Source organism: Amycolatopsis sp. NPDC004747 (assembly GCF_053601335.1).
The window spans coordinates 1-55,229 of sequence record NZ_JBSGBQ010000050.1 but is presented as its reverse complement, the minus strand read 5'-3'; the positions used below and the strand labels follow the sequence as shown (position 1 = coordinate 55,229).

Here is a 55,229-nt window from a genome sequence, read left to right as displayed (position 1 = left end):
GCACGGGCACGACGATGAACATCGTCGATGTCGCGCGGGCCGGCACGTGGAGTCCCGACTTCGACCTCAAGGAGGAGATCGAATCACTGCTCCAGGTCCTCGACGCAAAGCGCTACGGCCGAGTCGATACCAAGACGATGCTCCGCACGATCGCGGTCGCTGCCGGATTCGGCTTCTCCATTAAGGACATTAACCGTCTGAGGGAACTCGATAAGGAGCGGTTGCGGGGAGCCGTCGCCGAGGCAGCGAAGGCGGCCGAGCGGGCGGTGGACTTCCTCAGCACCCAGATCCGTACACCGAAGGCCGACGCTCTTCCCTACTACAACCAGTTCGCGGTACTCGTTGAAGTGTTCCGACAGCTACCAAAGCCTTCGTCTGCGCAGTACGACGCGTTGCGCCGCTGGTTCTGGCTGACTGCGAGCGGCGAATACTTCAAGGGTTGGAGCGAGACCCAGATGGGTCCTGATCTCCAGGCAATCACGTCGTTTGCCAAGGGTGATGTTCAAGAGATCGAGACGGGAGCGGCGCTCCCCCGGAGCGCCTTGTGGCGACGGAGCGCGTTCTCCAAGCGGAACGCACCGAGCAAACTCCTCGCTCTCCTCCTTGCTTATGAGGACCCGCTGGACCTGCTCACCGGGCAACGGATCGACGTGGGTAGGGCATTGTCATGGCAGAACGATAAGGAGTTTCACCACTTCTTTCCCAAGGCGTTTCTTCGATCGCGTGGGGTGAGCAGCCCTGGGGCGAATGTCTGCGGCAACCTGGTCATGCTGACCTCCCACAGCAACATCTGGGTGACCGACCGGCCCCCCTCGCAGTATCTGCGAGACTTGTCCGATATCGAGGGTGAGGGACCACTACGTGAGCGGTTAAGCACTTGCCTGGTAGAGGAAGACGCCTACCAGGCGGCGCTGAGGGACGACTACGACACATTTCTGCGCGTGAGGTCGGAGACGTTGCACCGGCGTTTGATGCAGTTGATCGGTGGAGCGGCGGGGTCGTTGAGCCCTGCATCGAGGCGCGAGTCGGAGTCGTTGCCCGATGACGAAGGGCTTGAGGAGGGAGCGGACTCTGACTCCCTCCTGGACGAACCGATCGACCGCGATTCCGCGGATTGAAGGACGATGTGGAGCTGAAATGCGAATGGCGGATATACCGGTTGCTGACCGGCCCCGAGAGCGGCTGCTGGACCGAGGAGCGGAAGCGCTCTCCGACCGCGAACTCCTTGGCCTGCTGATTGGCTCAGGCGCGGGCGGTTGCGATGCAGTCGAACTTGCGGGGCAGCTCATTGCCCGGCACGGCGGGTTGTACGAACTCGCCCGGACGCCGCCACACGAGCTAATGGCGGAGCTAACGGGGATGGGGCCGGCGAAGGCGGCGCGCGTCGCGGCCGCCTTCGAGCTAGGACGCCGGGCAGCGCCAGCCGAGGTCCAGAGTCGGCAATACGTTCGCGGATCCGCCGACTTGGCTAGGATTGCAGCACCGCTGCTGAGGGGGCTGAGGCATGAGCGGGTCGTGGTCGTGGTGTGCGACGCGGCTGGTGCGGTACTGCGGAAGGCGACGCTGACCGAGGGCGCGATTGATCACTCTCTACTACCTGTCCGCGATGTGCTGGCCTTGGTCCTGGCCACGAGCGGCACGGCCTTCGGCGTGGCCCACAACCATCCCACAGGCCGCGCAGAGCCCAGCGAGCCCGACCGCCGCGCGACAGTCCGCCTGGCGGCGGGAGCGGAGGCAGTCGGGCTTCGGTTCCTGGACCATGTGGTGGTGACGGACCGGAGGTGGCGCCGGGTGGAGGTGTCCTCCGGCTGAGAAGTCGGCTCCAAGCCGACTACAGTTGCCCGGAGAACGCGGCGTTGAGAAGGGCGGAGCGTAGAGTAGCTACTTGCGCGAGCTGCTCTGCTCCGGCTTCAGTCGCCTGTCGAACCACGCTTAGTTGCCGTGCGATTCGTCGCTGCTCAGCCAGACTGGGAAGCGGGACCGTAGTCGCAAGAATTCGATCAACATTCACACGTTGCCTCCTCGACCCCATACCTGTGCCCTTGTCCTTGAGAGCGTCGTGCAGACCGGGCCAACGAGCAAGGTGGGACATGTACTCGACGTCGGCAATGGAGAGATCGATGTCGAATGTAGGGAATTCGTGCGATACGTGGACGCCTTCAAACTCTGCCGGAACGACGGCAAGCGAGCCTTCCCAGCCGAAGAGTTTGCTGTAGACGAACTGACCGGTATGCAGTGTATTGTATCGGGGGTATTTAGTGTCGCTGCCTGAGATGGCTGGACGATGGAAGAGACCTCGTCCGCGGTTGAGAATACCGGCAGTACGATAATTGTGGTCAGGCTTCACGTTCACGAAGTCGGCACTTGGGTGCAGGGCTGCGGAAAGTGGCACTTGGTCCATGATGGGCCGAAGTTGCGAGTCCATGTACTGATGGATCAGTTGGCTAGAACGACCCCGTAAGATAGAAAGCTGCGCAATTCGTGCAAATGCGGCATCAAGCTTGTCGGAGACCCGGCACTGCTCGTCTAGAGGAGGCAGGGGTACTGTAGCTTTCTCGAATTTATTCGGCGAAAGGGTCTGGTTGCGGGCTACAGTCCCGGTCGAAGTCGAACGGATCAATGATATTCCGTTCGAGCTTTGGAAGTAGTAGTTCAGGAATCGAATGTCGACGTCGCCAGTGGGGCGATAGCTGAGAAACCTGGCTGACCCGACGAACCCCTTCTCGCTCTCTGTTGAGATTCCGATGGCGCCCTCCCAAGCCATAATGTTGCTGACGATAAGTCGGCCCGGTTTAATCTCAAAATATTTGAGCTTACTTAGATCGCGACCCAGGCAGGGATCGCGATGAAAGATCCCGTTGCCGAAAGATCTGATGCCGATCTGCATGTACTCGGCATCGAAATCGATGTCGACAGGTATACGTTCCAATGTCAGGACGTCGCCAAGGCGAATTTTATTCGCCGCCACTGCTTGCCCCCAGCTCGTCACGTAGCTCCTTCAGAAGCTCCAGAACTTCGCTCTCTGTCTTAATTAGATCCTCTATAAGATCCTCCGGCGATTGATGCGCTAGGTCCTCGCCGCCATGGGGATTCGAGATGTCAAGGTTGAACCCAGTCTTTTCGATCTCAGTAGCCGCTACCTTCCACGCATTGCTGTTCTCTTCGCGCCCCTCCCGTTTTGCGCCGCCCCACCACTTCGCGCACGACTCGAACTCTTCGAACCGCATTGGCTTTGTCTTGGTATAACTGCGGCGGCCGTCCGGAAGCGGAATCTGGTAGAACCAGACCTCTTTTGTTGGCCTTCCCTTCTCGAAGAACAGCAGGTTCGACGGAATCTGGGTGTACGGCGCGAAGACGCCCTGGGGGAGTCGGACGATGGTATGCAGGTTGCACTCCTTCGTCAGCTTCTGCTTGATGCGGGCACCGATGCTGTTCTCGCCGCTGGTGAAAAGGCTGCCGTTCGGCAGAACAATCGCGCAGCGCCCACCCTTCTTCAGCTGATCAAGAATTGCATGCACAAAAAGCCATGAAGTCTCCTGGGTCTGGTAACCCTTGGGGAACCTCTCGATTACGGATCGTTCTTCCTCGCCGCCGAACGGTGGGTTCGTCAACACGACGTCCACTCGGTCCGCTGCGGTCGCGTCGCGCATCTGCAGCAGGGCGTTCTCGCGGACCAGTCGTGGCGCGCCAATGCCGTGCAGAAGCAGGTTCATGCTGGCCAGGAGATATGGCAGAGACTTCTTTTCGATTCCGCGGATATCGTCGTGCAACTGCCTGCGCTGGGTGTCGGTTTCGACTCGCTGTACCAGGTCCTCGTATGCCTGGACCAGAAAGCCGCCGGTTCCACAGGCCGGGTCGAGAATTGACTCCCCAAGTTCGAGAAATGTCTGCTGCACCATGAATCGGGTGACCGGGCGAGGGGTGTAAAACTCGCCGGAGTCGCCGGCTGCGTCTCGCATCTCCTTGAGAATCGACTCGTAGAGGAACGCCATCGTGTGAATGTCGTCCGAAGAGTCGAAGTGGATCTCGTCCACGAGGTTCACCAGGTCCCGCAGGAGGGTCCCGGACTGCATGCGGTTGTTGACGTCCTTGAAGATCGTCGACAGAACATTCCGCGGGTCCTCGGCGTCGCCGTCGGCGCCCTTCAGTCCGGCGAGGTGTGGGATGAGTTCGTCGTTGACGAATGTTTTCAGGTCGTTGCCGCTGAAGTCCGGTTTCGTCGCCCAGTCGTCCCACCGGTACGGCTTCTCGATCGCCGGACGGTAGTCGGGGTCAAGCAGCGGCCCTACCTGTTCGACACGCTGGTCGAACGCCTTGAGGAACAACAGCCAGGAGAGCTGGGGGAGGCGGTCGAGGTCGCCGTTAAGCCCGGCGTCCTTACGCATAGTGTCGCGCGCCGACTTGATGACGGACGCGAGTCGTGACCTTGACGTGGTGGCCACAGCCACCTTCTTCTTGGTGGACGCCATCTCAGTCCTTCTGCTTCGGTTCGGCTTCGCCATTGTCAGATGCCTCGCACCAGAATCCGCGAACCAGGTCGAGTGCGGCGTCGAGAGGAGTATCTGCCAGTTCGGAGAAGATCTGGCCCTGGCCCGGCGTTAGTGCCGGGAGCGCCGCTGGCAGATCATGTCTTGTCCGCATAGCGATTACATGCTGTATGGCCTCGACTACGGATATGTCCGGGTCGGGACGCTTCCGACTAGCGGACCAGATGATCGTCCTCTCCGTCAGGCAAGACGTCGAATCCACGGAGACGGAGGCGGTAGATGTCACGGTCGACGGCCGATCAGTTGCCACGCTCGGCGTGGTGCCGCTGGGTTTGATACGAGTACCGAGCCTCAAGCGCCTGAGCTGCGGTGAGGAAACGCTGCCCGCCAGCGATGCGCCAGAAGGCGGCCCTGGTGTCCGTACGGTCTCTGAGCACTGCCCCAACCTACCTACCAGGGACAAACGCCTAACAGTCGACTCTGGTTTACCGATGCTCCGACGACGTCAAACTACAGTTCTACTTGACCTACGAAGCTTCCAGTAGCCGCCTGCTCAGCTCGTCAATGGCCTTGTGTAGAGGCTTGGCGCCGCCGAAGTGGTTCGCCAGCTCGACCACCGAACCCATCTCGGTGAAGGGGCGCACCTCCAGGGTCTCGGGTTTGAGCTGAGGAGAGCCATGCTCGGCGAACTTCAGCAGCATCTCCTCCAACACCCGCCGAGCTTGAGGCTGGAAGGACTCCAGGAAGTCGCGGTGCTCGTGCAGGAACCGGTACAGCCGTTCCTCCCGGCTGACCAGAGGCAGTCCCCAGGCCACATTGAGGAGAAGGTCAACCGGATCGACATCCGGACTGCCGAACTCCTCGGGTAGTTCCTCCGCTTCGACGTCTGCAGTGTGCAGGATGGCCATGAGGTCACGTCGGCTCTTGGCGACGGCCCACTGTGAGCGCAGCTTGTCCGGTGCAAGGTCGAGTTCGAGTACGCGGTCGTGTACCCACTGCTGGATGGTCACCAGCCTCATCGTCCGGCCGTCCGTGTCGAGCTGGTAGCGCCGCTCGCCCCACTTATAGACTTGTACTCCATTGACCACGTAGCGCCTGCCACGGGATCGGATGCGGTCCACCTCGTCGGGATCGTCCACCCTGTCATCGCCATGGGGTTCTCCGAAGCTGCCACCGTCCGTCTGGTCGTATGCGGCCTCGGGTTCGGTTACACTATCCGGGGCGACCTCATCGCCCTCCGGGGGCTCCGGTACGCTGCCGACTAGATGCCCTTGCTCGTCGGCAGTATCACGTACGACACGAAGCGGAGGCCCGTCGAACCCAGGATCGTTGAAGAGCCGGGTGGCCTCGACGAAGTCGATGATGTCGAAGGACCCCTTGCCGATCTCTGGGCACAGGCGGGTGCCTCGGCCGATAGTCTGTTTGAATTCGGCCATCGAGCCGATGCGCCGAAACAGGACGATGTTACGTACGGCCGGCAGGTCGATACCAGTGTTGAGCAGTTTCGACGTCACGGCGATCACTGGTTCGTCGGAGTCGTCCTTGCGAAAGTCGTCCAGAAGAGCCCGACCATGGGGGCCGTCGGCATCGGTGATCCGTACGACATAGTCGTGATGCACCTGTACCTCCGCCGAAGCCGCGTTGAAGAGGGCCGTGCGCATGCGTGCGGCGTGGTTGTTGTTTTCGCAAAACACGATGGTCTTGCCATGCCTGCCATCTTCCGCGGTGGAGCGCAGGTAGTCGATGACGTACTGCGCCGCCGCCTCCGTGCGCTCCAGGATCACCATGACCCGCTCGAAGTCTTTCGGGCCATAAATGCCCTCCGGGATCTCGTTGCCGTACTTATCCCGCTGTCCTGGCTCGGTCTGGTAGCCCTCCATGTCCACGTTGAGCCGGACCCGGCGCACCCGGTACGGGGCCAGGAAGCCGTCCTCGATGCCGTCGGCTAGCGAGTAGGTGTAAACGGGCTCGCCGAAGTAGTCGAAGGTGTCAGCCTCCTTCTTGCTGATCGGGGTGGCGGTCAGTCCGATCTGGGTCGCAGGAGAGAAGTGCTCCAACACGCGGCGCCACTGCGAATTGTCGCGGGCACTGCCTCGATGACACTCGTCCACGATGACCAAGTCGAAATAGTCGGGTTCGTAGCGGCGGAAAAGTTCTTCCTCATCACCCTTCTCAAGCGCCTGGTAGAGGGCGAAGTAAATCTTCCGGCCCTGCACGGGCTCGCCGCTGATCTTGTGGACGTCGTCCTGGCCGAAGACGGGAAGGAAGTACTTGTCCTTGGGGTCGTCTACCAGCATCGAGCGGTCCGACAGGTACAGGACCCTGGGCTTGCGGTCCGAGATCCAGTGAGACCTGTAGAGCTTCGCGACTGTCTGGAGGGCCACCATGGTCTTTCCCGTGCCGGTGGCTAGCACGAGGAGGATCCGCTTCTGCCCTGCGGCGATGGCCGCGAGGGTGCGGGCAACCGCGACACGCTGGTAGTAGCGAGGCCGCTTGGCCGTGTTGTCAGAATTCCGCAGCGTGTGATCGTAAGGGGCGGCCAGGAGTTCGCGCCCGATGCTGGAGTCAGCCTGCTGGTCAGCCAGATAGCGGCTCCACAGCTCCTCGGGTGTGGGGAAACGGTCGATTTCCCGGATCGTGGGGGCAGCACCGCTGTAGTCGATCTCCACGATCTGCCGGCCGTTGGTGGCGTAGGCGAAGGACAGCCCGAGCTTCGCGGCGTACCGACGAGCCTGCTCTACGCCGTCGTTGGCTTCCCCGCGGTAGCGCTTGGCCTCGACAACCCCAATGGGTACGTCCGGCGTGTACTCCAGCACATAGTCGGCAACCAGAGGGTCGCCGTAGACATGCCGCTTCGGCGTGGGCGTGAGCCGCCCGTCGTTGATGCGGAACTGCGGACGAATCTGATCACTGGTCCACCCGGAATCCGCGAGGGCAGGTAACACCAATGCTCGGCACGTCTCGTCTTCTGTCATCCCCTGCTCACCTGTCACCAGACGGAGAGTAGTGCCGCCGAGCGCGGCTGTCTCCACTGTTGGCGAGATTCGGCCCGTCCCTAACTTGCAGCGGATGGTGTGGTCACGGTGGGTCGCTCAGACTGAAGAAGGCGCCAGACCCGTTCACTTCATCCGGTTCCGCCAACATCCACCACACACTTCGAACTACGACTATTCGATACGACAACCGCCAACGCCTGCCACCGCAACACGCAAATGCGGACTCGACCGATACGCAGCTCGGCAGACCATCTGCCTCTATCACCGGGCGGACGGGGACAGACCCGGCTGACGCTAGGTCCAACTAGTACTGCAACGGCAGTTAGGTGAGTGGGTAGCCGCGGCGTTTGTAGTGGCTGAGGCGGGCTTGGTGTTGTCGTCGACGGCGCCAACGTGACCATGCCCAGATGTGGTCAGCGGTGTCGGTGACACGCAGGATGAGCTTGGTGAGCAGACGCCGGATCTCCGGTAGCGTGAATCCGATCATGTCCGGCTCGCCGCAGCGGTTCCACTTTTGTGACAAGGGATCGCGAGACGGCGAGCCAGGCGTGGGCGAGAATCGACAGGGTGATGTGGGCATACCACGCCCGCCAGGAACGGACCTGATACTGATCGAGCCCGGCCTCGTTCTTCGCCTGCTGGAAGCACTCCTCGATTCGCCACCGGGTCCCGGCGATCCAGGCAAGGTCCAGCAGGCTCGAGCGACGGGGTCCGTAGCAGACGTAGAAGGCAACCTCGGTCGGGTCGGTGACCTTGCGGCGGGCGAGCAGCCAGTGTCCGCGCCCGGGCTGCCAGCCGATCCGGATCGGCACTCGCGCCCAGTCGTACTCGCGTGGCCCGTGCGCCCCGGCCCCGACCGACAGCCGCCGCCACGACCGGGCTGGCAGGCCAGCGATCAGCTCGTCAGCCCGCGCCTCACAGCCGCCGGTGGTCACCAGGGTGTCATTGACCTTGGTGGCCAGCACGTGCGCGGCATCATGGGCTTCCAACCACAACCGCAAGTACTTGACCTGCCCATACGCCTCATCGGCGGTGATCCACCCAAACGGCACACCTGCCTCGAAGGCCCGCGCCAGCATCGCCATGGCCTGCCGTGGTTTGGTTTCGAACTCGGTGCCATCCGGAATTCCCGCCCGCCGGCACCGGTCCGGCTCGGCGATCCACGGCTCCGGCAGAAACAGCTCGCGGTCGATCAGCGCATGCCCACGAGGCGAGGCATAGGCCAGGAACGTGCCGATCTGGCAGTTTTCGATCCGGCCTGCGGTTCCGGAATACTGTCGCTGCACTCCGGCCGAGCGGGTGCCTTTCTTCAGGAACCCGGTGTCGTCCACGATCCGCACGCCGCCGGGTTCGCCGAGATGCTCGATGACGTAGTCCCGCAGGTCGTCGCGGACGCCGTCGATGTCCGAGTCCGCCCACCGCAGCAGCCGCTGCATCCCATCCGGTGACACCTCGCCGGCCTGCTCGACCAGCGTCCACCCGGTTTTCCGTTCCAAGCCCGCGACCAGCCCGGACACGTACTCACGTGCTCGGGCCCGCGGTTCCGACCGCGCGAACCGGCCCGCGATCCGCTCATGCACCCGGTCCAGCTGATCCATCACCACGTCGACCACCACAAGGGTGATCTACCACAACACCACTACCTGCCGTTGCAGTACTGTTCTGATGCAGCGTCGACAGTGGCCGCCGAAGCGGCCAACGCGCGCCGCGCTCGCTGTAAGAGACCAACGGAACAGAACCTAGCTGGAAACTAGCGGTTCGCCTTATGTCAGCCTTGCGAGGAGGAACAGAGCTGACCCGTGGAAACACTCGATCGGGAAAGTGCCCCCGGCAGGATTCGAACCTGCGACACCCGCTTTAGGAGAGCGGTGCTCTATCCCCTGAGCTACGAGGGCCTGCCTGCTACCGCGGCAAGCTTAACCTGCCCGGCGCCTTCGCAGCAGCAGGGGCACGGATGGAGCAACCCGACGGACGTCGTCACCCAGGTGAGTGGTTCTCACCGCTCTCCCACATCGCGGATACACCCAGCCGGACGGTCCATGGCACCTGACCTGGACGGACCAGTGCCTCACCTGGTCGTGTCTGGTTTCGAACTGCTGAACAACAGTAGGTAACCTTCGTTAACGGGACGCGGGGAGCCGCTCCCACCGGCTGTTGCGGAGGGCTTCGTTGATCAAGCTCATGTTCGCCGACGACGAGGAACTGGTGCGCTCGGGGTTGCGCGCGATGATGTCCGGGGCCCAGGACATCGAGATCGTGGGCGAGGCGAGCGATGGCAGATCCGCGGTGGAGGTCGCCCGGCGCTATCACCCCGACGTTGCCCTGCTCGACATCAAGATGCGGGCCCCGGACGACGGCATCCGGGCGCTGCGGGCCATCCTCGCCCTCCCCGATCCGCCCACCGTGGCCATGCTGACCACCTTCGACATCGACGAGTACGTCAGCCTCGCGCTCCGGCTCGGGGCCAACGGCTTCCTCCTCAAGGACATCGATCCCGCGGCGCTGCTCAGGGCGGTCCGGGACCTGGCCAGGGGCGGTGCGGTCCTCGACCCGGGCGTGGCCGCGCGGATGGTTCAGTCCCACCGGGACGAGCAACGCGCCGCCCAGCCCGCGCGGAAGCTGCTCGCCTCTCTGTCCGAACGGGAACGCGAGGTCGTCGCGCTCATCGGGCAGGGGCTGTCCAATGCCGAGATCGGCGGGCGGCTGCACCTGTCCGAGGCCACCGTCAAGGGGTACGTCTCGGCCGTGCTGTCCAAGATCGGCGCCGCCAACCGGGTGCAGGCCGCGCTGCTGGCCTACCGCGGTGGGCTGCTCGACCAGTAGATGCTGCTCACGGCGCTGGAGTTCGTCGGGCTCGTCGCCTTCGCCGCGTCCGGGGCGCTCGCCGCGGTGCGGGCGCGGCTCGATGTCTTCGGCGTCGTTGTGGTCGGGCTCACCACCGCACTCGGCGGCGGCGTCATCCGGGACGTCCTGCTCGGCATCCACCCGCCCACGACGCTGCGGAACTGGCCCTACCTCGCCGTCTGCGCCGGCACCGCGCTGGTCGTCTTCGTCTTCCACCCGCAGGTCGCGCGGCTGCGGCGAGGCGTCCTCCTGGCCGACGCGCTGGGCTTGGGCGTCTTCGCCACCGCCGGGACGACCATCGCGCTCAACGCCGGCGCCACCGTCTACGCCGCGTGTCTGATCGGGATGACGACCGGCATCGGGGGCGGGGCCGTGCGCGATCTGCTGCTCCGGGAAATCCCGCTCGTCCTGCGGAAGGAGATCTACGCCATGGCCGCGCTGGCCGGCTCGGTGCTCGTCGCCGTCGGTCACGCTGTGCGACTGCCCGAAGGTCCGGTGACCGTCGTGGCGGCCGCCGTCGTGGTCTCCGTCCGGATGGTCGCGCTCTGGCGGCACTGGAACGCGCCGGTCGCGCGCGGTCCCGAGTGAGAAATCCTTTGTGAGTTCTGCGTGTGTTCTTAGGCGGGTCTCAGCACGCTGCGTAAAACTAGCGCCATGCGCATCCTTGTGGTGGACGACGACCGCGCCGTCCGTGAGTCGCTCCGGCGGTCCCTGGAGTTCAACGGCTACCAGGTCCAGCTGGCCAGCGACGGTGCGCAGGCACTGGAAGCGATCATCGCCGACCGGCCGGACGCGATGGTGCTCGACGTCATGATGCCCCGGCTCGACGGCCTCGAGGTCGCCCGCCGCCTGCGCAGCACCGGTGACGACCTGCCGATCCTCGTGCTCACCGCCCGCGACACCGTCTCCGACCGGGTGTCCGGGCTGGACGCCGGCGCCGACGACTACCTGCCGAAGCCCTTCGCGCTCGAGGAACTGCTCGCCCGGCTGCGAGCACTGCTGCGTCGCGCCATCCCGGAGGGGCCGGGCGGCCAGGCCTCCGAGGTACTGTCCTTCGCGGACCTGACGCTCGACCCCGGCACACGGGAGGTCCGCCGCGGCGGCCGCGAGATCAGCCTGACCCGCACCGAATTCGCCCTGCTGGAACTGTTCCTGTCCTACCCGAAGCACGTCCTCACGCGTGGCCGGATCCTGGAGGAAGTATGGGGTTACGACTTCCCGACGTCGGGCAACGCGCTGGAGGTCTACGTCGGTTATCTGCGTCGCAAGACGGAGGCCGAGGGGGAGCCGAGGCTGATTCACACGGTGCGGGGAGTGGGGTACGTCCTGAGGGAAACCCCGCCGTGACCGAACCGGGCGACCCCCGCGGCACGCGCTGGGGAGCCCGCCGGTTCTCGCTGCGCGGCCGGGTGACGCTGCTCGCCGCCGCCTGTGTCGCCGGCGCCGTCGCGCTGGTGTCGATCGGCGCGTACATGGTCGTGCGCAGCAACCTGTACCAGCAGCTCGACGACAGCCTGCTGGCGCGCGCGCAAGCCGCGGCCAACTCGCCGCAGGTGCAGACCGAGCTGCGGCAGGTCCCCGGCGCGTTCCTGGCCAGCGCCGACCTGCAGATCGGGCAGCTCAACGCGGCGCCGGACGTCCAGCACGCCGTGATGACCTACCCGCTGTCGAGCTCGCCGCCGCCGTTCGGGCCGGACGAGCTGGCCGTCGCGAACGGGGACTCGACGGAGTCGCTGCGGACCGACTTCCGCTCCGACAGCCGCGTGGTCGCCCTGCCGACCGGGCACGGCGAGGCCATCGTGCTGGCCCAGTCGATGAGCCCGACCAAGCGCACGCTGAACGAGCTCGCCCTGGTGCTCTTCCTGATCGGCGGCGCCGGCATCCTGGTCGCCGCCGCGGCGGGCACCGCGGTGGCACGCACCGGCCTGCGCCCGGTCGACCGGCTGACTTCGGCCGCCGAGCGCGTCGCGAGGACCGGCGACCTGCGGCCCATCCCGGTCAGCGGCGACGACGAACTCGCGCGCCTGACCCAGACGTTCAACACCATGCTCGGCACGGTCGCGGACTCGCAGGAGCGCCAGCGCCAGCTGGTCGCGGACGCCGGGCACGAGCTCCGGACGCCGCTGACCTCGCTGCGCACCAACCTCGAGCTGCTGCTCGCCGCGAGCAAGCCGGGCGCGCCGCCGCTGCGGGACGAGGACCGCGTCGACATCATCGCGGACATCAGCGGCCAGCTCGACGAGCTCACGCAGCTCATCGGCGACCTGGTCGAGCTCGCGCGCCAGGACGAGCCGCGCGAGCGCTTCGAGCGCGTCGAGCTGCTGGACGTCGTCGAGCGGGCGCTCGACCGGGCGCGGCGGCGGGCCGGCGAGATCAACTTCGACGTCTCGCTGCAGCCCTGGGTGCTCACCGGCGACAACAGCTCGCTCGAGCGCGCGGTGCTGAACCTGCTCGACAACGCGGTGAAGTTCTCGCCGCCCGAAGCGACGGTGTGGGTGCGGCTGTACCCGCTCGGGGACGGCACGGCCGTCGTCGAGGTCGCGGACGCCGGCCCGGGCATCGCAGAAGAGGACCTGCCCAAGGTGTTCGACCGCTTCTACCGCTCGTCGGAGGCGCGGACGCTGCCCGGCTCGGGCCTCGGGCTGGCGATCGTGAAGCACGCGGCCGAGCGGCACGGCGGGGCGGTGTACGCCTCCCGGGCGCCCGAGGGCGGCGCGTTGATGACGATCCGGCTGCCGGGGGCGCCGGGCTGAGACCGGCGCCGGTCTCCTGTTGCCTGTTCGCGCTCACCGTGGTGGTGTTGTTCAACTCGGTTGTCGTGCTGTCGCTCTGACCTGTTGTTTCGAAGTTCACCCACGTCCGCCCTGCTGATCCTGTGTTGAATCGTGTAGGATTTTGTGTGGTTGAGGTGCGACGGACGGAGTGAACGGTGCTGGCGCGTCAGCGACAGGCGGTGATCCTGGAAGAGGCCCGCCGGACCGGTGCGGTCCGCGTGAGTGACCTCGTGACCAGGCTGGGCGTGTCCGACATGACGGTGCGCCGCGACCTCGACGTCCTCGCCGGCCGGGGGCTCGTCGAGAAGGTGTACGGCGGCGCCACTTCGGTCGTCGGCAAGAGCACCGACGAACCCGGCTTCGAGGCCAAGTCCGTCCGCCAGCGCGCGCAGAAGGAAGCCATCGCCGAGCTCGCCGCCACGCTGGTCCGGCCCGGCACCGCGATCGGCCTGTCCGCCGGCACCACCACCTGGACGCTGGCGCGGGCGCTCGACGCCATCCCCGGGCTCACCATCGTGACCAACTCGATCCAGGTCGCGGACGTGCTCCGCGGGTCGACGCAGCCGGACCGCACCGTCGTGCTCACCGGCGGGGTGCGGACGCCGTCGGACGCGCTGGTCGGGCCGGTCGCCGTGCACAGCCTGCGGTCGCTGCACCTGGACGCCGTCTTCCTCGGCGTGCACGGCATGGCCGACGGGCCGGGGTTCACGACACCGAACCTCACCGAGAGCGAGACCGACCGCGCGCTGGTCGAGGCCGGGCGCAAGCTCGTCGTGCTCGCCGACCACACGAAGTGGGGCACCGTCGGGATCTCGACGATCGCCGACCTCGACGAGGCCGACGTCGTCGTCACCGATGACGGGATTCCCGACGAGGCCAAGGAAATTCTCGCCGAACGGGCGGGAGAACTCATGATCGCCGAGACGGCGGAGACGGACGAGGCCCGAGAAGCGTGAAGCGCACCGTACGACACCTGGCTGACGGCCGGGAGATCATCTACTTCGACCAGCCCGGCGCGCCCGACCGCGTCGCCGAGGACACCCGCGACCTGCCGCCGGTTTCGGCCGCGTCGGAGATCCGGCTGGACCCGCTGACCGGTGAGTGGGTCGCGATGGCCGCCCACCGGCAGACGCGGACCTACAAGCCGCCTGCCGACTTGTGCCCGTTGTGCCCGAGCAAGCCCGGCAAGCCGAGCGAGATCCCGGAAAGCGATTACGACGTCGTCGTCTTCGAGAACCGGTTCCCGTCCTTCGCCGAGGACGTGGTGGGCGAGCCGTCCACTGTGGATGGTTTTGGGCTGGTGCCGGTGCGGCCCGGGCGCGGCCGCTGCGAGGTCGTCTGCTTCACCAGCAACCACGACGGTTCCTTCGCGCAGCTGAGCGCGGAGCAGGTGCGGGCCGTGGTGGACGCGTGGGCGGACCGCACGACCGGGTTGTCCGCGGTGCCCGGCGTCGAGCAGGTCTTCCCGTTCGAGAACCGCGGCGAGGAAATCGGCGTCACGCTGTCGCACCCGCACGGGCAGATCTACGGCTACCCGTTCGTCACCCCGAAGACCGAGCGGATGCTCGAAGTCGCCCGCGCCTACCAGGCCGAACACGGCCGTCCGGTGCTCGGCGACGTGCTCGCGGCCGAGCGCAAGTCCGGTGCGCGCGTGGTGACCTCCGGCGAGCACTGGACCGCGTACGTGCCGCCGGCGGCCCGCTGGCCGGTCCAGGTCCAGCTCGTGCCGCACCGGCAGGTCCCGGACATCCCCGCGCTGACCGACGCCGAGCGCGACGACTTCGCCGACGTCTACCTCGACGTGCTGCGCCGCTGCGACGCGCTGTACGACCGGCCGCTGCCGTACATCGCGGCGTGGCACCAGGCGCCGGTGCACCGCGACCGCGACCTCGGCTGGCTCCACCTGGAACTGTTCTCCGTGCTGCGCGCGAAGGACAAGCTGAAGTACCTGGCGGGGTCCGAATCGGGCATGGCGGTGTGGATCAACGACGCGACGCCGGAGCAGATCGCGGAACGGCTCCGCGCGGCGGGCTGAGCGGCCATACTCATCTGCGATGCACAGGTTCGGCTCAGGAACCTCTCAGGACCATCGCGCAAGGTGAGGACATGACCGAGAACGACCCCAGCGCACACGACCCCGCGGCGCCGAGGCACCCCGAGACCGGCCAGCAGCCGGCCCAGGGCGGTTGGCCGGGGAACCCGTACGGTGAGCAGACCCAGCCCGAGTCCGGCGGCACGCCGCAGTATTCGGAGCCGTCGTACCACGCGGTGACCGGGGCCGATCCGGCGTACGGCGGGCAGGCCGCGAACCCGTGGTCCGCCCAGGGCGCGCAGCCGCCGTCCGGCCAGACCCAGCAGAGCGTCTACCCGCCGCCGAACCCGTACGGGCAGCCCGCCACCGGCGGTTACCCGGTGGCCGCGCCGCCGGAGCCGAAGCGCTCCGGCGGGAAGCTGCTCGCCGGCGTCGCGCTGGTCGCGCTGCTGGTCGGCGGCATCGCGGGCGGGACGGTCGGGTACTTCACCGGTGGGTCGTCGGGCCCGGCTAGCAACGCGCTCAACGCGCCCAAGCCGGCCCAGCAGACGGGCAACGCGCCCGCCGGTTCGATCGAGGCCGTCGCGCAGAAGCTGTCGCCGAGCGTGGTCGAGCTGCAGGTCAGCGGCCAGCAGGGCGCCGGCGAAGGCTCCGGGTTCGTCATCAGCACCGACGGCTACATCCTGACGAACAACCACGTGGTCGAGGTCGCCGCGAACGGCGGCCAGATCCAGGCGGTGTTCCAGGACGGCAAGAAGGCCGCCGCGAAGGTCGTCGGCCGCGACCCGACGACCGACATCGCGGTCGTCAAGGTCAACGGCGTCGCCAACCTCACCCCGGTGGAGCTCGGCCGGTCCGACGACCTGCGGGTCGGCCAGTCGGTGGTCGCCATCGGCTCGCCGTTCGAGCTGGCCGGCACGGTGACCTCGGGCATCGTGAGCTCGCTGCACCGGCCGGTGCGCGCCGGCGGCAGCAGCGGCGACCAGACGACGGTGATGGACGCGGTCCAAACCGACGCGGCGATCAACCCGGGCAACTCGGGCGGCCCGCTGGCGAACATGTCCGGCCAGGTCATCGGCATCAACTCGGCGATCTACAGCCCGCAGTCGGGGTCCGGCGGCCAGGGCCGGGGCGCGTCCGAAGGCGGCAACGTCGGCATCGGCTTCGCCATCCCGATCGACCAGGCCCGGCGGACCGCGGACACGATCATCAAGACCGGCCAGGCGGTGCAGACGTACATCGGCGCGGAGGTCAAGGACGCCCCGCAGGGCGGCGCCGAGCTCGGCGCGATCAAGGCAGGCAGCCCGGCGGAGAAGGCCGGCCTGAAGGCTGGAGACGTCGTCACCAAGATCGACGACCGCCCGATCGACTCGTCCGACACGCTGGTCGCGGCGGTCCGCACCCGGGCCCCCGACGAGAAGGCGACGTTCACGCTCGCCGACGGCCGCACGGTCGAGGTGACGTTCGGCGGCCAGCCCGTCCAGCCCAACTGATTCCGGTCCAGACGCTCGGCCGCCCTGGCGCGGCCGAGACCAACTTCGGCTCGACCCCCGTTTCCGGGGCCGGACCCACAAGGCCACGCGCGACCAGGCACTCGATGCCGGTCGCGCGTGGCCGCATTTGTGCCCGGGTCAGGGACTCGGACGGTCGGTTTGCGCGCCTGGAGGGTCGGCTTGCGTACGTGAGTGGTCGGCCGACGTGCCAGGGCGGTCGGATGGCGTGCCTGCGGGGCTGGGTTGCGTGCTTAGGCGGTCGGTTGGTGTGCCCGGAGAGTCGGCCGGCGTGCCGGGACGGTCGGCCGGTGTGTTGGGGCGGGTGTCTCGCGTGTCTGGCGGGGCATCTCGCGTGATTGGGGAGGCATCACCTGTGATTGGAGGGGCATCACTGGTGATTGGGGGGACGACACGGTGGCGGAGGGCGGTCAGGACCACCGCCAGCCAGACCGCGGCCAAGGTGAGGGCCAGGGCCGGGGCCGGGTTGGTGTCGTGGAGGCCGGGCATCGGCGGGGTTCCGTACGGGCGCCAGAGCAGCGGGAACGCCAGGATGGCCAGCGTGGCGGTGATGACCGTGCCCGCGATGACGGGGGTTCGCCAGCGGTGCGGGAGGAGGCGGGCCAAGGCGAAGCCGAGCACCGCCGTGAGCGGGGCGATGATCGCGTCGTTGAGGATCGGGCCGCCGACGATCCAGCCGACCGTCCCGAAGACGTCCGGACGCACCGGCAGCGCGTATTCGGCGAACAGCACCACACCCCAGGCCAGCGCCGCGAGGCCGGGCAGCGCGAGGAGCGCACGGGCGGTCTTCACAGCGCCTCCAGCTTCGTGACCCACTTCGTCTGCAGCACGCCGGGCCGGTTCGGGGCGATGATCCGGCAAGGGAACCCGTGGTCGGGCGCGAGGACCTCGCCGTTCAGCTCCAAGGCCAGCAACGTCAGCTCGTCGGCCGTGTGTTCGCCGGGGAGCACGCTGACGCCGTACAACCCGCCACGCTCCGACGAGGACACCCGGACCGCCGTGCCCGGTGCCGCGCCGGCGGCTTTCAGCAGCGTGGGCAGGGAGATGCCGCGCCAGGTGGCCGATTGGCTCCAGCCCTCCACGCACGCGATCGGGAGCTCCGCCGTCGTCTGCGGCAGGGCCCGCAGTTCGTCGAGCGAGAACTTCGTCGTGCCGCGCGGGGTCACCACGGAGAGCCGCCAGTCCGCCGACCACCTGACGTCCGCGGCGGCCGCCGTGCGGTTCACCGGCAGGTTCTGGGTGCCCTTGCCGGTTCTCCAGGACAAGGCGGAGACGCCACGCAGGAACGGGACCGTCGCGCCCGCCGTGGCCACGACCGCGACACCGGTCGCCAGCCCGGTGGTGACGAGGAATCCCCGCCGGGACAGCCCCTCGGCGGCCGGCTCTTCGACGGTCGTCCGGCTCAGCCCGCGGCGGATGACCGGCAGCTTCACCGCGACGTGCACCAGGATCGAGCCGATCGCCAGCCACGCGACCGCGTAGTGCACCTGCGGGAAGTAGAAACCCCACGGGTAGTTCTGCGCCACGTTCAGCAGCCCGGTCGTCAGCTCGAAGAACGCCGCACCGGACAGCACCAGGATCGAAAGCCGCTCGAGGGCGTGCGGCAGCGAGCGGACCAGCGGCCTGCCGAACAGCTTCGGGTAGACGCTCCACAGCTTCGCCAGCAGCAACGGGATCGACGCCACGCCCGAGATCACGTGCAGCCCCTGCGTGACGCGGTAGAGCCCGACTGGCCGGCTGGGCCACCAGAACCACCCGGGCGGGTGCTGGATCAGGTGGCTGAGCAGGCCCGTCACGAAGCACGTCGTGAACGTGACCGCGAGCGCCAAGCCGATCTTCGACGTCACCCGTTCGTGGTGCGCCGGAGCTTTGAACTGTTCTTCCGCCGGGATCGGGAGTTTCACGTCCGCTCCAATCGCGCGAACCAGCGGTGTCCGCGGTGGGTGGTCCAGTCGACGCGCAGGCCCGCACGCGCGGCGACCGCGGCGATCGCGTCGACCCCGACCCAGGCCCAGGTGAACCAGGCGACGTCCGCGTGGCCGGGCTGCAGCCGGACGCGTTCGTGCCGCAGGCCTTGACCGGGCGGCTCCAGCTCGACGAGGACGTCGCCGTCGGCGGCGATCAGCTGCGCCGTCCGCCGCAGCAGCGTGGCCGGGTCGCCGCCGATGCCGATGTTGCCGTCCGCGAGCAGGGCGTGCCGCCACCGGCCTTCGCCGGGCAGGCGGTCGAAGAGGTTGCGCTGCAACGCAATCCCACCGCGACGCCGGGTCAGCCCGACAGCCGTGCGCGAGCTGTCCACGCCCAGCGCGACGATCCCGCGCGCGACCAGCGCCGCCGTGAGCCTGCCGGGGCCGCACCCGAGGTCGACGGTGGGGCCGGTGCACGCATCGAGCAGTACGTCGTCGCCTTCCGACGGTTCGGTCCAGCGTTCCACCGGCAGCTCGATCCGCTCACCGCTCGCCAGCTCGAGCCAGCACCGGTGGCCGAGCAGGCCGCGGTCGAACTCGTGGCCGGTGGTCGCCGGCGCCGTCATCACGCGACCGCCCGTCCGCCGACGGCCGCGACGGCGTGGGCGAACCGGCCGTCCGGGCACGCCGCCGCAACCGAGCGGGCTTCCGCCATGGTGTCCACATCCGACAGTCGCGTCGCCCCGCACGGCCGCAGCCCGCACGCGACGAGCGCCCGCAGCGTCCGGATGCCGGTGTCGTCGCGGGACATCGGGACGTCCGCGAGGACCCGGGCGTGGCGTGGTTCCGCCAGGCCCAGCGCCCACCAGCCGCCGTCCACGGCCGGCCCGAGCACGGAGTCGTGGCCGCCGTGCAGGACCGGTGCGGCCGCCGCGGCCAGGGACTCCGGCGTGACCTGCGGGGTGTCCATGCCGATCTGGAGGATCGGCAGGCCGGCGTGCACTTCGGCGGCGTCCGCGTGGGCGTTTGCCAGCCGGGCACCGAAATCGGGGCCGCGCTGCGGGATCGTGGTGACGTGACGCAGTGCCATGCCGATTTCGGTGGGCCGGGCGGCCGCGCCCAGGTCACCCGTCATCGCGACGACGGGCAGGGCGCCCGGCACCGCGCAGACGGCGTCGAGCGTGTCGAGCAGCGCGGCCGCGGCGATCTCGGCCGCCTGGGCCGGGGTCGCGGGCGGGCAGAGCCGGGTCTTCGCGAGGCCCGGGACCGGGGCCTTGGCCACGACCAGCAGGACGAACGGACGCGTCATCGGGCCAGCACCCGCCCGAAGTCGCGGACCGCCCGCAGCGTGCCCCGCACCGACCCGGACACCTTCGACTTCGTGCCCTTGGCGCGCTCGCCGTAGCGGACGTCGAACTCGCTGACCCGCCACCCGGCGCGCTGGGCCTTGATCAGCAGCTCCAGGGGATAGCCGAACGCCCGGTCCGCGACGCCGAGCCCGAGCAGCGCCCGCCGGTCCGCCGCGCGCAGCGGCGCGATGTCCCGCACCGGCAACCCACGGCTGCGGAGCAGCTGAGCCAGCACGACATTGCCCGCTCTCGCGTGCCAGGGCCACACACCCGGACCGGTCGGCACCCGGCGGCCGACGGCCAGGTCCGCGCCGCGTCCGACCGCGGTCACCAGCCGCGGCAGGTCGGCGAGGTCCAGGGACCCGTCGGCGTCGGCGAAGCACACGATGTCCGCGGTGGCGGCTTCGAGCCCGGCGTGCACGGCCGCGCCGTAGCCGCGACGCGGTTCGTGGACGACCTTCGCGCCGAGCGAGGCCGCCACTTCGGGAGAGCCGTCAGCCGAGCCGTTGTCGACCACGATCGCGCGGTAGCCCGGCGGCAGGCCGGCCAGCACGCCCGGCAGCGCCGCCGCTTCGTCGAGGCAAGGGAGGACGACGTCCACTTCCAAGTCAGTCACGGCGCGACCGTAAGTCCGGACCGAGCGGCGCAGAACCCTTGCGGTGCTTACCGAATCATGACGTCCGGCGAGTTCTTACCGCGTCGTTACGGCTGCCGCTCCCGGGGCGCGGATCGCCCGCCGCGGACCTACGGTGGGCGGCGATGAGCGAGCCGAAACCGGCAGCCCGGCTCGCCGAGCCGCCTGCCCGCGAACCCGAAGCCCCGATCTCCGGCCGCCGCGCCGACCTTCTCGCGGTCGCCGCGGTGGTGGTGCTCGTCGCCGCGGCCACCGCGGTCGGTCTCTACTACAACCGGCCGCACTCCGGCGTGATCATCTTCGTGTCTTCGCCGCCGCTGTTCGCCGACTGGCTGCCGCACGTCGGCCCGGGCTCGGTGTTCGCCGTGCTCATCGCGGTCGCGGTGGTGCTCCACGGCCCGACGCTGGCCGCCCGCCTGCCGTGGCGTCGCGCGCTCGCCTTCGGCTACCTCGCCTCGCTCGCCTGGATCTTCTCGCTGGCCATGGTCGACGGCTGGTCCCGCGGCTTCGCCGGGCACCTCACCATTCCGCAGGAATATCTCCACGAGGTCCCCGGGATCACCGACATCCCGCGGATGCTGCGCGAGTTCTCCTCCCGCATCCTCGACTTCCAGCCGCACTCGTGGACGACGCACGTGTCCGGCCACCCGCCGGGCGCGACGCTCGTCTTCGTCTGGCTGGACCGGATCGGCCTGCACGGCGGCGCGTGGGCGGCCACGGCCGTGGTGCTCACCGGCAGCCTGGTCGCGGTGGCCGTCCCGGCCACGGTCGCCCTCCTCGGCCGGCCCGACGCGGCCCGCGCGGTGCTGCCGTTCGCCGTCCTCACGCCCGGCGCGGTGTGGATCGGCGTCTCGGCGGACGGCCTCTTCGCCGGGGTGACCGCCACCGGGCTGGCGCTGCTCGCACTGTCCGCGACCGGGTTCGCCCGCAACCGCCGATACGCCGCACCGGCCGCGCTCGCCGCCGGCGTTCTGCTGGGCTTCGGGATCTTCCTTTCCTACGGCCTGGTGCTGCTCGGCGTGCTCGCGGTGGCGGTCGCCGTTCTCGGCCGCCAGTGGCGGGCGGCCGCACTGGCGATCGCCGCGGCGCTGGCCGTCGTCGGAGTCTTCGCCTGGGCGGGCTTCTGGTGGCTCGACGGCTACCACCTGGTCGTCGAGCGCTACTACCAGGGCGTCGCGCTGGTCCGGCCCTACTCCTACTGGGTGTGGGCCGACCTCGCGGCGGTGGCCGTCGCGCTGGGCCCCGCGGTCGTGGCCGCCGTCCGGCGAGGTCTCGCGTCCCCGCGCCGGGCCCTGCTCACCGATCCGGTTCTCCTGCTCGGCCTCGCCGCGCTGGCTGCCATCCTCTTCGCCGACGTCTCGGGCCTGTCGAAGGCCGAGACCGAGCGGATCTGGCTACCGTTCGGGGTGTGGTTGCTGCCGATGACGGCGTTGCTGCCGCGGCCCGGACGCCGGTGGTGGCTGGCCGCGCAGGCGGCGACGGCGCTGGCGGTCAACCACCTGCTGCTGACGGGCTGGTGAGGGAGACGTGATGAACGATCAGGCCGGGCGGGTGCTCGTGGTCGACGACGACGAGACGGTGCGCGACGTCGTCCGCCGCTACCTCGAGGTGGCGGGGTTCACCGTCGACATGGCCGGCGACGGCGGCGAGGGCCTGGCGAAGTTCTCCGCGCACGAGCCGGACCTCGTCGTCCTCGACGTCATGATGCCGGGGATCAACGGCCTGGAGGTGTGCCGGCGGCTGCGGCAGGTGAGCCAGGTGCCGATCGTCATGCTCACCGCACTCGGCGAGGAGGAGAACCGCATCGCCGGGCTCCAGCTCGGCGCCGACGACTACGTGACCAAGCCGTTCAGCCCCAAGGAACTCGCCCTCCGTGTCGCGTCGGTGCTGCGCCGCGCCCGGATGCCCCGCCCCGAGCCGGTCGCCGCCGAGTTCGTGGACGGCGACCTGCGCCTGCAGATGAAGGCGCGCACCGCGACCCTCGCCGGCCGGGAACTGCCGCTCACCACCCGCGAGTTCGACCTGCTGGCCTTCTTCCTCGCCCACCCCGGCGTCGCCTTCTCCCGCGCGGACCTGCTCGAGAAGGTGTGGAGCTGGGACTTCGGCGACCAGTCCACCGTGACCGTCCACGTGCGACGGTTGCGCGAGAAGATCGAGCGCGACCCGGCCAAGCCGACCCGGGTGGCGACGGTGTGGGGTGTCGGCTACCGCTACGACCGGGAGCAGCCGTGATCGGCTCGGGCGAGTCCTTCGAGGAGATGCTGACGCACCTCTGGCACATCCTGCCGTTCGCGCTGTTGTTCTCCCTGCCGGTCGCAGCGCTGGGCGGGGTGGCGTTGTACGTACTGCGCCGCGGTTCGCTGGCCACCACGCTCACGGTGCTGGTGCTGATCCCGGTGCTCGCCACGCTGGTCGGTGTCCTGGGCATCAGCGGGTTCATGTTCACCCCGGCCCTGACCACGATGCTCCTGGTCTGCCTGCTCGTCGGGCTGGTCACCGTGCCGGCGGCGATCATCCTCGGCCGGGCCATCGCGCGCCGCAGTGTGTGGGAGCGCGAGGCGCGGGAGCGGGAACGCGCCGCCGAGGCGTCGCGACGCGAACTCGTCGCCTGGATCAGCCACGACCTGCGCAGCCCGCTGGCCGGGATCCAGGCGATGGCCGAGGCACTGGCCGACGGCGTGGTGTCCGAACGCCACGAGGTGGCCGACTACGCCCAGCGGATCAGCGGCGAAACCCGGCGTCTGTCCGCGATGGTCGGCGACCTGTTCGAGCTCTCGCGGATCACCGCGGGCGCGCTGGAGCTCACGATGTCCGCGGTGCCGCTGCAGGACGTCGTGAGCGACGCCGTGGCCGCCCAGGCGCCGGTGGCCCAGCGGAAGCGGGTCCGGGTGCTGGCCAACGCGTCGACCTGGCCGGTGGTGACCGGCAGTGACCCGGAACTGGCCCGGATCGTGCGGAACCTGGTGTCCAACGCGATCCGGCACACCCCGCCGGACGGGACGGTCGCGGTGCAGATCGGCGTCGACGGCAACGAGGCCCTCCTCGCCGTCGACGACTCCTGCGGCGGCATCCCGGACGACGAGATCAACCGGGTCTTCGACGTCGCTTTCCGCGGGACGCAGGCGCGGACGCCGGAGCGCGGGGGGACGACCAGCGGGGGCGGGCTCGGCCTGGCCATCGCCAAGGGGCTGGTCGAGGCCCACCGCGGGCGGATCGGGGTGCACAACCACGGACCGGGGTGCCGGTTCGAGGTGCGCCTGCCGCTCGCGATGCCTTAGGTCGCGGCCGGCCCGCCGCATCGGCCGGGGGTGAGCGCATTTCGCTTTGGCGAGGGCGCCCGCGGGCTGGGCCGTCAGGTCGAGACGGGCTCCCGCAGTTCTGCCGTCGCGAAATCGGCGATGCCCTCCGCGAAGCCGACCTCCGCGGTGAAGCCGAGCAGCCGGTGGGCGCGGGCCGGGTCCGCGACGACGTGGCGGACGTCGGCCGGCCGGGCGCCGCCCACCACCTCCGGAGCCGGGCCGCCGCAGGCCCGGGCCAGCTCCGTTGCCAGGTCGCCCACCGTGTGGGGCGTGCCGGAGCAGATGTTCAGCGGGGTGAGATCCGCCGCCGGGCCGGGTGTCCGGAGGGCCAGGACGTTTGCCCTGGCGACATCGTGGACATGGACGAAGTCGCGCTGCTGGCCGCCGTCCTCCAGGACCCGCGGGGCCTCGCCGCGGGCCAGGGCCGACCGGAAGAGTGACGCGACTCCGGCGTACGGCGTGTTCTGGGGCATTCGCGGGCCGTAGACGTTGTGGTAGCGCATGGCCCACACCGTGCCGCCCGTCTGCCGGGCCCAGGCGCCGGCCAGGTGCTCCTGGGCCAGCTTGGTCGCCGCGTACGTGCTGCGGGGGTTCAGCGGCGCGTCCTCGGGCACCAGCTGCCAGCTCAGCTCCGCTTCGCATGAGGGGCAGCGCGGCTCGAACCGGCCGGCGTCCACATCGGACCGGCGGCGAGGCGAAGGTGCCACCACGCCGTGGTCCGGGCACGCGTAGCGGCCTTCGCCGTAGACGACCATCGACGAGGCCAGGACCAGCTTCCGCACGCCCGCCGCGTGCATCCCGGCCAGGAGCACCGCCGTGCCGTAGTCGTTGTGCAGGGCGTACGACGGTGCGTCCGAGGGGTCGATGCCGTGGCCGACCACCGCCGCCTGGTGGCAGACCGCGTCGACGCCGTCCAGCAGCTCCGCGACGATTTCCGCGTCCGTGACGTCGCCGCGCAGGAACCGGTGCCTGCCGGTGTACGGCGGTGGGGTGCGGGAGCCGTGGGCGGTGGGGAGGAGGTTGTCCAGCACGACGACCTCGTCACCGCCGTCGGCCAGTAGGTCGGCGATGTGGGACCCGATGAACCCGGCTCCGCCGGTGACCAGTACGCGCACACCGGCCACGCTAGGGGGCTTTGCCGGGGCCCGCTGGTGCCCGCGGCGGCACGTCACGGAATCGTCAGAACTCACCAGGCACCTCCCGGCGGCCGGCCGTCGAAACCGGCTACGGTGGGCGCCATGGAACGGAGTGCACAACGGCTGGGCCGGGCCCTCGTGGTCATCGTGGACGATCGCGTGGCGCACGGCGAGCACGAGGACACCACTGGCCCGCTGGTCACGGAGCTGCTCGAAGAAGCGGGCTTCATTGTCGACGGTGTCGTGGTCGTCGAGGCCGAGACCGCGGGTATCCGCAACGCGCTCAACACCGCCGTGATCGGCGGCGCCGACCTGGTGATCACCGTCGGCGGCACCGGTGTGCTGCCGCGTGACCGGACCCCGGACGCCACCGCCGGTGTGCTCGACCGGCCCATCCCGGGCATCAGCGAGGCCATCCGCGCGTCCGGGCTGGCCGCCGGCGCGGTCGACGCCGGGATCTCGCGCGGGCTGGCCGGGGTTTCGGGCAGCACGCTCGTGGTCAACCTCGCCGGGTCGCGGTCCGCGGTGCGCGATGGGATGGCGACGCTGACCTCGCTCGTTCCGCATGTGATCGATGAGCTTTCGGGTCTCGAAGAGGTCTGATCTTCGGTGGGCCGGGCCCGGAGCGCTCGAGTCCGCGCTGTGCTCGGGCACTCGATGACCTCGCCAGCGAGGCTGGCCGCTGCGTTAAGGCCTGTGGGAACCGACTTCGCCGACGCCGCGGCCGGGCCGGTCGGGGCCGCCGCAGGTGTCTGCGGTGGCATGCGGAGAGGCGGCTGCCCAGGCCGGTCCGTGATGGGGATGGCGCCTGCTGCGCCGGACTGGTGGTGCGCTCGGGAGGCGAGCCGGGCACGGTCCCTATCTCACTTGACGCTGAGCCGGAAGGGGAAGCCGGCGGGGCGAGCCGAGGCTGGACCAGCGGTGGGGCCGATCCGGCGGATGCCCCCTCCGGATGGCCCGGCCGGCCGGGGCGCGGGATGCCGTTGGGTTCGCTCTGGAGTTGTCAAAGAACGCGTCGTGGGACACTGGGGTTATGTCGGGCGAGCAGCGGAAACCCCAGACCAGCGAGCAGCGTCGCCGGGTTGATGAGATCTTCGGGGACGTTCTGCCCGAGACCACCTCCGATGAGCGCGATCCCGAGCGGCGCACCGGTCTCCCGGATGACTGGTACCGGGAGAACCGGCCACCGCACCACGACCGCTGACTCTCAGTCGCGGTCGGTGCCGCGCTGGTGCGTCTGCTGGGCGCGGAGGAGGTCGCGGATCTCGATCAGCAGCTCCACGTCCGTCGGCTCCGACGGGCCCGGCTCCTGGCCGCGCTTGCGGCGCTCCTGGACCTTCTTGACCGGCATCACGATCACGAAGTAGACCACCGCCGCGACCAGGACGAAGTTGATCGCCGCGTTGATCACGCTGCCGAAGTCCAGGAACGTCGCCTTGTTGCTGTCGAAGATCTGGTATCCGAGGCCGTTCGCGGCGTTCGTGCCGCCGATCGTGCTGATCAGGGGCTTGATCAGGCCGTTGGTGAACGCCGTGACGATCGCCGTGAACGCCGAGCCGATGACCACCGCCACGGCGAGGTCGACGACGTTGCCGCGCATCAGGAAGTCCTTGAAGCCTTTGAACACCTTGCTCTCCTCACGAGCCACGAACCGGAAGGGGACGCCTCGCCCGTCTCAGCGGGCGCGGGCTAGCGGAGAGTAACCGTTACCGGTCGCTCCAGTGAAATCGCCGCCACCTTCGTCGCGGTCGCCTCCGGGAGCCGGAGCAGTACCAACGGTCCCTTGAGCGGGGCCGGTCCCTCGTGGCCGATCGTCACCACCTTCGCCCCGCCGGCCAGCACGGACGCCGGTGCGGCCGGCTCCGGCGCCGCGACGACGTCGACGATCTGGCCGGGTCGGAGGAGTTCGGCGACCGCCACGTCGGCCAGCCGGACCGGCACCGTCGCCGTGCCGGGATCAGTCGCCGCGGGGACCCCGGCCAGCCGGACGTCGGTCAGCGGCTCGCCGGCTCGGACAGCGCCCGCCAGCAGGCGTCCCTCGACCGCGTCGAGCGTGCTCAGAACGCCGGTGGGACGCGCCTCATCGGGGAGCTCGGCCAGCCGGACATCGGCAGCGCGCAGGGTGGCGCCGGGCGGGAGGTCGTGGGCCGCGAGGACGGTCGGTGCGCCTCGCGCGGAACCGGGGTGGACGAGCAGCAGCCCGCCGAGCACGAGCAGGCCGACGGCGAGCCAGCGGCGGATGAGCCGCGTCCGCCGGCTCTGCAGCCGGATCAGGTGAAGCGGGTGAAGCTTCTGCAGGACGTCCACGGGGCCCCCTCGGCCGGATCGGGTGCGGCGGTGTGCCGCACGAGATCGACGTTAGGGAAGCCGGACGGGCCGCCGGAAGGGCCACGTCCGGCATCTGTGGACAACCGGGGTCTTGTGGACAACCGGCGGGTCAGGACGCCGCGGCGGCCGTCTTCGTCGTGGTCGAAGAGGAGGATGACGAGGAGGAGGCCGAGCTCGTGTCGGACTTCGACTCCGACTTGGACTCGGTCTTCGCGGGGGTGGCCGCGGTGCTCGACTTGCTCGAGTCGCGCGAGTCCGTGCGGTAGAACCCGCTCCCCTTGAAGACGACGCCGACCGAGCTGAAGACCTTGCGCAGCGCCCCGGAGCACTGCGGGCAGACGGTCAGGCTGGGGTCCGAGAACGACTGCACGGCTTCGAACCGGTGGTCGCATTCTTTGCAGGCGTACTGGTACGTAGGCACTGACGGCTCCTTTGCTGGCACTCATCCGACCTGAGTGCTAACCCGATTGTGCGGGAAAACCTTCCCGGAAGGCAATTCCTGGTTGCTCACACCGGCAGCTCGACCACGCCTCGACCCGGCGTCAAGGCACCGGTCATCCGCACGTCGTGCGGCTCTCCGGGCAGCCGTTCGACCAGTTCCTCGTCCCGGACGACGGCCAGCAGCGCGGCGCCGTCCGCGGCGAAGCCCAGCGAGCGGTCGTAGTGGCCCGCCCCGCGGCCGAGCCGGACCCCCTGGCGGTCGACGGCCAGCGCGGGCACCAGCACCAGCTCCGCCGCCCCCACGGCGTCGTTACCCAGGCGTTTCCCACCTGGCTCGCGGATGCCCCGGAACCGGCTGGGCACCAGATCGGCCTCGCCCGTGTACTCGGCCCAGTCGAGCGGCTCCGTCCGCGACCGGATGACGGGCAGCAGGACCCGCGCGCCCCCGGCCACCAGCGCGTCGACGAACGCCGTCGTCCCCGGTTCGGTGCCGAACGGCAGGTACGCGCAGACGGTGCTCGCTGTGACCTTCGACACCGCATTGACCAGCGCCGACGCCTCCCGCGCGTGCGATTCGGCTGCCTGCTCCGCCCGCGCGCGCGTCACCCGCTCACGCCACTCCGCCTTGCTCAGGTGCTCATTGCCCAGCGGGTGCATGGCCTCACGTTAGGCTCTGCGCCCATGACGGGCGCAGCAACCACCCAAACGTTCAGAACCGCCATCGTGCCTGCCGCCGGCCTGGGGACACGGTTCCTCCCGGCGACGAAGGCCGTGCCCAAGGAGCTCCTGCCGGTGGTGGACACGCCGGGGATCGAGCTGGTCGCGGCCGAGGCCGCCGCCGCCGGCGCGGAACGCCTGGTCATCGTGACCTCGCCGGGCAAGGACGCCGTGGTCCGGTACTTCGAAAAGCAGCCTGAGCTCGAGCAGAACCTCGAGGCCAAGGGCAAGACCGCACTGCTCGAGAAGGTCCGCCGCGGCACCGATCTCCTCGCCGTCGAAACCGCCATCCAGGAGCAGGCCCTCGGCCTCGGCCACGCCGTCGCGCAGGCCGAACCGAACCTGCGCCCGGACGACGAGGCCGTCGCGGTGCTGCTCCCGGACGACCTGGTGCTGCCCACCGGCGTGCTCGAGCGGATGAGCGCGGTCCGCGCCCAGTACGGCGGCAGCGTGCTCTGCGCGTTCGACATCCCGAAGGCCGAGATCTCCCCGTACGGCGTGTTCGACGTCACCGACACCGACGACGACGACGTCAAGCGCGTGCACGGGATGGTCGAGAAGCCGAAGCCGGAGGACGCGCCGTCGACCTACGCCGCCGCCGGGCGCTACCTGCTCGACCGGGCGATCTTCGACGCGCTCAAGCGGATCACCCCGGGCAGTGGCGGCGAGCTGCAGCTGACCGACGCGGTCGCGCTGTTGATCAGCGAAGGACACCCGGTGCACGTCGTCGTCCACCGCGGTGGGCGCCACGACCTGGGGAATCCGGGTGGTTTCCTGCGCGCCGCGGTCGATTTCGCGCTTGAAACGCCCGAGTACGGTCCATCTTTACGGGCGTGGCTCACGGAACGGATCGGGACAGAGCGCCCATGACGGAATCCCTCGACGCAGCGCGGCCCGAAGCGGCCGGGGACGAGGCCGGGTTCCGCTCGGTCGACGCGCAGATCGCGATGACACTGGACGCGGCCGTCCGGCCGCAGCCGGTGCGGGTGGCGATCTCCGAGGCCCAGGGCCTGCTCTGCGCCGAGGAGGTGGTCGCCGAGCACGCGCTGCCCGGGTTCGACCAAGCCGCGATCGACGGGTACGCGGTGCGCAGCGTCGACGTCCGCAACGCCGGGCAGGAACCGGTGCAGCTGCCGGTCGTCGGGGAGATCGCGGCGGGTTCGCGCCAGCCGCGGCGGCTCCAGCCCGGCCAGGCCGTGCGGGTCGACACGGGCGCGCCCCTGCCGACGCTGGCCGACGCCGTCGTGCCGCTCGCCTACACCGACGGGCACCAGGCCAAGGTGACGGTGCACCGCTCGGTGCCGTCGGCGGGGTACGTGCGGCGGGCGGGCGAGGACGTCCAGATCGGCGACGTCGCGGTGCGCCGCGGCGACACGATCGGCTCGGCCCAGGTGGGCTTGCTGGCCGCGGTCGGGCGGGCGAAGGTCCTCGTCTACCCGCGGCCGCGGGTGTCGATCGTGTCCGTCGGCGACGAGCTGGTCGACATCGACCGGACACCGTCGGTCGGGCAGGTCTACGACGTCAACTCCTACGCGCTGGCCGCGGCCGCGCGGGACGCGGGTGCCGAGGTCAGCCGCGTCGGCATCGTGCCCAGCGAGCCGAAGCGGCTGCGCGAGGTCGTCGAAGGCCGGCTGCTGATGTCGGAGATCGTGGTGGTCGCGGGCGGCGCCGGGGGCGCCACCGGCGACGAGGTGCACGCCGCGCTGTCCGACCTCGGCCGGATCGACATGACGCGGGTGGCGATGCACCCGGGCTCGGTGCAGGGGTTCGGCAGGCTCGGGCCGGACTCGGTGCCGACGTTCCTCATCCCGGGCAACCCGATGAGCGCGCTGGTGGTGTTCGAGGTGCTGGTGCGGCCGCTGATCCGGGCGGCGCGCGGGACGCGGAACCCGCACCGGCGGATCGTCGGCGCGCGGCTGCTGTCGTCGATCACTTCGACTGAGGGCAGGCGCGGTTTCCTCCGCGGTCAGCTGCTGCGAGACGAGGCCAACGGCGAGTACCTGGTCCAGCCGCTCGGCCAGTCGGGGGCACACCTGCTCGCGTCGCTGGCCGAAGCGAACTGCCTGATCAACGTGCCGGAAGAGGCGACCGACGTCCCCGCGGGCGAACAGGTCCAAGTCACCTTCCTGGCGCAACGGGCCTGATGAACTCCGTGTCGGGCGTGTCCTATCCGGTCGAAAGCCGGCACCCGGGCTGGCCGGCGCGGCTCGGGCCGCTGCGGGTGCCCGCGGGCGAGGTCGCGATCCGCCCGGTCCGGCTGCGCGACGCCGGCGAGTGGAGCCGGATCCGGCTCCGGGACCGCGCGCACCTGGAAACGTGGGAGCCCACCGGGGTCGGCCCGTGGCCGGAACGCAACGCCTTCTGGTCGTGGCCGTCGCAGTGGGCGGCCCTGCGTTCGCTCGCTCGCCGTGGGCAGTGCCTCCCGTTCACCATCACCCTGGACGGTCGCCTTGCGGGGCAGATCACTGTGGGTAACGTCATCCGGGCGTCGCTGCGGTCGGCCTGGATCGGCTACTGGGTGTCCTCCGAGGTGGTCCGCGGCGGGGTGGCGACGGCCGCCGTCGCGCTCGTGACCGACCATGCGTTCGGCTCCGCCGGGCTGCACCGGCTGGAGGCCACCGTGCGCCCGGAAAACGCCGCCAGCCTGCGGGTTCTCACCAAAGCGGGCTACCGGCGCGAGGGGCTGTTCGAGCGCTACCTCGACGTCGCCGGCGGCTGGCGCGACCACTACTGCTACGCGCTGACCCGTGAAGAGACCGGGGCCGGGCTGGTGTCGCGGCTGGTCGCGGCGGGCCGCGCCGACTACGCCTGAACGTGATTACCCACCCGGGTCGGTAGCCGCGTTACCACATGCTGTGAGTTTCACCTAATCCGGTGAGGCTTTTCCGTGATCGAACCCGGCGAGTCTGCGCCCGATCTGTTACTCCTGTGACTAACGTGATTCGTGGTGGAAGGATCGGGGGAGGTGACGGGAGATGCCCAGCTCCGTGATCATCGTCGCGCTCGCCGCGGCATGGCTCGTCGTACTCGTGCCCATGGTCGCGCGACGACGGCAGCAGGTCGCGAGGACGGCCGACTCGGCGCTCGCGGCCAGGGTCGTGCGCAGTGGACGCAACGAAGACCGGGAGGAATTCGCCATGTCCGACGATCCCGGGAAGTCCCGGCCATCGGTGGAGGACGATCTCGCTGAGCTGGAGGCCGAGCTCGAGCTCGACGACGACCTGGACGAGCCGGAACCCGAGCCCGAGCCGCTCCCGCAGCCGGCCCGCGGCTCGCGGGCGGAACGCGACCGGCCCGGCTACCGGCCCGGCCGCGGCGGCTTCGACCCCGAGGCCGCCGAGATCGCGGCCCGCGCGAAGTACGGCTTCCGGCAGCGCGTCGTCGTCATTCTGCTCGTGATCGCGGTGGTCACCGGGGTGGTCGCCGGCTTCGTCGTCCCGCTGGCCTGGTGGGGCCACGGCGCGATCGACGTCGTGCTCGTCGGGTACCTCGTGTACCTGCGCCGCCAGGTGCGCATCGAGGAGGAGATCCGGCAGCGCCGGCTCGCCCGCTTCAACAGCACCCGTGCGCCTCGGCGCTCGGCCACCTCGGCAGCCCTGGCGGCTCCTTCGGCCTCGGCGGCCCCGGCGGGCTCGGTTGACGAAGAGGAGCACGCGGAAGACGTCGACGTCGTCGAGCCGGTCCGCCGCGAGGTGGTCGAGCGCCGTCCGTCCCCGACCTCCCGCGTCCGCCGCAGCGCGGTCGTCGTCGACCTCGACGACGAAGACCCGGCGTTCGAGGAGCTCGACGAGCCCGGGACCGGCCCGTACCGGCGCGCGGTCGGGGAGTGACCCCCCTGCGTGGGGTGCTCGTAGGGCACTGCTAAGCTCTACGAGCACAACCAAGGGGCTGTAGCGCAGTTGGTAGCGCGTCTCGTTCGCATCGAGAAGGTCAGGGGTTCGATTCCCCTCAGCTCCACTTTTGGGATTTTCACTGGGAAAAGTGGCTACATGAAGGCCGCGAAGCCCGAGGCATAAAAAGACCATCCACATTGTGGGTGGTCTTTTTGCTTGTGACCTCCGCGCCGTTTGCTCCGGCCTGCTGATCTTGGATGGCGTGGAGCTCGGCAGGGTCAGCAAGCCGGCTTTCGGCATCGAGCCTTGCGGCGTGGCGACAAAGTGGTCATCGCTGCCCGTCGGGGGGGGGGAAACGTGACGGTGATGGCCAGTCCGCCGTCCGGGCGCGCGGCGGCTTCGACGGTTGCGCCGTGGGCGGTGGCGACCGCCCGGACGATGGACAGGCCGAGTCCGAGACCCTTGCCGGTGCGGGCCGGCCCGAGACGTTGGAACGGCTGGAAAAGCCGCTCGATGGCGTCGGCAGGCACGACCGGTCCGGTGTTGGTGACGGTGAGCACCCGGTCGCGGCACGACACCACCACCTCGCCTCCCGCGTCGTTGTACCGGATCGCGTTGTCCACCAGGTTGGCCACCAGGCGCTCCGCGAGCGCGCGGTGGCCGGACACCGGGCACGGCTCGATCTCGGCGTGGACCGTCACCTGGTCGGCCTGGTGGGCGTGTACGACGTCGCGGGTCACTTCGCCGAGGTCGAACGGGTGCCGGACGTCGATGCCGACGTGTCCGCGGGCCAGCGTGACCATGGCCTCCATCAGCCGTTCCTGCTCGACCCCGGCCGCGAGCACGCGTTCGTGCGCCTCACGCAGCGACACCACCGTGGCGTCGGGGTCGTCGAGCGCGACCTGGCCGATCGCGCGCTGACGGGCCAGCGGCGTGCGGAGCTCGTGCGACACGTTGGCCACGAACTGGCGTTGCGCCTGGAACGACGCCTCCAGCCGGCCCAGCAGCTCGTCGCAGGTGTCGCCCAGCTCCTTGAGCTCGTCGGCGGGGCCGGCGAGGGCGAGGCGCCGGTGCAGGTTGGTGGCCGAAATGTCCCGCGCCGCGGTCGTGATCGTCTGCAGCCGGTGCAGGATGCGGCCGGCCACCGTCCAGCCCAGCACGAGCGCGAGCACCACCGTGATGGCGAGCGCGATCGCGGACTGGACGACCAGCTGGCGCAGCACCTCCTCCCGCTGTGCCGCGAGCGCCCGCCCCGCCTGCTCGGCGGCGCGGCCGGCTTCGAAGGTGGCCGGCGGGGGCAGCGGACCCGGCGTCGGGGGACTGCCGGGCAGCAGCTGGAGGAACCACACGTCGCTCGGCTCCACCGCGTGCCGCAGCAGGAAGTAGGTGACCGTCAGGAGGCCGGCGCCGCACACCAGGAACAGGCCGCCATACAGCAGGGTCAGCTGCAGCCGCACGGTCCAGCGCATCAGATCCGGTACCCGCTCTTGGCGACCGTCTCGATGACCGCCGGTTCGCCGAGCTTCGCCCGCAGCCGGCTGACCGTGATCTTCACGGCGTTGGTGAACGGGTCGGTCGCCTCGTCCCACACCCGTTCCAGCAGCTCCTCCGCGGACACCGCGCGGCCCTCGGCCGCCAGCAGCAGTTCCAGCACACCGAACTCCTTGGGCGCCAGGTCGAGCGGCTGGTTTCCGCGCGTGGCGCGGCGTCGTGCGGTGTCGACGACCAGGTCGCCGTGCCGCAGGACCGGCGGCACGGCCGGGTGCGCCCGCCGCGCCAGCGCCCCGATCCGCGCCACCAGCGCGCGGAAGTCGAACGGCTTGGGCAGGTAGTCGTCGGCGCCGAGCCCGAGCCCGTCGACCAGGTCCTCGGTGGTGGCCGCCGCGGTCAGCATCAGGATGCGACACCGGCATCCGGCCGCGATCAGCTCCGCGCAGACGTCGTCGCCGTGCAGGGTGGGCAGGTCCCGGTCCAGCACGATCACGTCGTAGTCGTTGCCCAGCGCCCGGTCCAGCCCATCTTCGCCGTCAAGGGCCACGTCGACGGCCATCCCCGCCCGGCGCAGCCCGGCTGCCACCGTGAGCGCCATCTCCTCGTCGTCTTCCACCACAAGAACCCGCACGCCGATCAGTATCCCGATCAGCCGGTTTCGGCGCGGTCTCGTCCGAAACCTTCACGAAACCCCCGCCTGCGTAGAACGGGCTCCACGTTTCCCCGACGCTGAAGGAGTTCTCGTGAAACACAAATGGCGCTCACTCGCGGTGGCACTGGCCGTCGCGGCCACGCTCGCGGGCGCGGAGGTGGGCACGGCCGGCACGGAAACCGAACGGCCTCCGGCCTGCGCTCCGCCCGCACAGGGACAACCGCCGCAGCCACCGGCTCCGGCCACGGTCAGCACGGTCGGGCAGGCGTACTACTGCATCTTCGACAACCACTACGGCGGGCCGGTACTGGACAGCCGCACCCTGCTGGTACCGGCGTTCGCCGCGGTCACCAGGGAAATGCAGCGCCGGGGGCTCGACCAGCCCGGTGCCACGCTGCCGGCGCTCACCGGGCGCAAGGACGCCAACTGGGCGGCGTTCGGCAAGGTGTACCGGCGGATCGTGAACGCGCTGCCGGACGACGCGGCACGCGCGGCCGTCGGCGCCGCGGCCATCCAGGCCATGGTGGACGGGCTGAACGACAACCACGCCCGGTGGTTGAGCGGGGCCGGCCAGAACCTGGTGGGGCTGACTCTTTCCGGGATCACCGCGTCCGGCGACGCCGACCCGGCGGCCACGGGCCCGAAGTACGTCAACGGGATCGCTGCCGGAGGTCCGGCCGAGGCCGCCGGGATCAAGCTGGGGGACGAGATCCTGGCCGTCGACGGCGCGCCGCTTCTCGTGGGCGGGATCCTGAACGAGGGCGTGCTGTCCTCGCTCCTCGAGGTCCAGCCGGGTGCGGTCGTGAAGCTCACCGCACACCGTCCGGCCACCGGTGAGACGTTCACGGCCACGGTGACCGCGGCCGCCCACCAGCCGCCGCCCCGCCGGGTCGAGTCCAGGCTGGTGGAGGGGAACATCGCGTACGTGACCCTGCCGAGCATGGCGCCGGACCTGGCCGGCCAGGTGCTGACGGCCATCGCGAGCCTGCGGGCGCAGACCGAGTTGCGCGGCGTGACCCTGGACCTGCGGGGCAACGGGGGTGGCACCGTGGAGGCGGCCGCCACGCTGCTCGGCGCACTCGCTCACGGCAAGACCATCGGCTACTGGTGTGACGTGCGGGGCAGGTGCACCCCCAACCGCACCGACGACTCGGCGGAACTGCTGAACGTGCCGCTCGTCGTGCTCACCGACCGCCGCTGCGCCTCGGCGTGCGAGGTGTTCAGCAGCGCGGTGAAGGACCTGAAGCTCGGCACGCTCGTCGGTACCCGCACCGCCGGCGCGGTGTCCGGTCCGGCGTGGGCCTACCAGCTGGACAACGGAACCAGCCTGCTGTTGCCGAAATACCACCAGCTCGGCGCGAACAAGCAGATCGTGGACACCATCGGCGTGGCGCCTGACCACTACGCACCGGTCACCGCGGCCGATCTTTCCGCGGGCCGCGACCCCGGTCTGGCCAAGGCCGTGTCCCTCTTGTGAGAGTGGACGGCCCCTCACGGCCGGGACTTGGTTCTACTGGTCGGTAACTTATCGCCGGAGTATTCAAAACCGCATACGTGCCGGCAACGCTGCGTTCCCTTGACTGGGCGGCATGAGCGAACCGGCACTCGGGATGGCGGTCTACGGGTGCGCACCCGACGAGGCTGCGCTGTTCCACGAGCTGGCGCCCCGCTTCGGCGTGACGCCGATCATCACGGACACCCCGGTGTGCGAGGCCAACGCCGGCCTCGCCACCGGGAACCGGTGCGTCAGCGTGGGGCACAAGACGCCCGTGGCGAACGCGACTCTCCTTGCGCTCAGCCAGGTCGGTGTCGCGTACGTCTCCACGCGGAGTGTCGGGTACGACCACATCGACGTCGGGTACGCGCGGAGTGTCGGCATTTCCGTCGGCAACGTTTCCTATTCGCCGGACAGCGTTGCCGACTTCACGCTGATGTCGATGCTCATGCTCCTGCGAGACGCCAAGTCCGTCCTCCGCCGCGCGGACGAGCACGACTACCGGCTGCACGACGTGCGCGGGAAAGAACTGCGCGATCTCACCGTCGGGGTGGTCGGAACGGGACGGATCGGGGCCGCGGTCGTCGCACGGTTGCGGGGTTTCGGCTCTCGCGTGATCGCGCACGACAGCCGTCCTCGGGACGACGTCGACTACGTCCCGCTCGAAGAACTGCTGCGGCAGAGCGACATCGTCACGCTGCACACGCCGCTCAACGCCCAGACGCACCACCTCCTGGACCGGCGGCGGCTCGAGCTGATGAAGGCCGGCTCGTACGTCGTCAACACCGGGCGGGGCGCCCTTCTCGACACCGAAGCGCTCGTCGAAGCCCTGGAAAGCGGCAGGCTGGGCGGCGCCGCGCTGGACGTCCTCGAAGGGGAAACCGGCATCTTCTACGCCGACTGCCGGAACCGGCCCGTCGGAAGCGACCTGCTGGTGCGGCTGCAGAAACTGCCGAACGTGCTCGTCAGCCCGCACACCGCCTACTTCACCGAGCACGCGCTCAGCGACATCGTCGAAAACTCCATCGTCAACTGCCTGGAATTCGAAAGAGGGGAACGGCATGGCTAGGCTCAGGGTCGGGATCGTCTTCGGGGGCTGTTCCGAAGAACACCCCGTTTCCGTGAAGTCCGCGCGGGAGGTCGCGCGGCACCTCGATGCCGGGAAGTACGAACCGTTCTGGGTCGGGATCACCAAGGACGGGGCCTGGAAGCTCTGCGACGGCCCGGAAGAAGGCTGGGAAACGGGGCGGCCGGTCCTTCTGTCGCCGGACCGGGGCGTTCCCGGTCTGCTGGTCCTCGACGACGGGAAGTACGAGACGATCGGCCTGGACGTCGTCCTGCCCGTGCTGCACGGCAAGCTCGGCGAGGACGGCGCGATCCAGGGCCTGCTGGAGCTCGCCGGTATTCCCTACGCCGGTTGCGACGTCCAGAGTTCGGCGCTGTGCATGGACAAGTCCCTGGCCTACGTCGTCGCCGCGAGCGCCGGTATCGCCACGCCGAACTTCCGGACCGTCCTGCCGGGCGAGAGCGTCGACGGGCTCACCTACCCCGTTTTCGTGAAGCCGGCCCGTTCGGGTTCGTCGTTCGGCGTGAGCAAGGTGACGAGCGAAGACGAACTGGCGGCCGCGATCGAGGCCGCTGCGCAGTACGACTCGAAGGTGCTGATCGAGGAGGCCGTCGCCGGCAGCGAGGTCGGGTGCGCGATCCTGGGCCGCGGTTCCGAGCTCTTCGCCGGCGAGGTGGACCGGATCGCCCTGTCCCACGGCTTCTTCCGGATCCACCAGGAGGACGCACCCGAGAGCGGCTCCGAGAACTCGACGCCCGTCGTGCCCGCCGACATCCCGGCCGGAACCCGCGCCCGCGTCCAGGAGACGGCCAAGGCCATCTACCGCGCGCTGGGGTGCGGGGGACTGGCCCGGGTGGACATGTTCCTCACCGCCGACGGCACCGTGGTCCTCAACGAGGTCAACACCCTGCCCGGTCTGACGTCGTACAGCCGCTACCCGAGGATGATGGCGGCCGCCGGCCTGCCGCTTTCGGAAGTGCTCGACCGGATCGTGGCCGGGACGGTCCGGTGAACGAGGACTTCGCCTTCGTGGACGAGCTGGTGCCCGGCATCCGCTGGGACGCCAAGTACGCCACCTGGGACAACTTCACCGGCAAACCGGTGGACGGCTACCTCGCCAACCGGATCGCCGGCACGAAGACGTTGTGCGCCGCGTTGGCGGAAGCGCAGGAGAAGGCCGCGTCCCTCGGCTTCGGCCTGCTGCTCTGGGACGGCTACCGCCCGCAACGCGCCGTGGACTGCTTCCTGCGCTGGGTGGACCAGCCGGAGGACGGCCGGACGAAGCTGTGGCACTACCCGAACATGGACCGGGCCGCGATGTTCGCCAAGGGGTACGTGGCGGCCAAGTCCGGCCACACCCGGGGCAGCACCGTCGACCTGACGCTCTACCACCTGGTCACCGGCGAGCTCGCTTCGATGGGCGGCGGCCACGACTTGATGGACCCGATCTCGCACCACGACGCCCGCGGGATCTCCCGCCTGGAAGCGGGGAACCGCCGCTACCTGCGGTCCATCATGGAGGACTGCGGGTTCGCCGCCTACGAGCGCGAATGGTGGCACTACGGCCTGAAGGACGAGCCCTACCCGGACACGTACTTCGACTTCCCCGTCGGGTAGCCGGGCAGCCGGACGGTGACGCGGAGGCCGCCCTCCGGCCGGGGCGTGAGGGTGAGCGTTCCGTCGTGGGCCTGGGTGATGCTCTTGACGATGGCCAGGCCGAGACCGACCCCCGCCTGGTCGGTGCGGATGCGCTCGGTGCCGCGCTGGAACGGCTCGGCGAGGGTGGCGACCAAGGACGGCGCGAGGTGTTCACCGGTGTTTTCGACGGTGAGCACCACCGCCCCCGGCTCGACGCCGGTCGTGGCCCGCACCGCGCCCCGCTCGGGCAGGTTGTGGACGATCGCGTTGTGCACCAGGTTCGTCGTCAGCTGCAGCAGGAGCGCCGGGGAGCCGAGGGCGTGCGCGGCGTCGCCGGACGTCTCGACGGCGACGCCCCGCTTCTCGGCGAGGGGCAGCAGCGTTTCGGCGGCTTCCTCCGCCACCAGGGACAGGTCGACGCGGTCGCGGCTGAAGGCCCGCTGCTCGGCGCGGCTGAGCAGCAGCAGGGCTTCGGTGAGTTCGATCGCCCGCGCGTTGACCACGCGGAGGCGTTCGTCGAGTTCGTCGGTGCCGCGCTCGGGATCGTTGCGGGCGACGTCGAGCAGGCTCTGCGTGATCGCCAGCGGCGTGCGCAGTTCGTGGGACGCGTTGGCGGCGAACCGGCGCTGCTCGGCGACGTGCGTCTCGAGCCGGGCGAGCATGGTGTCGAAGGCGTCGGCGAGCTCGCGGAACTCGTCGGCCCGGCCGGGCAGCCGGATGCGGTGGGAGAGCGAGCCGTCCGCCGCGATGCGGGTGGCGTCGGTGATGCGCGTCAGCGGGGCGAGCATCCGGCCGGCGAGGAGCCACCCGCCCAGCAGCCCGAACACCAGCAGGAAGACGATCACGACCGCCATGAACGGCACGAACGCGCGAACCAGGCGCGAGCGGTTGATCCAGAAGTTGCCCTCGGTGATGATCCAGCCGTTGGGCAGGAAGTACAGGTAGAAGGCCAGCACCGCGCCCATCAGGAGGACGCCCGCGAGCATGACGAACCCGGCGTAGCTGAGGGTGAGCTTGAGCCGGGCGCTCAGTCCCGGCTCCCTAGCCACGGTCCTCGTCCCCGGTGTCGATGCGGTAGCCGACACCGGGCACGGTCGCGATGATCCCGGGCTCGCCGAGCCGCTTGCGCAGCACGGAAACCGTGATGCGCACGGCGTTGGTGAACGGGTCCGCGTTCTCGTCCCAGGCCCGCTCCAGCAGTTCCTCGGCGCTGATCACCCCGCCGCCGGCCGCGACGAGCACTTCGAGCACCGCGAACTGCTTGCGCGTCAGGGCCACGTACTTGCCGTCGCGGTAGACCTCGCGGCGGAACGGGTCCAGCCGCAGCCCGGCGATTTCGTGCACCGGCGGCCGGTTGTGCGCCCGCCGCCGGTCGAGGGCGCGGAGCCGGAGCACGAGTTCCCGGAGTTCGAACGGCTTCGTGAGGTAGTCGTCGGCACCGAGGCCGAAGCCGGTGGCCTTGTCGTCGAGCCGGTCGGCGGCGGTGAGCATCAGGATCGGCAGGCCGCTCCCGGAGGCGACGATGTGCCGGGCGATCTCGTCGCCGGACGGGCCGGGGATGTCGCGGTCCAGGACGGCGATGTCGTAGGTGTTGACGCTCAGCAGCTCCAGCGCGGTGTCGCCGTCGCCTGCGGTGTCCGCCGCGATGGCCTCCAGCCGGAGGCCGTCACGGATGGCGTCGGCCAGGTAGGGCTCGTCCTCGACGATCAAGACACGCACTCCGCCGATGCTACGAGCGGGTGCATATCGGCCGCATATCGGAAAGCACGTACGTGCCGGCAACACCGCGCCGCCTTGACTGGCCGCCATGACCTCCAGCCAACGCACGTCCCTCGGCCGCGGACACGGCGCCGTCCCGGACGGCCTGCCGGTCTTCGACGACGAGTCCCCGGCCGTGGCCAACCTCGATCCGGCCCTGCTCGACGCCCTGCGCCGGGCCGCGGCGGACGCCGCTGCCGACGGGGTGGCCTTCGTCGTCAACGGCGGCTGGCGCTCCTGGGCATACCAGGAACAGCTCCGCCGACAGGAGATCGCGAAGCACGGCTCGGAAGCCGAAGCGGCCCGCTGGGTGACCACCGCCGACAAGTCCGCGCACGTCCGGGGACAGGCGGTCGACGTCGGCCCGCCCGCGGCCCGGAAGTGGCTGGCCGAGCACGGCGCCCGGTACGGGCTGTGCCAGATCTACCGCAACGAACCGTGGCACTACGAGCTGCGGCCCGAAGCCGCCGAACACGGGTGCCCGCCGATGTACGCCGATCCGTCGCAGGATCCGCGGACGCGGTGATCACGCGAAGTCCGCCGCGTGGTCACGCGCCCATTCCGCGAGCGTGCGTGCGGGCCGGCCGGTCAGCTCCCGCACGGCCGGCCGCACCACGTCGGGCGTCTCGACCGTGTCCGACCAGTGGTCGAGGAGCATCTTGACGATGTCGTCGCCGACGCCGTAGGAGCGCATTTCGGTGCGGAACTCGTCCGGGGTGGTCTCGGTGAAGTGCAGCTCCCGGCCGATGGCCGCGCCGATCGCGGCGAGCTGCTCGACCCGGGTCAGGACCTGCGGGCCGGTCATGGCGTAGTGCTGGCCCGCGTGGCCGGGCTCGGTGAGCGCCACCGCGGCGACGGCGGCGATGTCGGCCTCGTGGATCGGGGCCTGCGCGGACGTCGGGTACGGTCCGCGGACGCCGCCGGTGAACCGGATCGGCCGGGCCCAGGACAGCAGGTTGCCGGCGAAGGTCCCGGGCCGCAGGATCGTCCAGCTCGTTCCGCCGGCACGGACGGCGTCCTCGATCGCGGCGTGGTGCACCTGGCTGGCCGACCCGCGGTCCCGCTCGTGTTCGAGGGCGGCGGCGAGCGAGGAGAGCAGCACCAGGTGCGCCACTCCCGCGGCCGCGGCCGCCTTGACGAAGCCGGCCACCTCCGCGACCGGGAAGACGAAGGCGCTGTCGACGCCGTCGAACAGGCTCTCCGGCGGCACCGCGGCCAGGTCGCCGGCGACCAGCTCCACCTCCGCGGGCAGGCCGGCCGCTTCGGGCGAGCGGGTCAGCGCCCGCACCCGGTGCCCGCCGGCGAGCAGTTCACCGACCAGGTGGCGGCCGACGGTACCGGTGGCGCCGGTGAGGAGAACGGTCTTGGGGTTCGTGGTCATGAAACCCATGGTGCGGGCTATTGCGGCAAGATCCTTGCCTCAATCCGGGGCACTGTGGAGCCATGCCGAATCCGACGTCCCGCCTGCTGGCGTTGCTGACCCTGCTGCAGACCCGCCCGTCGTGGACCGGCGCGGAACTGGCCGAGCGGCTCGAGGTCAGCCCCCGGACCGTGCGCTACGACATCCGGAAGCTGCGCGACCTCGGCTATCCCGTCGAGGCGATCCCCGGGGTCGCCGGTGGCTACCGGCTGCGTGCCGGGACGTCCATGCCGCCGTTGCAGCTCGACGACGACGAGGCCGTGGCCGCTCTGATCGCCTTGCGGACGGCCACCGGCAGCGCCGAACTGGGCGAAGCCGCGGGCACCGCACTGGTGAAGCTCGAACAGGTGCTGCCGCGGCGGCTGCGGGGACGGGTCTCGGCCCTGCGTCAGTACACGGAGGCCGCACGAGCGCCCGGCGGCGTCGACCCCGAGCTGCTGGTCTTCCTCGCCGGTGCCTGCCGCGACCACCGCCGGGTCCGGTTCGCCCACCAGGGGGCTCTTCGAGAGGTGGAACCGCACCGCGTCGTCCAGGTGGGGCGGCGGTGGTACCTCGTTGCCTTCGACCCGGCCCGCGATGGCTGGCGGCAGTTCCGCCTGGACCGGATGGCCGTGAAGCGCCCGGAGGGGGCGAGGTTCGTCCCGCGCGAAGCGCCGTCCGCGGCCGACGTGGTGCGCGGCATCGACTCCGTTTTCGCCCGCCACCGCGCCGTCGTCCTGGTCGACGCACCGGCTGCGGAGATCACGGCCAGGCTGCCGTCGAGCGTGCCCGTCGAACTGGTGGACGCCGAGCGCTGTCGCGTGCACGCGACCGGGGAGTCACCGCGCGCGCTCGCGCTCAACCTGCTGATGCTGGACGCGGACTTCGTGGTCGAGGAGTCCACGCCCGAGCTCGACGCCGCGCTCGCCACACTCCGGCGGCGGCTCGGCTGACCCTCGGGTTGTCCGTACGCCGGAAGGGTCGACCAAGTCCTTTGTGGACATTCGCGCCGGCGTCAGCCGATACGCGGCGGCTGGTGAGGATGGCCGTCGATGCAGGAGACTGCTCCGATGGTTTCCGAACACACCCAGAGCGACCAGTTTCGCGGTGCCCGCATCCACCTGTGCGACCTCGCCGGCCTCGAGATCCGCGACTGCGAGGTGAGCGGCCTGAAGATCGTCGACTGCTACGGCGGTGACGTCCACCTCGGTGGTGACTTCGCGCGGGTCGTCGTCAACGACGTCGACGTGACCGCTTACGTCGAGGCCGAGCTCGACCGGCGGCATCCCGCGCGGGTGCTGGCACGGGCTGCCGCCTCAGCCCAGGAGTACCGGGCCGCTTGGGACGCCGTCGAGGAGCTGTGGGACGCGACGCTCGAGCGGGCGAGGCTGCTGCCCGAGGCCGCAATGCACGAGCAGGTCGACGGCGAGTGGTCGTTCGTCGAGACCCAGCGGCACCTGCTGTTCGCCGGCGATGCCTGGCTCGGCAACGCCGTGCTCGAGGAGGAAGCGCCGTACCACCCGCTGGGCCTCCCCGCCGGCGGGACGGCGCCCGAGGAGGCGGCGAAGCTCGGCCTCACCCTCGAAGCCACCCCGACGCTCGACGAGGTGCTCGCGCCCCGGCTCGCCCGCATGGCCGCGATGCGCCGGGTCGTCGACGGGCTCACCGCGGCCGAGCTCGACCGGGTGTGCGGGCGCAAGCCGGCCGACCCGTATCCAGAACAGGAGTACGTCGTGCGCCGGTGCCTCAAGGTCGTGCTGAAGGAAGAAGCCGAACACCACCGCTACGCCGTGCGGGACCTCGCGGTGCTGGAGGCGCGGGCCTAGCGGGGCACCACGGTCATCGGCAGGCTGTCGGGGTACGCGGCCGAGGTGAACTTCACCCGGACCTGCTTGCCCGGAACCGGGATCAGCCGCCAGCGGGCGGCCACCGTGGCCAGGGTGATCACGATCTCGTTCTGGGCGAAGCGGTTGCCGATGCACTGGCGGGTGCCCGCGCCGAACGGGACGAACGCGCCCTTCGGGATCCCGGGCGCCCGTTCCGGTGACCAGCGGTCCGGGTCGAATCGGCCGGGGTCGGTGAAGGACGCCGGGTCGTGGTGGAGCGTGTGGGGGCTGACGATCACCTCGGTGCCCTCCGGCAGGCGGACGCCGCCGAGGTCGACTTCGGTGAGGGTGCGGCGCATCAGCATCCAGAGCGGGTACCGGCGCAGGACCTCGTCGACCACCTGCCGGACGTAGGTCAGCCGGGGGAGGTCTTCGACGGTGACCGGGCGGCCGGCCAGCACGTCGTCGAGTTCGGCGTGCACCCGCGCCTCGATGTCCGGGTTGCGGCCGAGCTCGTGGAACGTCCAGGCCAGCGCCAGTGCCGTCGTCTCGATGCCCGCCGTCAGCAGCGTGAGCACTTCGTCGCGCGCCTGCTCGTCGGTCATGCCGGCCAGCAGCAACGTCGAAAGCAGGTCGCCGCGGTCGGTGCCTTCGCGCCGCCAGTCGCGGATCACCTCGATGACGATTCCCTGCATCCGGGCGATCGCCTCGTCGAACCGGCGGTTCCCGGGCACCGGGAGCTTTTCGACGAACTTCGGCGACAACGCGCGAATCATTCCCTGCTGGATGATCACGTAAATCGAGCGGCGGGCTTCGGCGATCGCCGCTTTTCCCAGCTCGGTGGAAAACAGCGCTTCGCCGACGATCGTCACCGCGAGGCTCTGCATGTCGTCGTCGATCTCGCGCACTTCGCCCGCTCGCCACGAACCGCTCGTCTCCGCCGCCGCGCGCCGCATGATCTCCGCGTACGCGGCCAGGCGGTCGCGGTGGAACGCCGGTTGCATCAGCCGGCGCTGCCGCAGGTGGAAGTCGCCGTTCGAAAGCACCAAGCCATTTCCGACGAACGGCCGGAACTTGTCGAACATGGCGCCTTTGCGGAACTTCGGACCGTCGTTGACCAGCACTTCGTGGGCCAACCGCGGGCTCGTGACGAAGTAGACGGGTTCCGGGCCGAGATAGAGCCGCACGATCTCGCCGTGCCTCGGCAAGGTATCGGTGAATGCGAAGCGTTGCCGGATGAGTGCCGGAGTGTGCCCGAGAAAAGGCCACCGGCCCGGGGCGACCGGGACGCTCATGCATACTCCTCGTTGCGCCATTGTGTGGATTTCCCAAGGAGACGGCTCACGGTAGGCGCGTCCGGTCGAACGGGACAGTGCCCGATCGGGTGGTACGGCCTCACGCGGATGGCCCAGTAGCCGGACAGCGGCGAATCGCTAAGCTCTTTCCGGTCCGACTGAACTGAGAAGGTGTTGTTCGTGACGCGATCACCGGAATGGGCTCCACCGGGTGTCGATATCTTCGTGCCGGCCGTCGTGTGCGGTCCCGCTCGGGGAGTCTCGCGAACGCGCACCGGGGTTTTCCCGGTTTTCGCCGGAATCGATATCGTCGAAGCCGGAACGGCCGCCCGCGATGCGACGAACGCCGGAACCGGCCGCGAGAGCTGATGCGGACCTCCCCCATGCCGATGACCGAACCCCAGCCGGACCAGCCGGCACCCGACGCGGGCCACGGGCGGACCCGGCTCGCCCGGAAGTGGGCGTACCTGCTCAGCGGCGTGACCGTGGTGTCGCTGAGCCGGGAGGAACTCGACGCGGAGCTCGGCGAGCTGCTGGACACGCTCTGCTGTTCCTTGCACCACGCGCCGCCGGACCTGGCCCCGGCCGAGCGGATCGGCGCGCGGCTGGTCGCGCTCGGCTACGTCGGCGAGCCCGGGCTGCGGTGCACGCTCGAAGTCCTCGGCAAAGGCCTGCCCGCGCTGCCCGAGTTCCAGGCGGTGAAAGCCGCGCCCGACCGGGTCGTGGCGGCGCTGGGCGCGCTGTCGTGCGGCTTCCTGCTCGCGCACGAACGCAGTGTCCTCGACCAGCAGGAGATCATGCACCTGTCGCTGCTCAAGGCGGTGCGGGACGCGCAGTGGAACCTCCGGCAGAGCGAAGCCCGCTTCGAAGAGGTGGTGACGTCGTCGGCGAGCGGCATCGCCGTCGTCGCGCTCGACGGCCGGATCGTGCGGGCCAACGCCGCACTGGCCGAGATGCTCGGGCACCCGGTGGGCGAGCTGGCCGGCTCGGTGCTCTACGACGTCGTCCACCCCGAGTCCGTCGGGGTCCTGCGCGCCGCGATGATGGCGCTGCTGGACGGCGGCAAGGAACGGATCCGGCAGTCGGAGCGGCTGCTGCGCAAGGACGGTGACGTCGTCCGCATCTCGCTCACCGCCTCGCTGCTGAGAGACGCCGAAGACCGGCCGGCCCACTTCGTCGTGGTGATCGAGGACGGCACCGAGCTGATGCTCCTGCAGGGCGAGCTGAGCCGCCAGGCGCTGCACGACGTCCTCACCGGGCTGCCGAACCGCCAGTACTTCGGCACCCACCTGGAGACGGCGCTGCGGCGCGCCGACCCGGCCTACGGGGTCACGCTGTTCCACGTCGACCTCGACGCCTTCGGCATGGTCTGCAACAGCCTCGGCCGCCGGGTCGGCGAGCAGCTGCTGGTGCACTTCGCGCAGCGGCTCAAGGCGGTGATGACCCGCGAAAAGGCCATGATCGCGCGGTTCCACAGCGACGAGTTCGGCATCCTCATCGAGAACACCGAGTCGACGCCGGACATCGACACCATCGTGCGCGCGATCAACGACGAGCTCGCCGAGCCGTTCTTCGTCGACGGCCACGGGCTCGCGCTGTCGGCCAGCGCCGGGGTGGTGCACCGGCCGGCCAAGGGCATCGACCCGCTGGAACTGCTGCGCCAGGCCGACCAGACCCTGCGGCGCGCCAAGGAGCGGCGGCGCGGCCAGTGGAAGATGTTCGACCGCGAGGCCGACGCCCACGACCGGCGGACCCAGGCGCGGGCCGTCGGCATGGCCGGCGCCTGGGAACACGGCGAGATCGGCGTGCGGTACCGGCCGATGGCCCGGCTGGCGGACGGCGGAGCCGCCGGTGTCGAAGCCCGCCTGCACTGGAACCGGCCGGACGACACGGCGCTTTCGCACGAGTGCTGCGTCGAGCTCGCCGAGTCGACCGGGCTCATGCTGCCGCTCGGCGACTGGCTGCTGCGCGCGAGCGCCCGGCAGGGCGAATGGTGGCGGCAGCGCGCGGACTTCCGTCTTCCGATGGTCGCCGGCCTGACCGGGCACCAGGTCTCGGACGACGCACTCGGCACGCGCGTGACGAGGTTGCTGCGGGACACCGGCCTGCCGCCGGGGCAGCTGATGCTCGGCGTCCCGGCCGGGGCGCTCCCGGTGTCCGGCGTCATGGAGAACGTCATGGCGCTGGCCGACCTCGGCGTCCACGTCATGCTCGACGACTTCGGGCTGGGGCCGGACGACCTGCGGGCGATCGAGGACCTGCCGGTGGACATCGTGCGCGTCGACCGGCGGCTCGCGGAGTGGCAGGCGTGGTCGGATTCGACGTTCCTCGGCGCCCTGGTGCCGCTGGTCCGGCAGGTCGGCGCGACCCTCGTCGTCGACGGCATCCACACCGAGGACCAGGCGGACTGGTGGCGTACGGCCGGCGCGGACCTGGCGACCGGCGACTACTTCGGGGTGGCCAGGCCCCCGGCCGAGCTCGCCGGGCAGTTCGCCGGCACCTGAGGCTGCCACCGGGTCAGCCCGACGGCGACCAGCACGACCGCCATGCCGCCGACGACCCGCAGCGTCAGCGGTTCGCCGAGGAAGAGCGCGCCGAGCCCGACCGACACCACCGGCAGCAGGTAGCCGACGGTCGCCGCGGCGGTCGGGCCTTCGTCGGCGAGGATCCGGTAGTTCAGGTAGAACGTGATCCCGGTGCCGAAGACACCGAGGACCGCCACGGCGGCGACGGCGGTGAGCGTCAGGTGCGGTGCCGTGGTGGCGACCGGCAGGGCGAGGGCGGTAAGCGCGGTCGCCGTCATCAGCTGCGCGGCCGAAAGGGCGAGCGGAGCACCGTTCGGCGGTAGCTTCCGTGCCATGTAGGCGAACGCGATCGCGTAGCTGAGCCCGGCGCCGAGCAGGGCCAGTGCACCCGTGCTCAGCAGGCCGGACTGCTGCCACGGCGCGAAGATCACCAGGACGCCGGCGAAGCCGAGGACCAGCCCGGCGAGCCGTACGCGGTTGAGCCGCCGTTCGGTGCCGAGCGCGACGCCGATCAGGAGTGACCACAGTGGAGTGGTGGCGTTCATGACCCCGGCGATCCCGGAGTCGACCGTGCGTTCCCCGATGCCGAACAACGCGAACGGCAGGGCGTTGCAGAAGAACGCGGCGACGACCAGCCGGCCCCAGGTGGCCCGGTCCCGCGGCAGCCGCTGCCGGGCGGCGAACGCCAGGCCCAGCAGCGTCAGCGCGCCGAGGGCGCAGCGGACGAGCGTGAGGTGGACGGGGCTCAGCCCGGTCAGCGCCAGCTTGATCCAGAGGAAACCCGAGCCCCACAGCAGGGCCAGGACCACCATGCGGGCCGAGGCGCCCCGTCCACCGTTCATGCGATCAACGGTGCCGAAGGAGATCTGTCAGGACAAGTGAAGAGTTCTGGATGGAGCTTTAAGGGTTTCTACAACCTGGCCGCGCCAGAGCCGGTCGCCGAACAGCGCCAGTGCGGCGGGCAGCAGGACGCCCCGGACGATCGTCGCGTCGAGCAGGATCGCGAACGCCATGCCGAGGCCGAGCATCTTGTACTCGATCGCGGCGAGGCTGAGGAAGACGCTGAACACCCCGGTCATGATCAGCGCGGCACTCGTCACCACGCCGGAACTGCTCGCGGTGCCCTCGACGACCGCCTGCCGCGCCGGAGCGCCGGACAGCCGCCGTTCGCGGATCCGGCTGAGGATGAACACGTGGTAGTCGGTGCTCAGCCCGAACAGCAGCACGAAGAGGAACACCGGCAGCCAGCCGAGCACCCCGCCGTAAGGGGTGAAACCCAGCAGTGGCGCGAGGAAGCCGTCCTGGAACACGAGGGTGAGTACGCCGTAGGCCGCGCCGGCGGACAGCAGGTTGAGCAGGATCGACACCACCGGCACCGCGACCGACCGGAACACCACGAGCAGCAGCACGAACGCGAGCAGCAGGATGAACCCGACGACGTACGGCGCCCTGGCGATCACCTGCGCGGTGAAGTCGTGTGCTTCGGCGGTCCGGCCCGCGACCGCGTAGCCGACGCCGTCGATCCGCCCGACCGTTTGCGGCAGCAGGGTTTCGCGCAACGCCGTGAGGGTGCGGCTCGCCGTTTCGTCGTTTCCGGTGCCGCCCAGCGGGATCCGGACGACGAGGGCCTGGTCCACCGGGACGACGACGGCCGGGCGCGGGACTTCCGCGGCGAGTTCGCCGATCGCCCGGCGCAGCGCGGGCGTGTCGACCGGGCCGCCGCGGGTGTTCCACAGGACGACGTGCGCGGGCATGGTCACCCCGGGAAACGCTTCCTGCACGCGCACGGCCGCGTCGATCACCGGAATGCTGCGCGGCAGGCTCTCGGTCGGCGCCGGGTCCTGCAGCCGCATCCCCAGTGCGGGCAAGGTGAGCAGCACGAGCAGCGCGGTGGCGAGCCCGCTCCAGAGCGTGGGCCGCCGGGTGACGGTGGTCGCGACGCCCGCCCAGAACGCCGAGCGCGTCCGGCGACGGCCCGGCCACGGGATGCGGCCGCGGTCGATGCGGGGGCCGAGCAGCGAGAGCGTCGCCGGCAGCACCGTCACCGCGGCCGTCACGGCCAGTGCGACGACGAGGACCGTGCTCACCGTCAGGCCGCGGAGGTTGTCGAGGCCGGTGAAGAGCAGGCCGGTCACGCACAGCACGACGGTCAGCCCGGACACGACGACGACGTGCCCGGACGTCCGCGCGGCGATCCGGATCGATGCGTGCCCGCCGTGCGCGCGTTCCTCGCGGACCCGGCGCAGGAAGAACAGCGAGTAGTCGACGCCGACCGCCATGCCGATCAGCAGCGTCATCGCGGAAGTCGCGCTGTTGACCGGGATCCAGTTGTCCACAACGGACAGGAAGCCGAAGCCGGCGGCCACCGCGGTGCCCGCCAGCAGGACCGGGACCGCGGCCGCGACCAGCGAGCCGAACACGACCAGCAGGATCAGCAGGGTGATCGGCAGCGAGCGCGCCTCCGAGCGGCCGATGTCCTCCTTGATGCTCTTGTCCACCGCGCCGGACACGCTGAGGTCGCCGGCCTGGGCCAGCCGGACGCCGGGGTGCCGGGCGGCGACACTTTCGACCGCCGCGGTCGCCGTCGTCAGGTGGGCCCGGATTTCGGTGCCACTGCCGGTGATCCGGAAGGTGACCAGTTCGGACCGGCCGTCGGCGGAGACCTCGGAGCGGATGTCCGCGGCCGCGCCCGACGTCGTCAACGTGGTCGTGAGGTCGGCCGTGACCGCGGGGGACAGCGGCTGGACGAGGACGTTTTCCCAGAAGGGTTCGCGGGTGGACTGGCGGTCGAGGACGGCTTGGCCGGTGCCGGCGTCGCCGGCGGGGCTCGACCGCGCGTCGGTGCCGGGGACGAAGGTGCCGAGGGCCCACGCCAGCGCGACGAGCGCCAGCCAGCCGAGGATCGCGGCGGCGCGGTGCCGCAGCGACCAGTTCGTGACGGTTTCGACCACCGGCGGTTTTGCGGGCAGCATGAACTAAGGTCCTTCCGTGAAGGAGTGATCCGAGAAGAGCTCGCCTCCGGGCGAGTGGGGTGCTTCTTCTTCCTGGGCCGCCGAGTTGCCGCTCGGCGGCCCAGGGCCTTGGGTCAGGTCAGTCGACCTCCTTGAGCACGCGTTCGATGGACCGCAGGCGCTCCTGGACGTCCTTGAGCTGCCGCTCGGTCTCTTCCTGCGTCCGGACGGCTTTCTCGGCCAGGCTGCGGTATTCGCTCTCGCGGGCCAGTTTCGCCTTGGCCCGCCAGGTCGAGGCCAGCTGCACGACCGCGATCGACAGCAGGGCGAAGACCCCGGTCACGCCGATGATTTCCTGCCACTGGTGCCAGTTCATGTCCGTCCCTCCTCGCCGTCCCCCTGGACGGACTCCGGTGTGGTCAGCGTCGGCACGGCGGCCGCGATCGCCTCCGGCGTCAGCACGACGGAGAACGGGGTGAGCTCGTAGAACCGCAGCGTCTTGCCGTCCTCGCCGACCTCGAAGCTGGCGCTGACCAGGCCGGCGGCTTCGAGCTTGCGCAGGTGGACCTGCAGCAGCGCGCGGCTGATCCGCAGCTCGCGGGCCAGCTTGCTGACGTAGGTGCGTTCCGCGTGCAGGGCCGCGACGATCCGCAGCCGGTGCGGGTTGCCGAGGGCGCCCAGCTGCCGCAGGAGCTCGTCACCCGTCGTCCACATGCCAACAAAAGTTAGCAGGTGGGGTGCCGGGACGCCATCAGGGCGATCCCGGAGATCACATCGGGTGTTCCATCCACACGTTCGGCTCGACGTAGGTCGCCACGTCGTGGCCGGTCGAGGCGTGGACCGGGGCGATGCCGCCCGGGATGAAGTTCTCGCCGTCCTGGAGCTTCACGCCCGTCCAGTCGCGCCAGTCCGCGAGTGACCCCGCCAGCGTCACCGCGAACGGGCACACCTTCACCACGCGGGCGCCGAGCCGCTCGTGGGTGCGCAGCCAGCGGTCGGCCAGGAGGCCGTCGGGACGGCGGCGGGCCGCGTACTCCGGCATCGGGACCGCCGGCTCGGCCTCCTTGCCGATCGGGCGGACCGAGACGATCAGCTTCCGCAGCCCGTCTTCCGCCGCGCGGGCCTTCAGCGCCTTGAGCATCGGGGCCGACAGGCCGGTGCCGCGCAGGTGCGGCGCGATGACGACTTCCAGTGCGCACAACGCGTTCGGCGCGCGGCCGTCCATGACGTCCTGGGCCGCCCACTCGATCGCCTGGTCCCAGCCGTGGTCCGGCAGTTCGGTGCGGTCCGGCGCCGGGAACGCCAGCGGGACCGACAGGGCGCGGGCCATCGGCGTGCCGTCTTCGTCCAGTGCGATCAGGAAGTAGCGCGCCCAGTGCCGCAGGAAGCGCTCGCCGGTGATCATCCGGCCGCTGGCGCCCTGGTAGATGAACTGGCCGCCGACGTCGCCGAGGCTCAGTGCGGAGTCGAGGAGGTCGGGGTGGCCGGCAAGATCGACGACGCGCATGCGCCCATACAAGCGGAAGCGATCACCGCCGCGATAGCGGCAACCGGGCGACTCAGCGCAGGGCTTTGCGGCGCCGCGTCAGCGCGGCCGGGTCGAGGTTCGCCCGGGTGCCGGCGTCGTGGCCGTCGAGGTAGCCGCTGCCGCTGAGTCTTCTGGGCGAGGCGGCGCGCAGGTCGCCGTACTCGGAGTCGAACGCGTGCTGCACCATCTGCGCGCGGTCTCGGACGACCAGCTCCGCCGAGCCCTGTACCGCCGTGCGGACGGCTTCCTGTTCGGCGTGGGACAGCCGTTCGTGCACCGCGCGGGCGAAGCCGTGCAGCCACGTGCGCCGGTACGCGGCCAGTGACTCGCCGGGGAAGAACCCGCCCGGCCGGACGCGGGTCAGCTGGGTGCCCGCCTGCAGCAGCAGGCTGGTGAACAGCAGCTCCACCCGGCCGAGATCGGAGCGGAACCCGAACACCGTGACGCTTTCGACCTTCTGGCCGAGCCGGTGCAGCAGCGTCCGGCAGCGCAGCGGGTACGCGACCGAGGTGAGCAGGCTCGCCTTGTCGCGGCTGTACGGGTCGTCCATCGGGATCGTCAGCGTGCCGATCTCGTCGGAACTGGCACCGGACGCGGCGAGCATCGCCTGGTCGATGCCGTAACGCGCGACCAGCTCGGCGGCCTTCTGGTTGTACGCCTCAGCTTCCGCCTCGGTGACCGCCGGGTCTTCGGCCTTCGCCAGCAGCTTGCGGATGCGCTCGAGCTGCGGGTCTGACTCGGTCATGCCGGAGAGGGTATTCGATCAGGTGTTCGGGCGCGTGGACCGGGTCGGCGTGTCGAGGTACGCGTCGAGCGTGACGGCCAGCGCCGCTTCGGGAGACGGCGCGAAGCTCGCGTCCGCCAGGCCGCCCCACAGCCACAGCTGGGCCAGGCCGTGCAGCGCCGCCCACAGCGACGCGGCGACCAGCCGCAGGTCGGCACCGGACCGCGCGACCGGCGTCGGCACCGCCGCCACCAGCACGGCGAAGGTGTCGAACACCGCGCTCGCCGCGGCCGAGAGCGCCGGGTCGGCCGGGTCGATCAGGTCGCGGCGGAACATCAGCTCGAACATCGCCGGGTTGGTCAGCGCGAAGTCGAGGTAGCTGTGACAGGCCGCGGTGAGCCGCTCCCGCGGTGAGGTTTCCGGCAGTGTCTCCCGGCGGGCGAGCAGTTCGGCGTACCCGCGGGTCGCGACGGCGGACAGCAGCTCGGCCCGGCCCGAGAAGTGCCGCAGAGGTGCGCCGTGCGAAACCCCGGCCGCCTTGGCGATCCCGCGCAGGGTGACCGCGCCGACGCCTTCGTCGGCGAGCAGTTCCGCCGCCGTCGTGATCAGGCGTTGCCGGGTGCCCACGCCTCGTCCACGGTCATCGGGAGCAGTTCGGGGCGCTTCGGGAGGAAGCCGTCGCCGGGCTGGCGGCCGATCAGCCGGTTGCGCGTGCGCGTCACCGCGACCGGCAGCACTTCGCGGACCAGCCACCGCAGGTCGGCGCGCCGGCTGCCGGGTGCCGCGGGGCCGGGCAGCGGCGCGAGCCAGGCGGGGTCGTGGTCGAGGCCGAGCCGGGCGAGGACGTACGCGGCGAGCCGCCGGTGGCCGTGGGCGGAGAGGTGCAGCCGGTCCGCGCCGAAGTAGCGCGAATCGGTGACGGCCTGGTCCGGCCACAGGTCGATGAGCCGCGCCCCGTAGCTGACCGCGGCTTCGCGGATGGCTTCGTTGAGCGCGACGATCCGCGGCCGCATCCGGCTGCCCAGCGGCATCCGCCGGGAGACGTCGCTGAGCGTGAACGTGACGACCACGGGCGAGATCCCGGTGCAGGCGCGGATGGCGGCGTCGACCCGGCGGGCGACCGTCCGCGCGTCCCAGCCGCGGCTCATGACGTCGTTGCCGCCGCCGAAGAGCGCGATGAGGTCGGGTGCCAGCCGCGTGGCCGCCGGGATCTGCTCCGGGACGATCTGGTCGAGCCGGCGGCCGCGGACGGCGAGGTTGGCGTAGCGGAAGCCCGGCTCGCCTTCCGCGAGCCGCGCGGCGACGAAGTCGGCCCAGCCGCGGTAGTGGCGCTGATCCGGGTACGGGTCGTCGAGGCCTTCGGCGCAGCTGTCGCCGAGGACGACGAAACGGTGGTAGCTCATTCCGATCTCCGTAACCCGCGGTTCACCTTGTGGACACTGTCTATCAAACTTCTGTAGACGGTGTCTACGTCCGGTTCACCGGCGCCGGAAAACGGGGTGAGGAGCGCATGGTCGCGGGCGTAGCGTCGGCGACCGTGATCGATTCGGCGAACGCGGGAGACGACCCGGCGGACGGCTGGTTCCCCGAGAGCGTGGCCGCGGGCTACGACGCCCCAGGTGGTGCGAACGTGCCCGAGGTCGTGACGCCGGCGGTGGACGTCCTCGAAGACCTGGCCGACGGCCCGGTGCTCGAGCTCGCCGTCGGAACCGGGCGGATCGCCGCGCCGCTGGCCGCTCGCGGTGTGCCGGTGAGCGGCATCGAGCTGAGCCGGGCGATGGCGGCGCGGATCGACGGCAAGCCGGGCGGCGACGCGGTCGACTTGGTGATCGGCGATATGACGACGACTCGGCTGGCCGGTCGGTTCTCCCTGGTTTACCTGGTGTTCAACACCATCGGCAACGTGACCACGCAGGATGGGCAGGTCGACGTCTTCCGCAATGCGGCCGCGCACCTGCGGCCGGGCGGGTTGTTCCTCGTCGAGGTGGGCTTGCCGGGCCTGCGCCACCTTCCTCCCGGGCAGGACACCGTCCCGTTCACGGTGGCGCCCGGCGCCGCCGGCGGCGGCTATGTCGGGTTCGACCAGTACGACGTGGTCACGCAGCGGTTCACGTCGAACCACGTCACCGTGTCACCGGACGGGACCGGGCGGTTCCGCCGGATTCCCTTCCGGTACGCCTGGCCGGCCGAGCTGGACCTCATGGCGCGCATCGCCGGGATGAGCCTGAAACACCGCTGGGCGGACTGGAACCGCTCGGAGTTCACTGCCGAAAGCACCAAGCACGTGTCGGTCTGGGAGAAGGACCCGGGCGGGACGAGGGATGCGTAAGTCCGGTTGCAACGGGAGCCGACTACGACGTCACCAGACCTCGCTCTGCCGCGGCTGGCGGGGGACACTGCTGCCGCGGCTTAGAAGAAAGGGATGTCCTCGCCGGACGGGCAATACCGCTAAGTTAGTGGGCGGGGTCGAGGAGCTTTATGCGTGCCAGTTCGGTGTATGTGATGGTGTGCTTTCTTGGTTGCGTAGTGGCGATGTTTGGTGCGTTTGACGACGCGAGGGCTGCTGCGTTGTCGCCGGGTGGGTGGGTAGGTT

56 protein-coding genes and 2 tRNA genes (1 of these 58 running past the window's edge) are annotated in these 55,229 nt (G+C 70.2%); 29 read left to right on the top strand and 29 right to left on the bottom strand.

Features of this window, described 5'->3' with window-relative positions:
- Window positions 1-1,118, top strand: partial view of a GmrSD restriction endonuclease domain-containing protein gene (locus tag ACWEGE_RS44135; protein WP_449666486.1) — the 3' portion only. The gene continues 523 nt to the left of window position 1, outside the view; the window shows 1,118 of its 1,641 coding nt (coding positions 524-1,641); its start codon lies beyond the left edge, outside the window; its stop codon occupies window positions 1,116-1,118.
- A 19-nt stretch (window positions 1,119-1,137) separates the two neighbouring features.
- A complete protein-coding gene (locus ACWEGE_RS44130) occupies window positions 1,138-1,812 on the top strand; it encodes a JAB domain-containing protein (RefSeq protein ID WP_449666485.1) in 675 nt (224 codons plus the stop codon).
- 19 nt (window positions 1,813-1,831) lie between these two features.
- On the opposite strand, the gene ACWEGE_RS44125 is transcribed toward ACWEGE_RS44130, so the two are convergent.
- The 5 genes from ACWEGE_RS44125 to ACWEGE_RS44105 form a co-directional block, all read right to left on the bottom strand.
- On the bottom strand, window positions 1,832-2,989 hold the full coding sequence (locus ACWEGE_RS44125) for a restriction endonuclease subunit S (protein WP_449666484.1): 1,158 nt from the start codon (window positions 2,987-2,989) through the stop codon (window positions 1,832-1,834).
- Window positions 2,955-4,469, bottom strand: coding sequence for an N-6 DNA methylase (locus ACWEGE_RS44120; RefSeq protein WP_449666483.1), 1,515 nt, complete (start codon window positions 4,467-4,469; stop codon window positions 2,955-2,957). The genes ACWEGE_RS44125 and ACWEGE_RS44120 overlap by 35 nt, the downstream gene beginning before the upstream one ends.
- Before the next feature lie 545 nt (window positions 4,470-5,014).
- A complete protein-coding gene (hsdR, locus tag ACWEGE_RS44115; RefSeq protein ID WP_449666482.1) occupies window positions 5,015-7,480 on the bottom strand; it encodes an EcoAI/FtnUII family type I restriction enzme subunit R in 2,466 nt (821 codons plus the stop codon).
- A 416-nt stretch (window positions 7,481-7,896) separates the two neighbouring features.
- Window positions 7,897-9,099, bottom strand: a complete 1,203-nt coding sequence (locus ACWEGE_RS44110; protein WP_449666481.1) for an IS701 family transposase — start codon at window positions 9,097-9,099, stop codon at window positions 7,897-7,899.
- Between the two features lie 206 nt (window positions 9,100-9,305).
- Window positions 9,306-9,378 (bottom strand) — tRNA-Arg (locus ACWEGE_RS44105).
- 274 nt (window positions 9,379-9,652) lie between these two features.
- On the opposite strand from ACWEGE_RS44105, the gene ACWEGE_RS44100 reads away from it, so the two are divergent.
- From ACWEGE_RS44100 to ACWEGE_RS44070, 7 genes are all read left to right on the top strand, one after another.
- A complete protein-coding gene (locus ACWEGE_RS44100; RefSeq protein ID WP_003087851.1) occupies window positions 9,653-10,306 on the top strand; it encodes a response regulator in 654 nt (217 codons plus the stop codon).
- Window positions 10,307-10,915, top strand: a complete 609-nt coding sequence (locus ACWEGE_RS44095) for a trimeric intracellular cation channel family protein (RefSeq protein ID WP_449666480.1) — start codon at window positions 10,307-10,309, stop codon at window positions 10,913-10,915. It abuts the gene before it with no gap.
- A 66-nt stretch (window positions 10,916-10,981) separates the two neighbouring features.
- Window positions 10,982-11,674: a response regulator transcription factor gene (locus ACWEGE_RS44090; RefSeq protein WP_449666479.1), complete on the top strand. Its 693-nt coding sequence runs from the start codon at window positions 10,982-10,984 to the stop codon at window positions 11,672-11,674.
- Entirely contained in the window at window positions 11,671-13,080 is a 1,410-nt protein-coding gene (locus ACWEGE_RS44085; RefSeq protein WP_449666478.1) for a sensor histidine kinase, read from the top strand. The genes ACWEGE_RS44090 and ACWEGE_RS44085 overlap by 4 nt, the downstream gene beginning before the upstream one ends.
- Before the next feature lie 176 nt (window positions 13,081-13,256).
- Window positions 13,257-14,057 carry a DeoR/GlpR family DNA-binding transcription regulator gene (locus ACWEGE_RS44080; RefSeq protein WP_449666477.1) on the top strand — a complete coding sequence of 267 codons (801 nt, stop codon included), beginning with the start codon at window positions 13,257-13,259 and terminating at the stop codon, window positions 14,055-14,057.
- Window positions 14,054-15,136, top strand: a complete 1,083-nt coding sequence (gene galT / locus ACWEGE_RS44075) for a galactose-1-phosphate uridylyltransferase (RefSeq protein ID WP_449666476.1) — start codon at window positions 14,054-14,056, stop codon at window positions 15,134-15,136. Before ACWEGE_RS44080 ends, galT begins: the two co-directional genes overlap by 4 nt.
- Window positions 15,137-15,207: 71 nt before the next feature.
- Window positions 15,208-16,626, top strand: coding sequence for a trypsin-like peptidase domain-containing protein (locus ACWEGE_RS44070; RefSeq protein WP_449666475.1), 1,419 nt, complete (start codon window positions 15,208-15,210; stop codon window positions 16,624-16,626).
- 138 nt (window positions 16,627-16,764) lie between these two features.
- Here the strand turns inward: ACWEGE_RS44070 and ACWEGE_RS44065 are convergent, their stop codons facing one another.
- From ACWEGE_RS44065 to ACWEGE_RS44045, 5 genes are read right to left on the bottom strand one after another with little or no spacing between them, the layout of a single operon-like run.
- Window positions 16,765-17,436 (bottom strand): hypothetical protein, encoded by a 672-nt coding sequence (locus ACWEGE_RS44065; RefSeq protein ID WP_449666474.1) that lies wholly within the window; start codon window positions 17,434-17,436, stop codon window positions 16,765-16,767.
- Entirely contained in the window at window positions 17,433-18,548 is a 1,116-nt protein-coding gene (locus ACWEGE_RS44060; protein ID WP_449666473.1) for a molybdopterin-dependent oxidoreductase, read from the bottom strand. The genes ACWEGE_RS44065 and ACWEGE_RS44060 overlap by 4 nt, the downstream gene beginning before the upstream one ends.
- On the bottom strand, window positions 18,545-19,177 hold the full coding sequence (locus tag ACWEGE_RS44055; protein ID WP_449666472.1) for an SAM-dependent methyltransferase: 633 nt from the start codon (window positions 19,175-19,177) through the stop codon (window positions 18,545-18,547). The genes ACWEGE_RS44060 and ACWEGE_RS44055 overlap by 4 nt, the downstream gene beginning before the upstream one ends.
- Window positions 19,177-19,860: a TIGR04282 family arsenosugar biosynthesis glycosyltransferase gene (locus tag ACWEGE_RS44050; RefSeq protein ID WP_449666471.1), complete on the bottom strand. Its 684-nt coding sequence runs from the start codon at window positions 19,858-19,860 to the stop codon at window positions 19,177-19,179. Before ACWEGE_RS44050 ends, ACWEGE_RS44055 begins: the two co-directional genes overlap by 1 nt.
- Window positions 19,857-20,501: a glycosyltransferase family 2 protein gene (locus ACWEGE_RS44045; protein WP_449666493.1), complete on the bottom strand. Its 645-nt coding sequence runs from the start codon at window positions 20,499-20,501 to the stop codon at window positions 19,857-19,859. Before ACWEGE_RS44045 ends, ACWEGE_RS44050 begins: the two co-directional genes overlap by 4 nt.
- Window positions 20,502-20,659: 158 nt before the next feature.
- Here ACWEGE_RS44045 and ACWEGE_RS44040 point away from each other — a divergent pair, with 158 nt between their 5' ends.
- Genes ACWEGE_RS44040 through ACWEGE_RS44030 form a run of 3 tightly spaced genes read left to right on the top strand, consistent with a single transcriptional unit; the run spans window position 20,660 to window position 23,812 of the window.
- The gene (locus ACWEGE_RS44040; protein ID WP_449666470.1) at window positions 20,660-22,054 is read left to right on the top strand and encodes a hypothetical protein; all 1,395 of its coding nucleotides are present in this window, start codon (window positions 20,660-20,662) and stop codon (window positions 22,052-22,054) included.
- Between the two features lie 10 nt (window positions 22,055-22,064).
- The gene (locus tag ACWEGE_RS44035; RefSeq protein WP_449666469.1) at window positions 22,065-22,766 is read left to right on the top strand and encodes a response regulator transcription factor; all 702 of its coding nucleotides are present in this window, start codon (window positions 22,065-22,067) and stop codon (window positions 22,764-22,766) included.
- On the top strand, window positions 22,763-23,812 hold the full coding sequence (locus tag ACWEGE_RS44030) for a sensor histidine kinase (RefSeq protein WP_449666468.1): 1,050 nt from the start codon (window positions 22,763-22,765) through the stop codon (window positions 23,810-23,812). The genes ACWEGE_RS44035 and ACWEGE_RS44030 overlap by 4 nt, the downstream gene beginning before the upstream one ends.
- A gap of 74 nt (window positions 23,813-23,886) precedes the next feature.
- Here the strand turns inward: ACWEGE_RS44030 and ACWEGE_RS44025 are convergent, their stop codons facing one another.
- Window positions 23,887-24,948, bottom strand: coding sequence for an NAD-dependent epimerase/dehydratase family protein (locus ACWEGE_RS44025; RefSeq protein ID WP_449666467.1), 1,062 nt, complete (start codon window positions 24,946-24,948; stop codon window positions 23,887-23,889).
- Window positions 24,949-25,071: 123 nt separating this feature from the next.
- On the opposite strand from ACWEGE_RS44025, the gene ACWEGE_RS44020 reads away from it, so the two are divergent.
- Both ACWEGE_RS44020 and ACWEGE_RS44015 read left to right on the top strand, forming a co-directional pair.
- The gene (locus ACWEGE_RS44020) at window positions 25,072-25,572 is read left to right on the top strand and encodes a MogA/MoaB family molybdenum cofactor biosynthesis protein (protein WP_013230045.1); all 501 of its coding nucleotides are present in this window, start codon (window positions 25,072-25,074) and stop codon (window positions 25,570-25,572) included.
- Between the two features lie 430 nt (window positions 25,573-26,002).
- Window positions 26,003-26,173, top strand: coding sequence for a hypothetical protein (locus ACWEGE_RS44015; RefSeq protein ID WP_449666466.1), 171 nt, complete (start codon window positions 26,003-26,005; stop codon window positions 26,171-26,173).
- A 3-nt stretch (window positions 26,174-26,176) separates the two neighbouring features.
- On the opposite strand, the gene mscL is transcribed toward ACWEGE_RS44015, so the two are convergent.
- The 4 genes from mscL to ACWEGE_RS43995 all read right to left on the bottom strand — a co-directional run bounded on the left by mscL (window position 26,177) and on the right by ACWEGE_RS43995 (window position 28,395).
- Window positions 26,177-26,596: a large-conductance mechanosensitive channel protein MscL gene (gene mscL / locus ACWEGE_RS44010; protein WP_449666465.1), complete on the bottom strand. Its 420-nt coding sequence runs from the start codon at window positions 26,594-26,596 to the stop codon at window positions 26,177-26,179.
- A 62-nt stretch (window positions 26,597-26,658) separates the two neighbouring features.
- A complete protein-coding gene (locus tag ACWEGE_RS44005; protein ID WP_449666464.1) occupies window positions 26,659-27,276 on the bottom strand; it encodes an SAF domain-containing protein in 618 nt (205 codons plus the stop codon).
- 130 nt (window positions 27,277-27,406) lie between these two features.
- Window positions 27,407-27,718 carry an FmdB family zinc ribbon protein gene (locus ACWEGE_RS44000; protein WP_449666463.1) on the bottom strand — a complete coding sequence of 104 codons (312 nt, stop codon included), beginning with the start codon at window positions 27,716-27,718 and terminating at the stop codon, window positions 27,407-27,409.
- Between the two features lie 86 nt (window positions 27,719-27,804).
- Window positions 27,805-28,395 (bottom strand): 5-formyltetrahydrofolate cyclo-ligase, encoded by a 591-nt coding sequence (locus tag ACWEGE_RS43995; protein WP_449666462.1) that lies wholly within the window; start codon window positions 28,393-28,395, stop codon window positions 27,805-27,807.
- A 24-nt stretch (window positions 28,396-28,419) separates the two neighbouring features.
- Between ACWEGE_RS43995 and ACWEGE_RS43990 the strand changes: the two genes are divergently transcribed.
- The 5 genes from ACWEGE_RS43990 to ACWEGE_RS43970 all read left to right on the top strand — a co-directional run bounded on the left by ACWEGE_RS43990 (window position 28,420) and on the right by ACWEGE_RS43970 (window position 32,412).
- Window positions 28,420-29,325, top strand: a complete 906-nt coding sequence (locus tag ACWEGE_RS43990; protein WP_449666461.1) for a UTP--glucose-1-phosphate uridylyltransferase — start codon at window positions 28,420-28,422, stop codon at window positions 29,323-29,325.
- A complete protein-coding gene (glp, locus tag ACWEGE_RS43985; protein WP_449666460.1) occupies window positions 29,322-30,599 on the top strand; it encodes a molybdotransferase-like divisome protein Glp in 1,278 nt (425 codons plus the stop codon). The genes ACWEGE_RS43990 and glp overlap by 4 nt, the downstream gene beginning before the upstream one ends.
- Window positions 30,599-31,267: a GNAT family N-acetyltransferase gene (locus ACWEGE_RS43980; RefSeq protein WP_449666459.1), complete on the top strand. Its 669-nt coding sequence runs from the start codon at window positions 30,599-30,601 to the stop codon at window positions 31,265-31,267. Before glp ends, ACWEGE_RS43980 begins: the two co-directional genes overlap by 1 nt.
- Before the next feature lie 163 nt (window positions 31,268-31,430).
- Entirely contained in the window at window positions 31,431-32,285 is an 855-nt protein-coding gene (gene sepX / locus ACWEGE_RS43975; protein WP_449666458.1) for a divisome protein SepX/GlpR, read from the top strand.
- A 54-nt stretch (window positions 32,286-32,339) separates the two neighbouring features.
- Window positions 32,340-32,412: transfer RNA gene (locus ACWEGE_RS43970), tRNA-Ala, on the top strand.
- Window positions 32,413-32,566: 154 nt separating this feature from the next.
- Here the strand turns inward: ACWEGE_RS43970 and ACWEGE_RS43965 are convergent.
- A complete protein-coding gene (locus ACWEGE_RS43965) occupies window positions 32,567-33,757 on the bottom strand; it encodes a sensor histidine kinase (RefSeq protein ID WP_449666457.1) in 1,191 nt (396 codons plus the stop codon).
- Window positions 33,757-34,410 carry a response regulator transcription factor gene (locus tag ACWEGE_RS43960; protein WP_449666456.1) on the bottom strand — a complete coding sequence of 218 codons (654 nt, stop codon included), beginning with the start codon at window positions 34,408-34,410 and terminating at the stop codon, window positions 33,757-33,759. The genes ACWEGE_RS43965 and ACWEGE_RS43960 overlap by 1 nt, the downstream gene beginning before the upstream one ends.
- Window positions 34,411-34,522: 112 nt before the next feature.
- On the opposite strand from ACWEGE_RS43960, the gene ACWEGE_RS43955 reads away from it, so the two are divergent.
- From ACWEGE_RS43955 to vanX, 4 genes are all read left to right on the top strand, one after another.
- Complete coding sequence (locus ACWEGE_RS43955) at window positions 34,523-35,908, top strand: S41 family peptidase (RefSeq protein ID WP_449666455.1); 1,386 nt, start codon at window positions 34,523-34,525, stop codon at window positions 35,906-35,908.
- Between the two features lie 112 nt (window positions 35,909-36,020).
- Complete coding sequence (locus ACWEGE_RS43950; RefSeq protein ID WP_449666454.1) at window positions 36,021-36,995, top strand: D-isomer specific 2-hydroxyacid dehydrogenase family protein; 975 nt, start codon at window positions 36,021-36,023, stop codon at window positions 36,993-36,995.
- Window positions 36,988-38,004, top strand: coding sequence for a D-alanine--(R)-lactate ligase (vanA, locus tag ACWEGE_RS43945; RefSeq protein WP_449666453.1), 1,017 nt, complete (start codon window positions 36,988-36,990; stop codon window positions 38,002-38,004). Before ACWEGE_RS43950 ends, vanA begins: the two co-directional genes overlap by 8 nt.
- Entirely contained in the window at window positions 38,001-38,609 is a 609-nt protein-coding gene (vanX, locus tag ACWEGE_RS43940) for a D-Ala-D-Ala dipeptidase VanX (RefSeq protein ID WP_449666452.1), read from the top strand. Before vanA ends, vanX begins: the two co-directional genes overlap by 4 nt.
- Here vanX and ACWEGE_RS43935 read toward each other — a convergent pair.
- Together ACWEGE_RS43935 and ACWEGE_RS43930 are read right to left on the bottom strand one after the other, a co-directional pair.
- Window positions 38,573-39,661: a sensor histidine kinase gene (locus tag ACWEGE_RS43935; RefSeq protein ID WP_449666492.1), complete on the bottom strand. Its 1,089-nt coding sequence runs from the start codon at window positions 39,659-39,661 to the stop codon at window positions 38,573-38,575. The genes vanX and ACWEGE_RS43935 overlap by 37 nt on opposite strands.
- Before the next feature lie 10 nt (window positions 39,662-39,671).
- Window positions 39,672-40,349, bottom strand: a complete 678-nt coding sequence (locus ACWEGE_RS43930; protein ID WP_449666451.1) for a response regulator transcription factor — start codon at window positions 40,347-40,349, stop codon at window positions 39,672-39,674.
- An 88-nt stretch (window positions 40,350-40,437) separates the two neighbouring features.
- Here ACWEGE_RS43930 and ACWEGE_RS43925 point away from each other — a divergent pair, with 88 nt between their 5' ends.
- The gene (locus tag ACWEGE_RS43925) at window positions 40,438-40,914 is read left to right on the top strand and encodes a D-alanyl-D-alanine carboxypeptidase family protein (protein ID WP_449666450.1); all 477 of its coding nucleotides are present in this window, start codon (window positions 40,438-40,440) and stop codon (window positions 40,912-40,914) included.
- Here ACWEGE_RS43925 and ACWEGE_RS43920 read toward each other — a convergent pair whose 3' ends face one another.
- The gene (locus ACWEGE_RS43920) at window positions 40,915-41,769 is read right to left on the bottom strand and encodes an SDR family oxidoreductase (RefSeq protein WP_449666449.1); all 855 of its coding nucleotides are present in this window, start codon (window positions 41,767-41,769) and stop codon (window positions 40,915-40,917) included.
- 62 nt (window positions 41,770-41,831) lie between these two features.
- Between ACWEGE_RS43920 and ACWEGE_RS43915 the strand changes: the two genes are divergently transcribed.
- Window positions 41,832-42,740 carry a helix-turn-helix transcriptional regulator gene (locus ACWEGE_RS43915; RefSeq protein WP_449666448.1) on the top strand — a complete coding sequence of 303 codons (909 nt, stop codon included), beginning with the start codon at window positions 41,832-41,834 and terminating at the stop codon, window positions 42,738-42,740.
- Between the two features lie 117 nt (window positions 42,741-42,857).
- Window positions 42,858-43,613 (top strand): DinB family protein, encoded by a 756-nt coding sequence (locus ACWEGE_RS43910; protein ID WP_449666447.1) that lies wholly within the window; start codon window positions 42,858-42,860, stop codon window positions 43,611-43,613.
- Here ACWEGE_RS43910 and ACWEGE_RS43905 read toward each other — a convergent pair.
- Window positions 43,610-44,908, bottom strand: a complete 1,299-nt coding sequence (locus tag ACWEGE_RS43905; RefSeq protein ID WP_449666446.1) for a cytochrome P450 — start codon at window positions 44,906-44,908, stop codon at window positions 43,610-43,612. The genes ACWEGE_RS43910 and ACWEGE_RS43905 overlap by 4 nt on opposite strands.
- A gap of 180 nt (window positions 44,909-45,088) precedes the next feature.
- On the opposite strand from ACWEGE_RS43905, the gene ACWEGE_RS43900 reads away from it, so the two are divergent.
- Together ACWEGE_RS43900 and ACWEGE_RS43895 are read left to right on the top strand one after the other, a co-directional pair.
- Window positions 45,089-45,277, top strand: coding sequence for a hypothetical protein (locus ACWEGE_RS43900; RefSeq protein ID WP_449666445.1), 189 nt, complete (start codon window positions 45,089-45,091; stop codon window positions 45,275-45,277).
- Window positions 45,277-47,412, top strand: a complete 2,136-nt coding sequence (locus ACWEGE_RS43895; RefSeq protein ID WP_449666444.1) for a putative bifunctional diguanylate cyclase/phosphodiesterase — start codon at window positions 45,277-45,279, stop codon at window positions 47,410-47,412. Before ACWEGE_RS43900 ends, ACWEGE_RS43895 begins: the two co-directional genes overlap by 1 nt.
- Here the strand turns inward: ACWEGE_RS43895 and ACWEGE_RS43890 are convergent.
- The 8 genes from ACWEGE_RS43890 to ACWEGE_RS43855 form a co-directional block, all read right to left on the bottom strand.
- Complete coding sequence (locus ACWEGE_RS43890) at window positions 47,355-48,275, bottom strand: DMT family transporter (RefSeq protein WP_449666443.1); 921 nt, start codon at window positions 48,273-48,275, stop codon at window positions 47,355-47,357. The two genes, ACWEGE_RS43895 and ACWEGE_RS43890, sit on opposite strands and share 58 nt — an antisense overlap.
- A 27-nt stretch (window positions 48,276-48,302) precedes the next feature.
- Complete coding sequence (locus ACWEGE_RS43885) at window positions 48,303-50,405, bottom strand: MMPL family transporter (protein ID WP_449666442.1); 2,103 nt, start codon at window positions 50,403-50,405, stop codon at window positions 48,303-48,305.
- Window positions 50,406-50,523: 118 nt separating this feature from the next.
- Entirely contained in the window at window positions 50,524-50,760 is a 237-nt protein-coding gene (locus tag ACWEGE_RS43880; protein ID WP_449666441.1) for a hypothetical protein, read from the bottom strand.
- On the bottom strand, window positions 50,757-51,098 hold the full coding sequence (locus ACWEGE_RS43875) for an ArsR/SmtB family transcription factor (RefSeq protein WP_449666440.1): 342 nt from the start codon (window positions 51,096-51,098) through the stop codon (window positions 50,757-50,759). Before ACWEGE_RS43875 ends, ACWEGE_RS43880 begins: the two co-directional genes overlap by 4 nt.
- 55 nt (window positions 51,099-51,153) lie before the next feature.
- Window positions 51,154-51,891 carry a Long-chain-fatty-acid--CoA ligase gene (locus tag ACWEGE_RS43870; RefSeq protein WP_449666439.1) on the bottom strand — a complete coding sequence of 246 codons (738 nt, stop codon included), beginning with the start codon at window positions 51,889-51,891 and terminating at the stop codon, window positions 51,154-51,156.
- 52 nt (window positions 51,892-51,943) lie between these two features.
- The gene (locus ACWEGE_RS43865; protein WP_449666438.1) at window positions 51,944-52,657 is read right to left on the bottom strand and encodes a DUF2786 domain-containing protein; all 714 of its coding nucleotides are present in this window, start codon (window positions 52,655-52,657) and stop codon (window positions 51,944-51,946) included.
- Window positions 52,658-52,675: 18 nt separating this feature from the next.
- Window positions 52,676-53,263 (bottom strand): TetR/AcrR family transcriptional regulator, encoded by a 588-nt coding sequence (locus tag ACWEGE_RS43860; protein WP_449666437.1) that lies wholly within the window; start codon window positions 53,261-53,263, stop codon window positions 52,676-52,678.
- Window positions 53,242-54,039: an SGNH/GDSL hydrolase family protein gene (locus tag ACWEGE_RS43855; protein ID WP_449666436.1), complete on the bottom strand. Its 798-nt coding sequence runs from the start codon at window positions 54,037-54,039 to the stop codon at window positions 53,242-53,244. The genes ACWEGE_RS43860 and ACWEGE_RS43855 overlap by 22 nt, the downstream gene beginning before the upstream one ends.
- Window positions 54,040-54,146: 107 nt before the next feature.
- Here ACWEGE_RS43855 and ACWEGE_RS43850 point away from each other — a divergent pair, with 107 nt between their 5' ends.
- On the top strand, window positions 54,147-54,965 hold the full coding sequence (locus ACWEGE_RS43850; protein WP_449666491.1) for a methyltransferase domain-containing protein: 819 nt from the start codon (window positions 54,147-54,149) through the stop codon (window positions 54,963-54,965).
- The last annotated feature ends 264 nt before the right edge of the window (window positions 54,966-55,229 follow it).

Excerpts from the sequence above, each read along its gene's own strand:
- ACWEGE_RS44040 (WP_449666470.1), top strand. The coding sequence starts at position 20,660 with ATGAGCGAGCCGAAACCGGCAGCCCGGCTCGCCGAGCCGCCTGCCCGC.
- ACWEGE_RS44020 (WP_013230045.1), top strand. The coding sequence starts at position 25,072 with ATGGAACGGAGTGCACAACGGCTGGGCCGGGCCCTCGTGGTCATCGTG.
- ACWEGE_RS43965 (WP_449666457.1), bottom strand. The coding sequence starts at position 33,757 with ATGCGCTGGACCGTGCGGCTGCAGCTGACCCTGCTGTATGGCGGCCTG.
- ACWEGE_RS43980 (WP_449666459.1), top strand. The coding sequence starts at position 30,599 with ATGAACTCCGTGTCGGGCGTGTCCTATCCGGTCGAAAGCCGGCACCCG.
- ACWEGE_RS43990 (WP_449666461.1), top strand. The coding sequence starts at position 28,420 with ATGACGGGCGCAGCAACCACCCAAACGTTCAGAACCGCCATCGTGCCT.
- ACWEGE_RS43890 (WP_449666443.1), bottom strand. The coding sequence starts at position 48,275 with ATGAACGGTGGACGGGGCGCCTCGGCCCGCATGGTGGTCCTGGCCCTG.
- ACWEGE_RS44070 (WP_449666475.1), top strand. The coding sequence starts at position 15,208 with ATGACCGAGAACGACCCCAGCGCACACGACCCCGCGGCGCCGAGGCAC.
- ACWEGE_RS43915 (WP_449666448.1), top strand. The coding sequence starts at position 41,832 with ATGCCGAATCCGACGTCCCGCCTGCTGGCGTTGCTGACCCTGCTGCAG.
- ACWEGE_RS43875 (WP_449666440.1), bottom strand. The coding sequence starts at position 51,098 with ATGTGGACGACGGGTGACGAGCTCCTGCGGCAGCTGGGCGCCCTCGGC.
- ACWEGE_RS44050 (WP_449666471.1), bottom strand. The coding sequence starts at position 19,860 with ATGACGCGTCCGTTCGTCCTGCTGGTCGTGGCCAAGGCCCCGGTCCCG.
- ACWEGE_RS43850 (WP_449666491.1), top strand. The coding sequence starts at position 54,147 with ATGGTCGCGGGCGTAGCGTCGGCGACCGTGATCGATTCGGCGAACGCG.
- ACWEGE_RS43855 (WP_449666436.1), bottom strand. The coding sequence starts at position 54,039 with ATGAGCTACCACCGTTTCGTCGTCCTCGGCGACAGCTGCGCCGAAGGC.
- ACWEGE_RS43870 (WP_449666439.1), bottom strand. The coding sequence starts at position 51,891 with ATGCGCGTCGTCGATCTTGCCGGCCACCCCGACCTCCTCGACTCCGCA.
- ACWEGE_RS43885 (WP_449666442.1), bottom strand. The coding sequence starts at position 50,405 with ATGCTGCCCGCAAAACCGCCGGTGGTCGAAACCGTCACGAACTGGTCG.
- ACWEGE_RS44055 (WP_449666472.1), bottom strand. The coding sequence starts at position 19,177 with ATGACGGCGCCGGCGACCACCGGCCACGAGTTCGACCGCGGCCTGCTC.
- ACWEGE_RS44130 (WP_449666485.1), top strand. The coding sequence starts at position 1,138 with ATGCGAATGGCGGATATACCGGTTGCTGACCGGCCCCGAGAGCGGCTG.
- ACWEGE_RS44120 (WP_449666483.1), bottom strand. The coding sequence starts at position 4,469 with ATGGCGTCCACCAAGAAGAAGGTGGCTGTGGCCACCACGTCAAGGTCA.
- ACWEGE_RS43925 (WP_449666450.1), top strand. The coding sequence starts at position 40,438 with ATGACCTCCAGCCAACGCACGTCCCTCGGCCGCGGACACGGCGCCGTC.
- ACWEGE_RS44095 (WP_449666480.1), top strand. The coding sequence starts at position 10,307 with ATGCTGCTCACGGCGCTGGAGTTCGTCGGGCTCGTCGCCTTCGCCGCG.
- vanA (WP_449666453.1), top strand. The coding sequence starts at position 36,988 with ATGGCTAGGCTCAGGGTCGGGATCGTCTTCGGGGGCTGTTCCGAAGAA.
- glp (WP_449666460.1), top strand. The coding sequence starts at position 29,322 with ATGACGGAATCCCTCGACGCAGCGCGGCCCGAAGCGGCCGGGGACGAG.
- ACWEGE_RS44035 (WP_449666469.1), top strand. The coding sequence starts at position 22,065 with ATGAACGATCAGGCCGGGCGGGTGCTCGTGGTCGACGACGACGAGACG.
- ACWEGE_RS44015 (WP_449666466.1), top strand. The coding sequence starts at position 26,003 with ATGTCGGGCGAGCAGCGGAAACCCCAGACCAGCGAGCAGCGTCGCCGG.
- ACWEGE_RS43880 (WP_449666441.1), bottom strand. The coding sequence starts at position 50,760 with ATGAACTGGCACCAGTGGCAGGAAATCATCGGCGTGACCGGGGTCTTC.
- ACWEGE_RS43910 (WP_449666447.1), top strand. The coding sequence starts at position 42,858 with ATGGTTTCCGAACACACCCAGAGCGACCAGTTTCGCGGTGCCCGCATC.
- ACWEGE_RS43920 (WP_449666449.1), bottom strand. The coding sequence starts at position 41,769 with ATGACCACGAACCCCAAGACCGTTCTCCTCACCGGCGCCACCGGTACC.
- ACWEGE_RS43950 (WP_449666454.1), top strand. The coding sequence starts at position 36,021 with ATGAGCGAACCGGCACTCGGGATGGCGGTCTACGGGTGCGCACCCGAC.
- ACWEGE_RS43995 (WP_449666462.1), bottom strand. The coding sequence starts at position 28,395 with ATGCACCCGCTGGGCAATGAGCACCTGAGCAAGGCGGAGTGGCGTGAG.
- ACWEGE_RS43905 (WP_449666446.1), bottom strand. The coding sequence starts at position 44,908 with ATGAGCGTCCCGGTCGCCCCGGGCCGGTGGCCTTTTCTCGGGCACACT.
- ACWEGE_RS43895 (WP_449666444.1), top strand. The coding sequence starts at position 45,277 with ATGCGGACCTCCCCCATGCCGATGACCGAACCCCAGCCGGACCAGCCG.
- sepX (WP_449666458.1), top strand. The coding sequence starts at position 31,431 with ATGCCCAGCTCCGTGATCATCGTCGCGCTCGCCGCGGCATGGCTCGTC.
- ACWEGE_RS43865 (WP_449666438.1), bottom strand. The coding sequence starts at position 52,657 with ATGACCGAGTCAGACCCGCAGCTCGAGCGCATCCGCAAGCTGCTGGCG.
- ACWEGE_RS44090 (WP_449666479.1), top strand. The coding sequence starts at position 10,982 with ATGCGCATCCTTGTGGTGGACGACGACCGCGCCGTCCGTGAGTCGCTC.